The organism is Devosia sp., from assembly GCF_036563435.1.
In the GTDB taxonomy this organism is placed as follows: domain Bacteria; phylum Pseudomonadota; class Alphaproteobacteria; order Rhizobiales; family Devosiaceae; genus Devosia.
Window position 1 is genome coordinate 273,821 of sequence record NZ_DATCMJ010000014.1, and the last position, 56,499, is coordinate 330,319.

Genomic DNA, 56,499 nt, shown 5'->3' on the forward strand with positions numbered 1-56,499 from the left:
TCGATCGCTACCGGCAGGCTTTCGAGCACGTGATGGCGCTGATCACCGCCGGCGACACCTACCAGGTCAACCTCACCTTCAAGGCCGATTTCCGCCTCGAGGGCGATCCGGTCGCTCTCTACCGGCAGCTCGTGCGCAAGCAGGCGGTGCGCTATGGCGCCCTGATCAACACCGGCGAGCAGTGGGTCCTCTCCCGCTCCCCCGAACTCTTCGTCACGAGCGAAAGCGGCACCCTTTCGGCGCGACCGATGAAGGGCACCCTCCGGCGCGGGCGGACGGTGGACGAGGATGCGGCCGGTCGCGCCGCCCTTGCCGCCGACGAAAAGAACCGCGCCGAAAACCTCATGATCGTCGACCTCCTGCGCAACGACCTGGGCCGGATCAGCGAGATCGGCACCGTCAAGGTCACCGACCTTTTCACCGTCGAGACCTACCGCACCCTCCACACCATGACCTCCGGGATCACCGCCAGGCGACGCCCCGATGTGACGACCGGCGGGCTCCTGCGGCAGCTTTTTCCCTGCGGCTCCATCACCGGCGCGCCCAAGCTGCGCGCCATGGAAATCATCCATGCGGTGGAAGCCGGGCCGCGCGGCCTTTATACCGGCTCGGTCGGCCATTTCGCGCCAGGTGGCGACCTGACTCTCAACGTCGCGATCCGCACCGCGGTGATCGACAAGGACGGAAGGGGCGAGATCGGCATTGGCGGCGGCATCGTCGCCGATAGCGTCGCTGAGGACGAATATCGCGAGGCCCTGCTCAAGATGGCATTTTTCGCCGAACCGGCGCCCACCGTGACGCTGATCGAAACCATGCTCTGGCAAAAGGGCGAAGGCTATTGGCTGCTGGAGCGCCACCTCGCGCGATTGGAAGCCTCCGCCCGCTTTTTCGGCCTCCCGTTTGACCGCGATGCCATCGGGACGCTCCTGACGGGACAATCCTTCGGCGAAGCCCGCATGCGCGTCCGCCTGACACTGGACGAAACCGGCCCTGCCCTTTTCGCCGTACCGCTGCCGCCCAATCCATCGGTCTTCCGCTTTGCCATCGCCCCGCAGCGGCTCAATTCGGAAAGCCTCTGGCTCCTGCACAAGACCACCCATCGCGCGTTCTACGACGAGCCGCGCATCGAGGCCCATACGCGCTGGGGCGTCGACGAGGTGGTCTTCCGCAACCAGCGTGGCGAGCTGACCGAAGGCTCGATCACCAACCTTTTCCTCGAGCGCGACGGCCGCCTGCTGACGCCACCGGTCGGGAGCGGCCTCTTGCCCGGCACGCTGCGCGCCGAACTGCTCGGCATCGGCCGCGCCACCGAACAGGTGCTGACGCTGGACGACCTCGAAGCGGCCGAGGCAATCTGGCTCGGCAATTCGGTCCGCGGCCTCATGCGCGCCGAATGGATCAAACAGGAAGGAGACGGAAGGTGACCATCGAGATCGGGGCTGACGACCTATTGGTCGTGGTCGACATGCAGCACGATTTTCTCCCCGGCGGCAGCTTGGCCGTCCCGGGCGGCGACGAAATCGTGCCGCTGATCAACCAGCTGGGCAAAAGGTTCACCAATGTGGTCTTCACCCAGGATTGGCACCCCGCCGATCACCTGAGCTTTGCCAGCCAGCATCCCGGCAAGGCGCCCTTCGATACCGTGGAACTGGCCTATGGCACCCAGGTGCTCTGGCCCGATCACTGCGTCTGGGCCACCCACGGCGCCCAGCTGTCTGTCGACATCGACATCCCCCATGGCCAGCTGGTGCTGCGCAAGGGCTTCCGCCGCGAGATCGATTCCTATTCCGCCTTCCAGGAAGCCGACCGCCAGACGCTGACGGGCCTTGCCGGCTATCTCAACGAACGCGAGGTCGGGCGCCTCTATGTCGTGGGCCTCGCCACCGACTTCTGCGTCGCCTGGACCGCCATCGACGGCGCCGCCGCTGGCTACGACGTCACGGTAATCGAAGACGCCACCCGCGCCATCGACAGCAATGGCAGCCTGAAACGGGCCTGGACTGATATGGCGGAAGCAGGGGTAGAGCGCATCATGAGCCGGGAGATCCTGGGGTGACGCCGAGCTCTCAGTCGACACCCTCCCCCTTGCGGGGAGGGAAGCGAGATAGGACTTAGCATTTTGCTAAGTCCGTCATCAAGCCGGGTGGGGGTGCGAGGGCCACGATGCCTCTGGTCAAACCCACCCCCACCCTTGATCCCTCCCCGCGAGGGGGAGGGAGTCGACTGCAAACCTTCATCCAAACAAAAATCCCCGCCTCGCGGCGGGGATTCACGTGAAACTTCGAAGCGGCGGCTTGCCGCAAAATCCGTCCGGTGGACGGATTTTAGCTGAGAAGCCATGAGGGCTACGCCCAAATGGCAGGAACCACTAGGCGCTCTTGTCGACCGCTTCGTCACTCGGCACATGGCTCGGGCCACCCTTGGCCACACCCACCATGGCCGGCCGCAACACCCGTTCGCCAATGGCAAAACCGGTCTGCACCACCTGCACAACCGTGCCTTCCGGCTTGCTTGGATCGGGCACTTCGAACATCGCCTGGTGGCGGTGGGGATCGAACTTCTGGCCCTCTGCCTCGATCGGCTTGACGCCATGCTTGGCGAGGAGCCGCTGCATTTCGCGCTCGGCCAGCTCGATGCCCTCGATCAGCGATTTGGTGGTGGCGTCGCCATTCTCGCGCGCCTCGGCGGGCAGCACCATCAGGGCGCGGCTCAGGGCGTCGGTGGCGCTCAGCATGTCGCGGGCAAAGCCGGCAATGGCATAGGAGCGCGTATCGTTGACGTCGCGCTCGGTGCGCTTGCGCAGGTTTTCCATCTCGGCATGGGTGCGCAGCACGCGATCCTTGAGCTCGGCATTCTCGGCGCGCAGCGCTTCCACCGGGTCCACTTCGGGCTCGACGGTGTTTTCGACTTCAGGCGTTTCGCCGGAGGCGGCGTTTTCGTCGCTCATCATTGTTCAGGTCCGCAAGAGTAACTGGTTTGCCCCGCATATCGGCCAAACATGGCGGCAATTCAAGTGTCGCGACGTTTTGGCTCTTTCGCCTCCCACAACGTCCTTCCCGCGCCTCCACCGCGTCATTCCCGCGAAGGCGGGAATCCCCCTTTGGCCCCAGAGGCGCCGGAGAAGGGAGATCCCCGCCTGCGCGGGGATGACGCCGTGGTGCTGGGATCCCCTGGACGGAGCCGCAACCCTACCGCTTCCGCGCCATCATCGCCGAGATCACATGCGCGGTGTAATCCACCACCGGCACGATGCGCGCATAATTGAGCCGTGTCGGGCCGATGACGCCCAGGACACCCACCACCTTGTCATTGGCATCCTTGTAGGGGCTGAGGATCACCGAGGAGCCCGATAGCGAGAACAGCTTGTTTTCCGAGCCGATGAAGATGCGCACGCCCTGCGCCTTTTCCGCATCGCCCAGGAGCTCAAGCAACCCGTCCTTGCTTTCGAGCTCGTCGAACAGCTGCCGCATGCGCAGCAATTCATCGCTCGCCATGGCGTCATTGATAAGGTTGGCGCGGCCGCGCACGATCACCGTCGGCTGGCTGGCGGGAGACGCCTGCGCCAGCGTCGCGATGCCTGCGTCGACCAGCTTCTGCGTCAGTTCATCGAGCTCTTGGCGCTGCTCGGCCCGCTGTTCGCTGAGCGCCTTGCGCGCTTCGGCAATGGTGCGGCCCACCACATGCCGCGCAAGGTAATTGCCCGCCTGCGTCAGCGCCGAGGCGGTGAGGCCCGGCGGTATCTCCATGATGCGGTTTTCCACCTGCCCGTCCTGCCCGACCAGGATCGCCATGGCGCGCGACGCGTCGAGCCGCACGAATTCGATATGGCGCAGCACGAGGTCGCTCTTGGTGGCGATGACCACGCCGGCGCCTTGGCTGAGGCCACTGAGGAGCGCGCTGGCCTCGGTGAGGACGTCTTCCACCTGGCCCCGATGCTGTCCCTCGATGCTCTGGGCGATCTGGGAGCGTTCGGTCTCGTTGACGGCGCCCACTTCGAGCATCGCATCGACAAAGAACCGCAAGCCTTCCTGCGTCGGCGCCCGCCCCGCTGAAGTGTGGGGCGCCGCGATCAGCCCCAGGTCCTCGAGATCGGCCATGACATTGCGCACCGAAGCCGGCGACAGCCCCGACTGCAGCATGCGGCTGAGGTCGCGCGAGCCCACGGGCGAGCCGGTGTCGAGATAGCGCTCGACGATCTTGCGGAAGATGTCCTGGCTGCGGGCATTGAGCACGCTTAAGAAGTCTTCGGGAGGCCTGACCATGCTTGAATAAAATCTTCTGCTTTAACCCTAGGACCTCATTTAAGCGCATTGCTGCCGCCCGCCAAGCCGCCCACGCTTGTGAGCCCGTCCAATGAGGGTTAAGAGGCGGTTAACGGCAATTTTCTGCGGATATCTTATGCGCCCTTCCGGACGTGAGCCCAACCAGATGCGCTCGGTGATCATCGAACGCAACGTCGCGATGAAAGCGGAGGGCTCCTGCCTCGTTTCCTTCGGCAACACCAAGGTCCTGGTCACCGCCACCGTGGAATCGAGCCTGCCCGGCTGGCTGCGCGGCAAGGGCCAGGGCTGGGTTACCGCCGAATATGGCATGCTGCCCCGCGCCACCGGCTCGCGCACCCGCCGCGAGGCAGCCGCCGGCAAGCAATCGGGCCGCACCCAGGAAATCCAGCGCCTGATCGGCCGTTCGCTGCGTGCCGTGGTCGACCTGCAGCTCCTGGGCGAAAACCAGGTCACGCTCGACTGCGACGTGCTTGAGGCCGATGGCGGTACCCGCACCGCCTCGATCACCGGCGCCTATGTGGCGCTGGCCGATGCCATCCGCTGGATGGACGAGCGCAAGCTGACCAAGGGCCAGGCGCTGCGCGACTCGGTGGCCGCCGTCTCCTGCGGCATCTATCGCGGCACGCCCGTGCTCGATCTCGATTACCTCGAGGACGTCGAAGCCCATACTGACGCCAACTTCGTCATGACCGGCTCCGGCAAGTTCGTCGAGATCCAGGGCACGGCCGAACAGGCCCCCTTCTCCCGCGACGAGCTCAACGCCCTCATGGCGCTGGCCGAACAAGGCATCGGCGAACTGACCCTGTTCCAGCAGGAGGCGCTCGCGTGATCGCCTGGCTCCTCAACAAGCTGACCGCCGGTCCGGCACCCAAGCCGGCGGAAACGCCAAGGCCGGTGTCGCCAGAAAATTGTGCGCTCTGGAACGACGTGATGCGGGCGCTCGACGCCAAGCCGAGGACATCCAAATGAGCATCCCCCGCCTCCGCGCCGGCGATCGTCTGGTGCTCGCCACCCACAATGCCGGCAAGCTCAAGGAATTCCAGGAGCTCTTCGCCCCCTTTGGGCTGGAGCTGACCTCGGCGGGCGAACTCGGCCTGCCGGAGCCGGAAGAAACCGGCACCACCTTTGCCGAAAACGCCCGCCTCAAGGCCCATGCGGCAGCCAGGGCCTCAGGCCTTCTGGCGCTCAGCGACGATTCAGGGCTGTGCGTCGATGCGCTGGGCGGCGATCCGGGTGTCTATACGGCTGACTGGGCTGGCGTGCCGCGCGACTTCAACCATGCCATGAAGCGGGTGGAAGATGCCTTGCAGGCGGCCAATGCCACCTCGCCGTCGCAGCGCCGGGGCTCGTTCAACGCCACGCTCTGCCTTGCCCATCCTGATGGCCGCGACGTGATCTACCACGGCCAGTGCTTCGGCACCCTGGTCTGGCCGCCGCGCGGCAACCAGGGCCACGGCTACGATCCCGTCTTCATGCCCGATGGCTATGACCTGACCTTTGGCGAGATGTCGCCCGAAATGAAGCATTCCTGGTGCCCCGGCCAGCAGGGCCTCAGCCACCGCGCGCGCTCCTTCGCCCTCTTCGTGGAGGGGCAGATTGAGCGCTGATCGGACTGCGATGTATCAGTCGTCTCCCTCCCCCTTGAGGGGAGGGATCAAGGGTGGGGGTTCCGGCCTCTCCGCACCTGTCGATCTTGTGGATGGTTCTGAACCCCCACCCCTAACCCCTCCCCTCAAGGGGGAGGGGAACTTGCTCCGTGGGTGCAACCGATGACCGCACCCAACGACCTGTTCGGGATCTATGTGCATTGGCCCTTCTGCGCGGCCAAGTGCCCCTATTGCGATTTCAATTCGCATGTTCATCGCGGGCCCTTCGACGAGATCGACTATGTCGCCGCCTATGAGCAGGAGATCGCCACCATTGCAGCGATGACGCCGGGGCGCATCGTGCAGTCGATCTTTTTCGGCGGCGGTACGCCCTCGCTGATGAACCCGCAGTCGACCGGCCGCATCATCGACGCCATTGCCAGGCATTGGACGATCGACGCGCGCGCCGAGATCACGCTCGAGGCCAACCCGACCAGCGTCGAAGTCGACCGCTTCAAGGGCTACCGCGCCGCCGGCGTCAATCGCGTTTCGCTGGGCGTCCAGTCGCTGCGCGAAGGGCCTTTGGCCGAACTCGGGCGACGCCACAGCGTCGATGAAGCCATTGCCGCCGTGCGCATCGCCCAGTCGGTCTTCGAGCGCTCGAGCTTCGACCTCATCTATGCGCGTCCCAGGCAGACGCTGGAAGACTGGGAAGACGAGCTCAAGGAAGGCCTGTGGCTTGCCCAGGGCCATATCTCCCTCTACCAGCTCACCATCGAGCAGGGCACGCGCTACTTCGACCTCCATCAGGCCGGCAAGCTCCAGATGCCCAACGAGGATCTGGCGGCTGACTTTTACGAGCTGACGCAGGAACTGACCGCTTCGGCCGGCATGCCCGCCTACGAGATTTCCAACCATGCCCGTCCCGGCCAGGAATCGCGCCACAACATGCTCTACTGGCGCTATGGCGAATATGCCGGTATCGGCCCGGGCGCCCATGGAAGGTTGATGATCAACAACCAGCGCCACGCCACCGCCGCCGAGAAGATGCCGTTCGACTGGCAGAAAAAGGTCAAGGCGCAGGGCCATGGCATGGTCGAGGACGACGTCCTCACCTGGGAAGAACAGGGCGACGAGTTCCTGGTCATGGGCCTCCGCCTCAAGGAAGGCATTTCCCCGGCGCGCTTCACCTCCATTTCGGGCCGCAAGATTTCCCCGCGCCAGATCGAGGCGCTCAAAGGCTATGGCTTTGTGGAAACCCTGCCCAACGGCAATTTGCGCGTGACCGAGAAGGGCTTCCCGGTGCTCGACGCCGTCGTCGCCGATCTGGCAGCCTAGGGCCTGCTAGCACGCTGCTAACATGTGCCGCTCCATGTGCTAGCAAATCACTGTCTGGAGGTGCGCATATGGACGACACCAATGCCGGCTATTTCATTGCCGGGCAAAGCTTTACCGCTCCGCCCCTCGCACCGGGCCTCTACGTCGTCGCCACCCCCATCGGCAACCTCCGCGACATCACTATCCGCGCCCTCGAGACCCTCGCCGCCGCCTCGGTAATCCTTTGTGAAGACACAAGAATGTCGGCCCGGCTGCTCGACCACTATGGCATCAAGGGCCGCCGCATTGCCCTTCACGAACACAACGAGCGCGCCAAGGCCGACGACATCGTCAGCCGCGTCGCCGCCGGTCAGGCCATCGCCCTGATCTCCGACGCCGGCACCCCGCTCCTCTCCGACCCCGGCTTCCCTCTGATCCGCGCCCTGACCGAAGCCGGGCAACCAGTCTTCCCTATTCCCGGCGCCTCGGCACTCCTGTCGGCGCTGGTGGTGGCAGGCTTACCCACCGACAGCTTTGCCTTTCACGGCTTCCTGCCTGCCAAGGCCGGTGCCCGCGCCACCGCGCTCAAGGCGCTGGGCGATTCACGTGAAACGCTGGTCTTCTACGAATCGCCCCGCCGCCTCGACGACACTCTTGCCGCCATGGCCGAACTCTGGCCCGACCGGCAGGCCGCCGTGGCGCTGGAACTGACCAAACGCTTCGAACGCATTCATCGCGGAACGCTTCAGACACTCGCGCAGGAATTTGCCGAAGCCGAGACAAAGGGCGAGGCGGTCATCGTCGTTGCCGGTGCCACGGAAGCGGCAACGCCGGACGCCGGCGAGTGGGAGGCGGCGCTGGCCTTGGCCATGGCCGAACAGCCTTTGCGCGCCGCCGTCGACGAGGTCACCGAGCAGTTCGGGCTCAAGCGCAAGGAGGTCTACGATGCCGCGCTCCGGCTCAAGAGCGAAAAGTAGCGCCCGCATTGCCGCCTATCGCGACGGCCATCGCGGCGAGCGGCTGGCCGAATGGTTCCTGCGCCTTCAGCTCTACCGGGTCGTCGCAAGGCGCTACAAGACGCCCGTGGGCGAGATCGACCTCATCCTCGAGCGCTTCGGCACCACCGTCTTCGTCGAGGTCAAGGCTCGCAGCAAGGCGGCCAGCGAAGCCGAGACCTTGAACGCGGTTAATCAGCGCCGCATCATCCAGGTAGCGCGATACTGGCTGGCTCGCCATCCCGCCAAGGCCGCGAGCAATCTCCGCTTCGACGTGATTTTCCTTGCACGCGGGCGATGGCCGCGCCACATCTCCAACGCCTTCGATGCCAGTTGAGAACCACTATGAAGCTCAAAGTAGCGGTCCAGATGGACCATGTCGCCACCATCAATCCGCGCGGCGATTCCACCTTCGCCATGATGCTCGAAGCGCAGGCCCGCGGCCACGAGCTGCTCCATTTTACGCCCGACACCCTGGCTCTGCAGGGCGACATCGTTTCGGCGCTGGCCCAGCCAATCACCGTTTTGGATCAACCCAAGGGCGAGCACTTTACCCTAGGCGAGGCGCAGCGGGTGGACCTTTCCACCCAGGACGTGGTGCTGATGCGCCAGGATCCGCCCTTCGACATGAACTATATCACGCTCACGCACCTGCTCGAGCGCATCCATCCCAAGACGCTGGTGGTCAATCCGCCCGCCGCCGTCCGCAACGCGCCTGAAAAGATCCTCGTCACCGATTTCCCCGAGCTGATGCCGCCGACGCTGGTCACCCGTGACCGGGACATGATCCGCGATTTCCGCCGCGAGCACGGCAACATCATCGTCAAGCCGCTCTATGGCAATGGCGGCGCCGGCGTCTTCTTTATCCAGGAAGGTGACCACAACCTCGCCTCGTTGCTCGAACTCTTCGAGCAGAACTATCGCGAACCCTTCATGATCCAGAAATACCTGCCGGACGTCCGCAAGGGCGACAAGCGCATCATCATCATTGATGGCGAACCGGTGGCCGGGCTCAACCGCATTCCAGCTGACGGCGAGGCGCGCTCCAACATGCATGTCGGTGGGCGCCCCGAATTCATCGAGCTCACCGAGCGCGACCGGGAGATCTGCGCCACCATTGCCCCCGCACTCAAGGACCGCGGCATGATCTTTGTGGGCATCGACGTCATCGGCGATTACCTCACCGAAATCAACGTCACCTCCCCCACCGGCATCCGCGAGATCAAGCGCTTCGGCGGACCCGACATTGCCGTCATGATCTGGGATGCCATCGAGAAGCGCCGCCGCTGATGTGGCTTTTGCTGGCGGCGATCCTTGCCTTCTGCGGCTGGTTCCTGTTCCGCCGCTTGCGCCGCACGGCGCCGGTCGATGATCGGCTGACCCTGCGCTTCTGGCGCAACTCGGTGGTCGTAACTGGCCTCTACCTCCTGTTCATCCTCCTTGGCGCCGGCCTCACGCGCATCATGGTCGGCTTCAACAATTCCAACTTTGCCGACGTGGCGATGGTTGGCTTCTTCATCCTCTGGGTGCTCTACGGAGCCGTCTGGCTCCTGCGCTTCCTGCCCAGCACCCGGCCGAAGCCCGGCTGGCTGACGCGGAGCCGCGTCTGGCTCGACACCGCCGCCCTCCTCACCCTCGCCGCCCTTGCGGCAGGCGCCCGGATGGTCTGAGGCCGCCTAAACCTCTTCTGGGCAAAGCCGTGCAATCGGGCTAGCACTAGCGCCACCAGCCGGAACCAGCGTCATGCCCACGACCACCTTTCTTGTCGCCTTTGCCACGCTCTTCGCCACCGTGGGCGTTGCAGACATCGCCTTCATCTTTGCCGCACTCACCAAGCGCAACACGGCCCAGGAGCGCTTTGCCTTCGCGACGCGTGGCGTCATCATCGCTGTCTTGATCCTCCTGCTGTTCGGCGTCCTGGGCAATCCGATTCTCGACCTCTTCGGCATCACCATCCCGGCCCTGCGCACCGCGGGCGGCCTTCTGCTGTTCCTGATCGCCATCGACATGGTCTTTGCCCGCCATTCGGGCGGCACCGGGACGACCGACGAGGAAGAGGTGGAAGCCCGTCAGCGCGAGGATATCGCGGTCTTTCCCCTGGCGATGCCGCTGCTTGCCGGGCCCGGCGCTATCAGCGCCGTGATCCTTCTGACCACCGGCACCAAAACCGATCTGGAATTCTGGGCGGTCCTGGCGGCGATCGTGGTGATCCTGTTCCTGGCCTGGCTGACGCTTCTTGTCGCCATTCCCATCCAGCGCCTCCTGGGGGTGACCGGCCTTGCCGTCGTGTCGCGCATCATCGGCATCCTGTTGGCGGCGCTGGCGGTGCAGTTTGTCTTTGACGGCATCAAGACCAGCGGCATCCTTAGCGGCGCGGCCTGACAAAGCAAAACGGCCGGTTTGCACCGGCCGCTTGATCTACTTCTTTGCCGAATTGCCGGCACTGCCGGAGCCGAGCCCCGTCACATTCTTGGCCGCCTCGACCTTGTCCTTTTTCGGCTTCTTGGCTTCCTTGTTGCTGCGCATCTGGCCCTTGGCCATGGCTGGTCTCCTCCGCTTTGGGCATGCTGCCCAGCTAATGACCCAGGAAGGCTAGACCTCGCCTGCCGCGCTGGCAAGCCAAAGCTATTTGGCCGATTGGCACCTTCCGGTGGGTGCCAGCGCCGCAATGGCGCGTGGGTCGCAGCCGGTCAGGAGGAACTGGATCCACTCGTTCTGTCCGCCATAGAAGGCATTGCGGTCGACCTCGCCCTTGACCCCGCGCACCACGCCGGTCTGCGTCCACTGCCAGAAGGTCCAGGTGCGGTTGCTGTAGCGCTCATGCGGCTCGGCAGCAGTGGAGCGCAGCCAGAAGGCATTGGGGAAGTATTCCCCGTTCAGCACGTCGCGGTGGAAGTTCATGTCCGTATAGATGATCGGCAGCTTGCCGGTGTGACGCTCCATGGCGTCGAGCATGACGCGGATCTTTTCCAGCGCATCGGCACGGGACGGCTTGTTCTTGCAGCTCGAATGGTTGTTCCACTCGAGGTCCAGCACCGGCGGCAGCGCGTCGGGATCGGCGGGCACGTTCTGGATGAACCAGGCTGCCTGCTCCGAAGCCAGCGAGCACCAGGTCATGAAGTGATAGGCGCCGCGCGGCATGCCCGCATCGCGTGCCCGCACCCAGTTGGTGCGGAAGTTGGGATCGAGATAGTCGCGGCCTTCGGTGGCCTTCATGAAAACGAAGTGGATGCCGGACTGGAAAGCCTGGCGGAAATCGACGTTTTCCTGGTAGCGCGCCACGTCGATGCCCTGGATTGGCATGCCGCGGGCCCGATCCACGCCCGAATGGGGGCGATTGTCCCCCTGGATCGGGCCATAAAGGCCGCCCCCTGAAGAGCAGGCGACGAGAATCGCGGCCAATATGGCTGATGCCGCACCCTTGGCTATTCCCGAAAGTGATGGAAAGGACCGGCTGGCAAGCATCGGGCAGAACTCACGCAATACAAACTACTGCCTTCAATTCACATGCGCGGGTTAACGCGCGATTATGTTTACCAGTGTGGCAAACAGCATGGTTAACACTTCACAATGCGTTCGCACTATGTTCTTGTAAGATGATCAACGTGCCGGTCGCATGACGTACTTGGGGGAGTACAGATGGTCACCCGTGTCGCAACCGTAGCCTTTCAGGGCATCGAGGCCGTGCCGGTCGACGTGCAGGTGCAGATCGCACCCGGCCTGCCCAACTTCATTCTGGTAGGCCTGCCGGACAAGGCGGTCAAGGAATCCGGCGAGCGTGTCCGCGCCGCGTTGCATGCCTCCGGCCTGGGACTTCCACCCAAGCGCATTACCGTCAATCTGGCGCCGGCCGACCTGCCCAAGGAGGGCAGCCACTACGACCTGCCCATAGCCCTCGGCATCATGGCGGCGATCGGTGCCATGCCCGCCGACGCTCTCGACAACTACCTTGCCCTGGGCGAACTTGGCCTTGACGGCCGGCTGGCCCATGTTGGCGGCATCCTTCCTGCTGCAATCGCCGCGCAGGGTCGCGGGCTCGGCCTCATCTGTGCCGCGGGTTCCGGTGCCGAGGCAGCCTGGGCCGGCGAGGATCTCGACATCATCGCCGCCGAAAGCCTCCTAGCGCTGGTCAATCACCTGACCGGCCACCAGCTGGCGGCGCGACCGCGGCCGCTCAAGCACCGGCCCAATGGCGAACTCCCCGACCTGATCGACGTGCGCGGCCAGCAGGTGGCGCGGCGCGCACTTGAGGTGGCGGCCGCAGGCGGCCACAACATGCTGATGATCGGTCCGCCCGGTGCCGGCAAGTCCATGCTCGCCGCGCGGCTTCCCTCTATCCTGCCGCCGCTCAATCCGCGGGAACTGCTCGATATTTCGATGATCCAGTCCATTGCCGGCGAACTGGTGAATGGCGCCCTGTCGGATCGCCGGCCCTTCCGGGCGCCCCATCACTCCGCTTCCATGGCTGCGCTGGTGGGCGGCGGCCTGCGCGTCCGTCCCGGCGAAGTCAGCCTGGCCCATAATGGCGTGCTGTTTCTCGATGAACTGCCTGAATTTGCCCCCAGCGTGCTCGACTCGCTGCGCCAGCCGCTGGAATCGGGTGAGACGGTCATTGCCCGGGCCAATGCGCGGGTGACTTATCCCAGCCGGGTGCAACTGGTGGCGGCGATGAACCCGTGCAAATGCGGGCAGGCCGGCACGCCGGGCCATACCTGCAAGCGCGGCAAGGCTTGCGCCGACGATTACCAGGCGCGCATCTCCGGTCCATTCCTCGATCGCATCGATATCCGCATCGACGTGCCTGCAGTCACCGCTGCCGATATGATCGCGCCATCCGCCGCGCCGGAAAGTTCCGCGGCAGTCGCCGAGCGGGTTCAAGCGGCGCGCGACCGGCAACGGCAGCGCTATGCCGCCCACAGTGCGCCCGACATCTTCACCAATGCCGCCGCCGGCCCCACCCTGATCGAGGCGGTGGTCAATCCCGACCGCGAAAGCCAGATGCTCCTGCTGCAGGCAGCCGAGCGCTTCAACCTGTCCGCCCGTGCCTACCACCGCGTCCTCAAGGTCGCCCGCACGCTCGCCGATCTCGCTGGTCTCGACAAGGTCGGGCGGCCGCACATTGCCGAGGCGTTAAGCTACCGGCTGAACCTGGGAACGGCATGACGGAATCACAGGCCTTGTCTGCGTGAACCTAGCGCCCTAGGTCTGCCGGGAACTTATGACGGAGACAGGTGATGCAGCAGCATCGGATTTCCTGCGGTGCCCTTGTGGTCCGCGATAATGCCATTCTGCTGGTGCGTCACCATCGTGCCGGCGAACACGATTTCTGGGCGGCTCCTGGGGGCGGGGTCGAGGGCAATGAGGAACTCGCCCGCACGGCTGAGCGGGAGACACTCGAGGAGACAGGTCTCCACGTCATGGCAACGCGACTGGCCTATATCGATGAACTCTGGAGCGCCGAGCAGCGGGTACTCAAGTTCTGGTTTCTCGCCGAACCCATGTCAGGCGAGATCGACGTTTCACGCAACCCCGCTTCCGGTGAGTCTATCGTGGCGGCGCGCTGGTTCCCGCTGGATGCACTGCCGATAGGTCCGGTTTTTCCAGAACCACTCCGCACCCGCTTTCCCCGTGACCTTGCCGCCGGCTTTCCTGGCGCCATCAAGCTGCCGCTGCGGCAGATGCAGTTCAGCTGAGACCAAGTGCTCTGCGAGCAAAACCGTTCTGATCGGTACCTCCCTTGACCGCCTGATCCGTCCAAGGGGAAGATCGCCCCAGTGGCGCGATTTAGGTGAGGAGGACGGGAGGTGATTTGGGGATGGCCACCATCTGTGGGCTCTACCCACCAGCCGTTACACTCGGGCTAGACCCGAGGGCTCTGCACTTAAGGAACCTTGGGTTAAGCAAAGAGCCCTCGGCTCGAGCCCGAGGGTGACGCTCAGTGATTGGGAAAGTCTCCTACCGAAATCAGAAACTCACCCCCACCTCCCTCACCATAGCCTATTATCCCCTGATCCACCCCGCGCGGGTGGCCTGTGGATAGGTGTTTCACGTGAATCTGCGGATTGTCGAACCAGCGGGCATGAAGAACCATTAACCCCTGCCGCATATTGCTGATCGTGCGGCAGCGGCGGGTTTGGCATGCGACGATCGGGCGAACTGGTCCAGTGGAACAACAAGGGTGGCTATGGCTTCGCCCGTGATGAAACGGGCAAGGACTACTATGTCCACATCTCGGCCGTTGCCGATGGCGCGCGGCCCAAGCAGGGCGACAAGGTCTCCTTCGACATCGGCAAGGGCCGCAAGGGCAAGCCTGCCGCCAAGGATGTGGTCGTCACCAGTGTCGCGGTGGCCCCTATATCGCGGGAGCGCCAACAGAGTACCGGTGTATCTCCGCTAAAGGTCGGCCTCCGGACCGCCACGGCCACGATGATGACGCTGCTTATCCTTTGGGCGGTGGCTTTTGGTCGGCTGCCGGTGTGGCTCTGCCTGCCCTATGCCTTCATGGGCGCGGCATCCGCCCTGCTCTACCGCTTCGACAAGCGCTACGCCATCAGCGGCCGCTACCGGGTCAGCGAAACCAATCTCCACGTGGTCGATCTATGCTTCGGCATCATCGGCGGCCTTTCGGCGCAGGAAGTCTACCGCCACAAGACGGTGAAGCCGCGCTTCGTCGCCACCACCTGGGCCATCGCCCTGCTGCATCTAGTCGGGTTGTCCGCCTTTGCCTTCGGATGGCTCTGGCCGCTCCTTGGGGTCCTCGTGCGCTGATTCACGTGGAACAGCGTCGCCCGTTTCGCTGTGACGCTCAAACCAGCGGTCGTGCTGCCAGCTGTCCCGCCACTCACGCTCCAGCACGGCGCGGCGCTTGCCATAACGCTGGTCGGTTGCCGCCAGGGCGATGATGCGGTCGGTGCGGAAGTTGCGGAACGCGCCACGAAGGCAGCACCAGGCGGCGATCACCTGCTTGCCCTCATAATAGGCCAGCTGCACGGGCCAGATCGTGCGCTCCGAGGCGTTGCGCCCTTCGTCCTCATAGCTGATGGTGAGTGCCTTTTCAGTGCGCATGGCCTGCCGCACTTCACCCAGGATCGGCATCGGCTTCTTGTTGCGGCTCCACACCGCCATGGGCCAGAGGCCCGTGTCGTTGATCCGGTCGCGCAGATCCTCGGGAGACGCGGTGGCGATCTTGGCCAGGGCATTCTGCGCCGCAAGGCTGAGGCCGTCATCAGGCTGCGCACCCACCCAGCGAGCACCCAGCACCAGCGCCTCAAGCTCTTCGGCGCTGAACATCAGCGGCGGCAAGAAAAATCCGGGTTTCAGCATATAGCCGACCCCCGCCTCGCCATCGATGGGGGCGCCGAGCCCGATAAGCGTTTGCACGTCCCGGTACATGGTGCGGACGGAGACGCCCTGTTCCTCGGCCAGGGCCGCAGCCGTGACCGGACGCCGGTGGCGCCGCAAGGCATCCATGACTGCAAACAGCCGTTCGGTCTTGTCCATGGCGCGTCCTCCCCCGGGGGGACTAGCTGCCAGATTCCGCTCGCGACGCCAAGCCTCCGGCAGGGCGACGCGATCCCAGAACCACAGACCGTCGGTTGCATGTTCTCTCTCCACGACGGAGAGAAACTGAGGGCATCACCTGACAGCCCGCGTCAGCAGGCCTCGCATCAGGCGATCTCGAACTCGCACCAGTGCGAATAGGGGCGGTCGGGGCTGTAGATTACATTGGGGAAGTGCGGATTGTGCACCGCATCGGCGAATGCCTGGTCTTCGAGGCAAAAGCCTGCGTGCTTCTTGTAGGTCTTGCCGTTCAGCCCCGGCACCGCCACGTCCGTCCAGACGCCGTTATAGACCTGGACACCCGGCCGGTCGCTCCAGAGCTTGAGCGTGAGGTCACGGTCGGGGGAGACCACGGTTGCGATCGGGTCGGAAAAGCTGCGCCCGGTATCGAGAACAAGACCGATGTCATAGTCGACGGGACGGCCCGCCGCGTCGCGCATGGTGCGGGGCTGGCGCAGGTCATAGATGGTGCCCCGCGACGGCAGGATGGCGCCCGTCGGGGCGAGGTCTGCGCCCAGTTCGGTATAGGCGCTGGAATTGACCTGGATCGTATGGTCGAGCACGTCATCACTCGTGCCGAGGTTGAAGTACTGGTGCTGAACCAGGCTGATCGGCGTGGCGCGGTCGGTGGTCGCATGCAGCGCCAACCGCAGCCGATTGCCCTTGAGCGTATAGGTGGCAGAGAAATTGACGTTGCCTGGATACCCCATCGCGCCATCGGGCGAATGGAAGGTAAAGCGTACGGCATTGTTGGCTTCGTCCACCTGCCCATCCCAAACCTGGCGCCCAAGCCCCTCTTCTCCGCCATGCAACTGCAGGTCGCCGGCATTGGGGGGCAGCTGGTAGGTCTTGCCGCCGAGCTCGAAGCTCGCGCCCTTGATGCGATTGGCAACGCGCCCTGCCAGCGAACCGAAATGCGGGCTATGTTCGGCATAAGCGTCCATGGTGTCGAAGCCGAGCACCACGGAACGTTCTCCGCCGCTCACCGGCACACGCCAGTCGCGCACCGCCACGCCATAGCCGATGATATCGACGCAAACACCCGTGCTGCTCTCGAGGCGGAACTGGTCGACGCGCTTGCCCTTGAATTCACCGAATGTCGAAACCGCTATGGCCATGCCCTGCCTCCTCTTTAGCGGGCTCACCTGTAGCCTGCTTTTTCCGCCACCTGCAACGTCACACTTGACCTTTTCGCCTCCGGTCCCTTTGGTGGGAGCAACAGCAGGGAGACGACGTGAACGACATCGGGTTGAGGCGCCGGGCAACGGTACATGATGTGGCACGCCAGGCCGGCGTTTCGCTGGCGACGGTGGATCGTGTGCTCAACGGCCGGGCGGGCGTGCGGCCCCAGACAGTGGAAAAGGTGGAGGCGGCCATTGCCCAGATCGGCTTCCAGCGCGACCTGGGCGCTTCGCTTCTGGCCCGATCGCGCGACCTGCGGATGACCTTCATCCTGCCCGATGGGTCCAACGAGTTCATGGCCAGCCTTGCCGAGGCGGTGGAGCGTCGCGCCGGCCCCGCCCTGTCCGATCGCGTTCACATCGAGATGCAGCGGGTCCGTACCCTAGACGCAGCGGCCCTTGTCGCCTGTCTCGACCGGCTGGACCCGCGCCAATGCGACTGCGCCATCATTGTAGGCAGCCAGGAGCCCTCGGTGCAGGCGGCGGTGGACGCTGCCAGCAAGCGGGGCGTGGTGATTATAACGCTGGTGTCGGACCTGCCCGGCACGCAGCGCCGGCACTTCATCGGCATCGACAATGTCGCTGCCGGCCGCACTGCGGCTTCGCTGATGGGGCGCTTCCTGCCGCAGGGCGGCAAGGTCGCGATAATTGCTGGCTCCCTCCACTTGCGCGATCATGCCGACCGGTTAGCCGGGTTTGAGGCAGCGCTGGCCTCCGAGTTCCCCCAGCTTCACCTTATCGGTCCCGTGGAGGGCCATGACGAAAGAAGTGAAACCGAAGCCATCATCGGCGACCTTCTGGCCAAGCATCCCGACCTTGCGGGCATATACAATCTCGGCGCCGGCAATGGCGGCCTTGTCGCAGCACTTGAGGCGAGGCAGCAGCCGGGAACGATCCGGGTCATTGCCCACGAACTGACCGGCCCAACCCGGCAAGGCCTTGAGGCGGGCGTCATCGACGTGGTGCTGGACCAGAACCCGGACGGCGAAATCCGCGAAGCCATTGCGGCTGCCCGCATGCTCGCCTTGGGCGGCAATGGCATGGGCGAAAGCAATTCGATTGAAATCGGGATTTTCCTGCGCGACAATCTACGCTAGAAGACCGGCACTCAAGCACAACGGCGGGGGCTTCAAGGCCCGGGAGGACGTTCAGATGGTGTTGTTTCCCGTTCATGAGGTACGTGCCTCATGACCTATCTCGGCATCGATATCGGCACGTCCGGCGTCAAGGCGCTACTGATCGACGATCAAGGCAAGCCGCTCGGGGATGCCTCGGCGCCTGCCGTCGAGCCGGTCCGCCCCCATCCGGGCTGGTCCGAACAGAACCCCGCCGACTGGTGGACAGCAACTCTTGCCGCTGTCGACACGCTGAAACAAAGCCACCCGGCAGCCTTGGCTGCGGTGCGCGGCATCGGCCTCTCCGGCCACATGCATGGGGCAACGCTGCTGGGCAAGGACGATGCGGTGCTCCGCCCCTGCATTCTCTGGAATGACGGCCGCTCGGCAGCCGAATGCGCCGAGATGGAAGCGGCGCTGCCGCAACTGCGCGACGTTGCCGGCAACATCGCCATGCCGGGCTTTACGGCACCCAAGCTGGCCTGGGTGCGGAAGAACGAGCCAGCAATTTTCGAGCAGATCGAAAAGGTCCTGCTGCCCAAGGCCTATGTTCGCCTCCTGCTGAGCGGCGAACACGTCGAGGACATGTCCGACGCGGCCGGCACGCTCTGGCTGGACGTTGCACGGCGCGACTGGTCTGATGAACTCCTTACCCTCACCGGCCTCACCCGCGCACACATGCCGCGGCTTGTGGAAGGGTCGGCAGTTGCCGGACAGCTCAAGGCAGATCTGGCGCAGCGCTGGGGCATGACGGGCGAGGTCGTCATCGCTGGCGGGGCTGGCGACAACGCCGCTGCCGCCTGCGGTATTGGTGCTATCCGCCCCGGCGAAGGCTTTGTCTCGCTGGGCACTTCAGGCGTGATCTTTGTGTCCAACGACAAGTTCCGCCCCAACACCGCTGGTGCGGTTCACGCCTTCTGCCACGCCATTCCAAACACCTGGCACCAGATGGGCGTGATCCTTTCGGCCACAGACTCGCTGAACTGGCTGTCACGCATCACCGGGCAAAAGCAGGCCGATCTGGCCGCTGCTGCCGAGGCGCAATTCACTGGGCCAGGCGAGGAAATCTTCCTGCCCTATCTTTCGGGTGAACGGACGCCGCACAACAATGCCGCGGCTCGTGGATCCTTTGTTGGCCTTTCCCAATCCACCGACACGGCCAAGCTTGCCCAGGCGGTGATGGAGGGGGTGACCTTTGCCTTCCGCGACTCGCAGCGCGTGCTTCAGGATGCCGGCACCAGCATCGGCCGCCTCCTGGCAGTGGGTGGCGGGTCGAAGTCGCCGCTCTGGCTGCGCATGATCGCCACCAATCTCGACACCGAAATCGCCCTGCCCGAGGACGGTGACTTCGGTGGCGCCCTAGGTGCGGCGCGGCTGGCGCTGTGTGCCGCCGAGGGAGCCGATCCGCAGGACGTGATGACCATGCCGCCGATCAAGACCATCATCGCGCCCGACACCAAGCTGTCGGCCGCTTATTCCGATCAATATGCGCGCTATCGCGCGCTCTATCCTGCCATCGAGGAGGCACGTTCGTGAGCGATTTTTTCAGAGGCCTGGAGAAGGTCAAGTTCGAAGGCACAGGGAGCAAGAACGCGCTCGTCTACCGCCACTACAACAAGGACGAAATGGTTGCCGGCAAGCGCATGGAAGACCATATCCGCCCGGCCATTGCCTATTGGCACACCTTTGCCCAGGAAGGCGGCGACCCGTTTGGTGGCCGCACCTTTGACCGTCCCTGGTTCGACAAGGGCATTGAGGGTGCCAAGCTCAAGACCGAAGTGGCCTTCGAGTTCTTTGACCTGATCGACGTGCCCTTCTTCGCCTTCCACGACGTGGACGTCGCCCCCGAAGGCGAAACGCTGGCCGAATCCAACAAGAACCTCCGCATCATTGGCGATCTCATCGCCCAGAACATGCAGCGGACCGGCAAAAAGCTCCTCTGGGGCACCGCCAATCTTTTCAGTAATCGCCGTTACATGGCAGGCGCCGCCACCAATCCCGATCCGGAGGTCTTCGCCTATGCCGCCGGCCAGGTGAAGGCCGTGCTCGAACTGACCCACGAACTGGGCGGCGAGAACTATGTCCTTTGGGGCGGCCGCGAGGGATACGAAACCCTCCTCAACACCAAGATCGGTCAGGAACAGGACCAGATGGCCCGCTTCCTCCACCTGGTGATCGAACATGCCGAAAAGATCGGCTTCACCGGCCAGATCCTGATCGAGCCCAAGCCACAGGAGCCATCGAAGCACCAGTACGACTTCGACGTCGCCACGGTCTTTGGCTTCCTGCAGAAGTACGGCCTGGAAAAGAAGGTGAAGTGCAACATCGAGGTCGGCCACGCCTTCCTTGCCGGCCACAGCTTCGAGCACGAACTGGCCGTTGCGTCCTCGCTCGGTATGCTGGGTTCGGTCGACGCCAACCGCAACGACCTTCAGTCTGGTTGGGACACCGACCACTTCCCCAATAATGCCGGGGAGATGGCGCTGGCTTTCTACTACATCCTCAAGCAGGGCGGTCTCGGCAAGGGCGGCTTCAACTTTGACGCCAAGGTACGCCGCCAGTCGCTCGACGCTGCCGATCTGCTCCACGGCCACATCCTGGGTCTCGACACCCTGGCTCGCGGTCTCAAGGGCGCTGCGGCACTGATCGAGGATGGCGAATTCGACCGCCTGCTCGACGACCGTTATGCCGGCTGGAACTCCGGCATCGGCGCCGAGATCCTGGGCGGCAAGCTCAGCCTGGCTGACATCGCCGCCCGCGTCGAAGCCGAAGGCATCAACCCGCAACCCCGCTCGGGCCGGCAGGAATATCTGGAAAACCTGGTCAACCGGTACGTTTGATTTTGTGGGGCGGGCCGCGCGCCCGTCCCAAACGCGATCGTCACCCTCGGGCTCGACCCGAGGGCTCTTCACTTGCCCATCGCACCGCTAAGTACAGTCCCCTCGGGTCAACCCCTAGGGTGACGTGCGGTGGATGCGGTTGCAGCGTGTTCCCGAAGGACTGCCATGCCCCAGATCACCAACCCCATCCTCCCGGGCTTCAATCCGGACCCCTCCATCTGCCGCGTCGGTGACGATTATTATATTGCCACCTCCACCTTCGAGTGGTTCCCCGGCGTGCAGATCCACCATTCCAAGGACCTGGCGAATTGGGACCTGGTCTGCCGCCCGCTCAACCGCAAGACGCAGCTCGACATGCGCGGCGATCCGGACAGCTGCGGCGTCTGGGCACCTGACATCACCCATGACGGGGAAAAGTTCTGGCTGGTCTATACCGATGTGAAGCGCAAGGACGGCTCCTTCAAGGACGCGCATAACTACATCGTCACCGCCGACACGATTGAGGGCCCCTGGTCCGACCCGATCTACATCAATTCCTCGGGCTTCGACCCTTCGCTTTTCCACGACGATGACGGCCGCAAGTGGTTCGTCAACATGATGTGGGACCACCGGACGCGGCCGCTGAAATTCGCCGGCATTGCGCTCCAGGAATTCGATCCCGTCGCCGGCAAACTCGTCGGCCCGCGCACCAACATTTATCAGGGCACCGACCTCAAGCTCGTCGAGGGCCCCCATCTCTATAAGCGCAACGGCTGGTACTATCTGCTAACGGCCGAGGGTGGCACGGCCTATGATCATGCCTGCACCTTTGCCCGCTCGCGCACCATCGACGGGCAATACAAAACCCATCCTGACAAGCATATCCTGACCAGCAAGGACGCGCCCTTCGCCGCGATCCAGCGGGCTGGCCATGGTGACCTCGTCGATACGCCCGACGGCAAGACCTACCTGGTGCACTTGGGCGGTCGGCCGACCACGCAGGAGCGCCGCTGCGTCCTCGGGCGCGAAACCTCCATCCAGGAAGCCTATTGGGGCGATGACGACTGGATTCACGTGAAACAGGGTCCCGTGCCCTCGCTGCATGTCGAGGTTCCCGGCACCCGCGACGACAGCGTCTACTGGGCCGAGCAGCGCTATACGTTCGAAAACGGCCTCCACAAGGATTTCCAGTGGCTGCGCACGCCCGAGCCGGAGCGCATTTTCACCACTGAGGGTGGTACGCTCAACCTCCTTGGCCGCGAGTCGATCGGCTCCTGGTTCGAGCAGGCACTGGTCGCCCGCCGGCAGACCCATTTCAGCTACGATGCCGAGACCGTTCTCGACTTCTCGCCCACCGACGAGCGCCAGTTCGCCGGTCTTACCGCCTATTATTCGCGCTACAACTTCTTCTACCTGACCGTGACCGCTCACTCGGACGGACAGCGCGAACTGCTGCTGATGAGCTCGGAAGTCAGCTGGCCCGATGGCAACCTGCGCTTCCCGGCCCAGCCGGTGCAGATCCCCAACGAGGGCAAGGTCAAGCTCGCGCTCACTATTCGCGGCAAGAAGCTCCAGTTCTTCTATGCCCTGGATGGCCAGGACCTCCAGCCGATCGGACCGGTGCTGGATGCCTCGATCCTGTCGGATGAATGTGGTGGCCACCAAGCCCATGGCAGCTTCACTGGCGCTTTCGTCGGCGTCGCGGCCAGCGATCTCAACGGCACCGCCCTGCCCGCCAGGTTCGACTACTTCATCTACCGGCCGCAGCACGACCCTTCCGACCGCTACGAGGTCTAAGCGATTTGCCGGCAGGTGGCTTGCCCCTGCCTGCCGGCTCTTCACGATTTACCGACCTGGGGCGACAACCTGTCGCGGCTCAGCTAGGCTCCACGCCGTTGCGGTCGCGTTTCTCGCGGATGCATCGGGGCGGCACAGCGCGGAATGGCGACCTCCTGCGGGAAAAGGGAGGCGAAAAGCCATGTCCAACTTTCATGTTCTAGCCGGCACGGGCGACAAGCTCGACATGCCGATGATCCGCCAGATCACGCTGGCCGATCTCGGTGACGCCTTGCGCAAGGGGGCCGCCGATTTCGGCGAGAAACCCAGCCACTATGCCTTGCTTGTTCTGATCTATCCCATTGTCGGCATTGTGCTGACGGTGTGGATGGATGGCTATCATACCTGGCCGCTGCTCTATCCGCTGGTTGGCGGCTTCGCGCTCATCGGACCTTTCGCAGCGCTCGGCCTTTACGAGATTTCCCGCCGTCGGGAGCAAGGGCTCGACACAAGCTGGGTCCATGCCTTCGAGGTCTTCCGGTCTCCCGCAATGGCCTCCATCGCGGCTGTGGGCGTGATGCTGTTTGTGCTGTTCACCCTGTGGCTGACTGCAGCGCAGGCTCTCTACGAGTCGCTGCTTGGTTCCTCGCCGCCGCAGACCCTGAACGGCCTTGTCGCGCAGATCTTCAACGAACCGGGTGGCATCACCCTGCTGATCGCCGGCACCGGGCTCGGCGCGCTATTCGCGCTCGTCACGCTCTGCACCTCGGTCATCGCCTTCCCGCTCCTGCTCGATCGGGATGTCGGCGCAATAGTGGCCATCGAGACCTCCTTCCGCGCTGTCCTGGCCAATCCCGTGCCCATGCTCGCCTGGGGCCTGCTCGTCGGGGCGGGGCTGTTTCTCGGCTCCGTGCCGCTGTTTGTGGGACTGGCCGTTGTGCTGCCGATCTTCGGCCATGCCACCTGGCACCTCTACCGCAAGCTCGTGGAGCCGGCGTCGCTGATCCGTGGCAGGTGACGGAGGAAACAGACGTCGATGACGATCTGTGGATGCCTCGGCGTGGCTGTCGCTACCGGTTGGCTTCGCGCGCCTTAACCCTTAAGGTCCCGGCTTCTCGCCGGGATCTTTGTTGTGATAGACCAGACTGCCGCTCAACCTCAGCTGACGCCGATGATGGCGCAGTATTTCGAGATCAAGGCGGTCAATCCCGGCTATCTGCTGTTCTACCGCATGGGGGACTTCTACGAGCTCTTCTTCGAGGATGCCGAGATCGCCAGCGCCGCCCTGGGCATTGTTCTCACCAAGCGCGGCAAGCATCTGGGGCAGGATATCGGCATGTGCGGCGTGCCCATCCATGCCGCCAATGACTACCTCAACAAGCTGATCAAGCTCGGCCATCGCGTCGCCATCTGCGAACAGGTGGAAGACCCCAGGGAAGCCAAGAAGCGTGGGGCCAAGTCGGTGGTCAAGCGCGATGTTGTGCGCCTGATCACCGCCGGCACCCTGACCGAGGACGACCATCTCGACGCACGCTCCAGCAATTTCCTCGCCGCACTCGCCATGGTGCGCCATGGCGAAACCGACTTTGCCGTCGCCTGGGCCGACGTCTCGACCGGCGAGACCTTCACCGCTGATCTTTCCGCCGAGCAATTGCAGGACGAGCTGGCGCGCATCGAACCGGCCGAGTTGCTGATGGCCGAGGCGACGCAGGATGCGCTGGCGGAGCGGCATCTCTTTGCCCCAGCTTGGACCAGCATCCTTCATCGCGCGCCGGCGGAGATCTTTGACAGCCAGGCGGCAAGTGTTGCGCTGCGCGATGCCTTTCCCGGCGATGCCTTCGATCCCACTGCCCTGTCGCGCGCCGCGCGCGGTGCCCTGGGGGCGCTCGTCACCTATGTGCGCGATGCCCAGAAGGGCGCCGGTGTTGCCCTGCGTGCGCCCGTCGAGCAGGCGGCCGGCCGTCACATGGCGATCGACGCGGCGACGCGCGCCAGCCTCGAACTGCACCAGACCCAGCGCGGCCAGCAACGCGGCTCCCTGCGCCAGGTGATCGACCTGACGGTCACCGCCCCCGGCTCGCGCCTCCTTTCGGCCCGCCTCGCCGCGCCCCTTGCCGATGCCGCAGCAATCAACCAGCGGCTCGACGCAGTGGCGCTTCTGGCCAACGACACGCTCCTGACCGGGCGTCTGCGCACCGATCTCAAGGCGGTGCCGGACCTGGCGCGTGCCCTGACCCGCCTGGCGCTCGACCGTGGTGGCCCGCGCGATCTTGCCGCGATCGGCAAGGCCGTTGCCGCCGCCTCGGCCCTATCGGGACATTTTGCCCGTCTGGAGGAGCTGCCTGCCGTGCTCGAGCGCCTGGGCGACACCCTCGCCTGTGCCCCCCTCCCCCTCGCAGGGCAACTGGCGGCAGCGTTGGACGATGACCTGCCGCTCCTCCACCGCGATGGCGGCTTCGTGCGCAAGGGATTTGACCAGAAGCTCGATGACGAGCAGGCGCTGGCCAGCGAAACCCGCGCCGTGGTGGCGGCGCTCCAGGCCAGGCTGATCGAGGAGACCGACGTCCGTTCGCTCAAGATCCGGCACAATGGCGTGCTCGGCTATTTCGTCGAAGTGCCCGCCGGCCACGGTGGCAAGCTGCTCGAGGAGCCGCATCGCCAGAGCTTCATTCACCGGCAGACCATGGCTAATGCCATGCGCTTCACCACGACCGAATTGGCCGAACTGGAGGAGCGGATCGCCCGTGCCCACGAGGCGGCGCTCGAAATCGAGCTGGCGATCTTCGCCCAGCTACGAACGGAAGCGCTCTCGCGCACCACCGAATTGCGCGACCTGGCCGATGCCATGGCGGAGCTCGACGTCACCACAGCGCTGGCGCATCTGGCCGCCACCAGGCGCTACACCCGGCCTGAGATCGACAACTCGCTGGCCTTCCAAATCGTCGATGGCCGCCATCCCGTGGTCGAGGACATGGTGATGAGCCAAGGGCAGAGCTTTGTCGCCAACGACGCCGACCTCTCCGGCGACGACGCAGCAGGCGGTGGCGCACTCTGGCTGGTCACCGGCCCCAATATGGGGGGTAAATCCACCTTCCTCCGGCAAAATGCCCTGATCGCCATCCTGGCCCAGATCGGCAGCTTCGTTCCCGCAACTTCCGCCCATATCGGCGTCGTCGATCGTGTCTTCTCCCGTGTCGGCGCCAGCGACGACATCGCCCACGGGCGCTCCACCTTCATGGTCGAAATGGTGGAGACCGCGGCGATCCTCAACCGCGCCACCCGCCGTTCGCTGGTCGTGCTCGACGAAATCGGCCGTGGTACCGCGACCTTTGACGGGCTGTCCATTGCCTGGGCCGCCGTCGAGGCCCTCCATGACACCACCGGCTGCCGCGCGTTGTTCGCCACCCACTTCCACGAGCTGACGAGCCTCGCCAAGACGCTCTCGCGCGTCAGCAACGTCACCATGAAGGTGCGCGAATGGGAGGGCGAGGTGGTCTTCCTCCATGAAGTGGGCCCCGGCGCCGCCGATCGCTCCTACGGCATCCAGGTGGCGCGGCTTGCCGGCCTGCCCGAGCCGGTGCTGCAGCGCGCTCGCCAGGTTTTGACCGTGCTCGAAAAGCGTTCGGCGGGCACCGCCTCTTCCAGCCAGAAAGCCAGCGTGCTAGACGATCTGCCACTCTTTGCTCATCAACCGGCTTCACCGCCCGTTGAGAAAGACCCGGTACACTTGGCGCTCGATGCCGTCCGTCCCGACGAGATGACCCCCAAACAAGCGATCGAAGCGCTCTACGAGTTGAAGAAAATCCGCGATGACGCTCGCCGAAGCTGAGCCAAAGCTGCGAAAACCTCTGTTTGCGTGCAAGTCCGCCGAGACGATCCTCGCCGAGCTTGATGCCGCTATCGGGGATGAGGCGCCCAAGTCCGCCGCCGCACGCGCCCTGGTTCTGGCCCATATCCGCCAGTGCCTGGCCGGCGCGCGCAAGGGCGCCGAGGCGGAGCTTCTCGCCACCGGCAAGGGCACGCGCTGCGCCCAGAACCTGTCTGCCGCGCAGGACGAAATCATCACCGCCGTCCATATGTTCGCCACCCGCCGGGTCTACCCGGTGGACAACCCGTCCGGCGCGGAAGCCATCGCCCTCTCGGCCGTCGGCGGCTATGGCCGCGGCACCCTGGCCCCCGGGTCGGACATCGACCTCCTCTTCATCCTGCCCTACAAGCAGACGCCCTGGGGCGAGCAGGTCACCGAATATATCCTCTACATGCTCTGGGACCTCGGCCAGAAGGTCGGCCATGCCGTCCGGTCTGTCGACGAATCCCTGCGCATGGCCAAGGCCGACATGACGGTGCGCACGGCAACGCTCGAGGCGCGTTTCCTGACCGGCGACAAGGCGCTCTTCGATAGCCTGGTGCATCGCTTCGAAACCGAGATCATGCCGCGCACCGGCCCCGAATTCATCGCCGCCAAGATGGCCGAGCGCGACGAGCGCCACAAGCAGATGGGCAATACCCGCTATGTGGTCGAGCCCAATATCAAGGACGGCAAGGGCGGCTTGCGCGATCTCAACACCCTGTTCTGGATCGGCAAGTACTTCTACCACCTCAAGACCTCGCAGGAACTGGTGGGCCGCGGCGTCCTCAGCGCCAGCGAATACCGCCTCTTCTCGCGCGCCGAGGATTTCTTGTGGGCGGTGCGCTGCCATCTCCATTTCGTCACCGGCCGCGCCGAGGAAAAGCTGACCTTTGACGTGCAGCCCGAGCTGGCCCAGCGCATGGGCTATGCCGAGCGCGTCGGCATGCTGGGCGTCGAGCGCTTCATGAAGCGCTACTTCCTGGTCGCCAAGGATGTGGGCGACCTCACCCGCATCATCTGTGCTTCACTCGAATTCAACCACGCCAAGGACTTGGACCTGGTAGGCAGGGTGCTGGCGCCGTTCCGGCAGGGCAAGAGCAAGATCAAGGGCGAGACCGATTTCGTCCTCGATACCGGCCGGCTCAACATTGCCGCCCCGGACGTCTTCGAAAAAGATCCGGTCAATCTGATCCGCATCTTCCGCGTGGCGGGACGCGAACAGCTGCTGTTCCATCCCGATGCGATCAAGGTCATCACCCGCTCGCTACGCCTGATCGACAACAAGCTGCGCCACGACCGCAAGGCCAACGACTATTTCCTCTCCATCCTGACCGATCCGCAATCGGTGGAACGCATCCTGCGCCAGATGAACGAGTCGGGTGTGCTGGGCCGCTTCGTGCCCGATTTCGGCAAGATCGTCGCGCTGATGCAGTTCAACATGTACCACCACTATACGGTGGACGAGCACCTGATCCGCTCGGTCGGCGTCATGGCCGACATCGCCAATGGCGGGTTGCGCGACCAGCTGCCGCTGACGCACGAACTGCTGCCCCAGCTTAACGACACGCGCCTCCTCTATGTGGCGCTGTTCCTCCACGATATCGCCAAGGGCCGTCCGGAAGACCATTCCGTCGCCGGCATGAAGATCGCCCGCCGCCTCTGCCCGCGCTTTGGCCTGTCGCCGGCCGAGACCGATACCGTAGCCTGGCTGATCGAGCATCACCTCCTGATGAGCGAAATCGCCCAGGCGCGCGATATCCAGGATCCAGAAACCGCCAAGGCCTTTGCGGACGTGGTGCAATCGCCGCAGCGCCTGGCGCTGCTGATGATCCTCACTGCCTGCGATATTCGCGCGGTGGGCCCCGGCGTCTGGACCGGCTGGAAAGGCTCGCTTCTGCGGGCGCTCTATTACGCCACCGAGCCGCTCCTTTCGGGCGGCCACTCGCAGTGGTCGCAATCTGACCGCATCGACTATGCCCGCGAACAGCTCGGCAAGGCGCTCGCCGCCTGGTCGCCGGAGGAGATCGCGACCTATACCGCCCGCCATTACGACCATTATTGGCTGCGCGCCGAGCCGGAACTGCAGGTCGAGCATGCCCGCATGATCCGCAATGCCGATCGGGCCGGTGAAGGCTTTGCTGGCTCGATCCGCATCAAGAGCTTCGAGGGCATTACGGAAGTCTCGTTCTACACGCCCGACCACCCGCGCCTCCTGTCGCTGATCGCCGGCGCCTGCACCATGCAGGATGCCTCCATTATCGGCGCGCAGATCTTTTCGACCCGCGATGGGCATGCCATCGATACCTTCCGCCTCCGCCGCGCCTTCACCTCCGATGAGGACGAAAAGGTCCGCGCCACCCGCATCATCGATACGGTAAAGCAGCTGCTCCAGGGCAAAAGGCAGATCCTGATCGATCTGGGCAAGGAATCGCGCCACAACAAGCGCCTTAAACCCTTTGCCCTGCCGGCGCAGGTCTCGGTGTCGAACGCCCTCTCGGAAAAATTCACCGTCATCGAGGTTTCCGGCCTCGATCGCATGGGCCTTCTCCACTCGCTGACCCACCAGATCTCGGACCTAAATCTCACCATCGGCTCGGCCCATATCGGCACCTATGGCGAAAAGGCGGTGGACGTCTTCTACGTCACCGACCTCACTGGCCAGAAGATCATGAGCAAGCCGCGTCAGCGCAAGATCCACGACGCGCTGATGGACGTGTTCCACCCCGTGCCGTTGGCCAAGGTGGCCAATGGGTAGCCACGTCCTCGTGCCTCGAGGGTCGCTGCGCTTCCGCCTCCCCCCGGGGGCTACTGCAAGTACCGTAGCTAGAGTAGCCCTCATGGTGAGGTGCTTTGCGCAGCAAAGCCTCGAACCACGCGGGCGTGGCACCATTTCATGAGCCTCTACCGCAACTTCCTCTCCGTCGGTGGGCTGACCCTGGTTTCCCGCATCGCCGGCTTTTTCCGCGATGCCCTGATGGCAGCCGTGCTCGGCATCGGCCCGGCGGCCGACGCCTTCAACGCCGCCTTCCGCTTCCCCAACCTGTTCCGCCGTCTCTTCGCCGAAGGCGCCTTCAACACCGCCTTCGTGCCCATGTTCGCGACCGCGCTCGAGCGCGATGGCGTCGATTCTGCCCGCGCCTTGGCCGGGCGCATCATGAGCTGGCTCGTTGCCACCATCCTGGTCGTGACCATCCTGGCCGAAATCTTCATGCCGCAGATCATGCGGGTATTCGTGCCCGGCTTCGTCGATGATCAAGCCAAATTCGAGCTGACCGTGTTCCTGTCGCGGATCATGTTCCCCTATCTCGCCTGCATGTCGCTGATGGCCGCCTATGGGGGCATTCTCAACGCGCTGGACCGCTATTTCGCCACCGCCTTTGCCCCGGTCCTCCTCAACATCGTCAACATCGCCGCCCTGGTGCCGCTGCTGATCCTGGCGGTCGACAGTCCGGCCGAGATCACCTTCTGGCTGGCCATCGCCGCCATGGCGGGCGGCATCGCGCAGCTCCTGCTGGTCTACCTCGCCATTCGCCGCGCCGGCGTGCTGCCGCGCCTGGCTCTGCCCCGGCTCGATGGCGAGGTGAAGCGCTTCTGGATCCTCGCCATTCCCGCGATCATTGCCGGCGGCATCACCCAGATCAACATCCTGGTCGGTACGGTAATCGCTTCGGGAAGCGACAGCGTCATCTCGATCATCTACAACGCCGACCGGCTCTACCAGCTGCCGCTGGGCATCATCGGCATCGCTATTGGCACCGTGCTCCTGCCCGAACTCTCCCGCCATATCGGCGCCGGGCGTGAGATCGAGGCCCGCCAGAGCCAGGGGCAGTCGCTGCTCCTTTCCATGCTGTTTTCCCTGCCCGCCGCCGCCGCGCTGATCGCCATCCCCGAGCCCATCGTCCGCGTCCTGTTCGAGCGCGGCGCCTTCGACGCGCAGGCAACTGCAGCCGTCGCGCAGACCCTGATCGGCTTCGCCGTCGGCCTCCCGGCCTTTGTGTTGATCCGGGTGCTGCAGCCGGGCTTCTTCTCGCGCAAGGATACGCGAACGCCAACCATAATGGCCGGTGTCTCGGTCGTGGCCAATATCGCGCTGTCGCTGCTGCTGTTCCCGAGCTTCCAATCGCTCGGCATTGCGCTCGCCACCTCCATCTCGGCCTGGATCAACGTCCTTTGCCTGGGCGTTCTCCTGGCGCGGCGCGGCTACTTCGCCCTGACCGGCCCTGAACTGCGCAAGCATGCCCTGGTGCTCGGCAGCAGTGCCGCGATGGGGGCGGCCCTCTTCCTCCTCGCCAGCCGGGCCGGGGCGATCTTTGCCCCCGGCGCGCCGCTCCTCCTCCAGATCGCTGCGCTGTTCAGCATCTGCCTCTATGGCACGGTGGTCTATTTCGCACTGGTGCACTTCACGGGCGCGCAGCCCCTGGGGCAGTTGCTCGGCCGGCTGCGCCGCCGCCGGAACTAGCCGGTTCCCATCCGCTTCGGCGCACTATAGAACTCACCCAAAACACCGCTACCGAACGGCCAGCCATGTCTTTCACTCCCCGCGTCTTTTCCGGTATCAAGCCCTCGGGCGATCTGCATCTGGGCAACTATCTCGGCGCCATCCGCCGCTTCGTGCCGCTGCAGGATACGCATGAGACCATCTATTGCGTGGTCGACATGCATGCCATCACCGTCTGGCAGGACCCAGAGGATCTCAAGCGCTGGACCTACGAGATCGCCGCCGCCTATATCGCCGCTGGTGTCGATCCCAAGAAATCGATCATCTTCAACCAGTCGCAGGTGGTGGAGCACGCCGAACTCAGCTGGATCTTCAACTGCGTGGCGCGCATGGGCTGGATGGCCCGCATGACCCAGTTCAAGGACAAGGCCGGCGAAAACAGCGAGCAGGTCTCGCTGGGCCTCTTTGCCTATCCATCGCTGATGGCGGCCGATATCCTCCTCTACAAGGCCACCGGCGTGCCGGTCGGCGAGGACCAGATGCAGCATCTGGAGCTGACGCGCGACATCGCGCGCAAGTTCAACCACGACTTCAAGAAGCAGATCAAATCGCTCGGCAACAAGGGCGACTTCTTCCCTATCACCGAAACGCTCGCCACCGGCCCGGCCATGCGCGTCAAGTCGCTCAAGGACGGCTCCAAGAAAATGAGCAAGTCCGACGCGTCCGATCTCTCGACCATCTACATGATGGACGATGCCGACCTGATCGCCAAAAAGATCAAGCGCGCCACCACCGATGCCGATGCCCTGCCCTCCGAGGCCGCGGGCCTCTCCGGTCGCCTCGAGGCCGAAAACCTCGTCGGCATCTATGCGGCGTTGAGCAACCGCTCCGTCGACGACGTCCTGGGCGAGTTCGGCGGCCAGGGCTGGGGCGTGTTCAAGCCCGCTCTGGCCGACCTTGCCGTCGCCAAGCTCTCCCCGATCGCCGAGGAGATGAAGCGGCTGGTGGCCGATCGCGGCGAGATGGATTCAATCCTGCGCGACGGTGCCGAACGCGCACGCGCCATCGCCCAGCCCATCATGGCCGACATCCGCGATATCGTCGGCTTCGTCCGGTAGAGCGAGGCAGGCCATGTACGACACCGAATACAAGCGCAAATTCCTCGTCCTGATCGACGAGACTCCCGAATGCGAACGCGCGCTGACCTTTGCCGCCTATCGCGTCAAGCGCACCGGCGGCACCGTGGTGCTGATGAGCGTGATCCCCAAGCCCGAATTCATCGGCATGGGCGTCGAAGACGTCCTGCGCGCCGAGGCGGTGGAAGAAGCCGAGCGCTACCTCGACGCGCGCCTGGCGCGCATCCGGGACATCGGCGATGTGCGCGCCGAATCGGTGATCCGCGAAGGCGAAGGACCCGAGGAGATCGAGCGCGTCATTGCCGCCGATCCCGGTATTGCCATCCTGGTCCTCGCCGCATCGACGTCTAACGAAGGTCCAGGTCCCCTGGTCAACTACTTTGCCAGCCGCGCCAACGCGCTGCCCATCCCGCTGACTGTAGTTCCGGGCCGCATGAGCGACGAAGAGATCATCGCGGTCTGCTGAGCGTGCCGCAGGCAAAATCGCGCCGGTGGCGCGATTTTAGCGAAGCAGGCCATGAAGGCTAAGCCTGAATGGCCCGGACCCGCCGCATACCTGATCTACTTTCAGGCTGTTCTAGGACGCTTAGTCATTCCCTATCCCGCCGCTTCCTTGCGCTTGAGAAGCCCATCATTGAGGAATGTGCCGAAGGGAAAGAACGACGCCAGGGTGGTGCGCGTCCATTCCGAGGCCGTGAAGCCGCGGCCCCAAAGGCAGATCACCATCGCCAGGATGTAGGTGATGAAGGCTATGCCGTGGAGCATGCCCAACGGCGGCACCAGGGCGGGATTGCCGAACCAGTACTTGGCGGGCATGGCCACCAGAAACAGCAGCAGCGTGGTGCAGCCTTCGACAATGCCGACATATCTGAATGTCTTGATCATGTTATGTGACTAGCGCATGCAAGCCCCGCGCTCCAATGAGGCGGAAGGTCGCAAAAGCCGCTTGCACCTGCGGCAGGAAAGACTATTTTAGAAACGTTCTAATTGCTCAAGGCGCCCCGATGTTCATCCAGACCGAAGCCACACCGAACCCAGCGACCTTGAAGTTCCTGCCCGGCCGCGACGTGCTCCAGGGTGAACCGCGCGACTTCCGTGGCCCCGAAGCGGCGGCCAATTCGCCGCTGGCACAGGGTCTCTTCGCCATTTCTGGCGTGACCGGCGTGTTCCTGGGCTCCGACTTCATCTCGGTCACCAAGGACGACACCAATTGGGCCCATATCAAGCCAGCCATCCTTGGCGTCATCATGGACCATTTCCTCTCCGGCAAGCCGGTGATCGTCGAGGGCGGCGTGGATGTGGCCAATTTCGATGAGGTCGACGAATTCTTCGATGAAGAAGACGGCGAAACCGTCGAGGTGATCAAGGAACTGCTGGCGACCCGCGTCCGCCCGGCGGTGGCGATGGATGGCGGCGACATCATCTTCAAGGGCTTCAAGGAAGGCACTGTCTTCCTCCACATGCAGGGCGCCTGCTCGGGCTGCCCCTCCTCGACCGCTACGCTCAAGAGCGGCATCGAGAACCTGCTCCGCCATTTCGTCCCCGGCGTCGAAGCCGTTCAGCAAGTTTGAGCGCGCGAAAATCACGCCAGTGGCGTGAGTTTGGCGCTCAAAGCCACGAGGGCTACGCCCTAATGGCAGCGCGCCACCAGTTAAGCAGCAAGCCGGGGGCTCAGTGGGAAACCGCTGGGCCCTTAGTTTTTCCTGCTGGCCATGCGATGCCGTTCAACCCACCAGCCGTCACCCTCGGGCTTGACCCGAGGGCGTTGCACTTGCAGGCGTCGCAGTAAGTTCAGAGCCTCGGGTCAAGCCAGAGGGTGACGATCGGAATTTCTCATGGCCGTGGATGTAGCCATGCCCGACAGCCCATGTCGCCCCAATTCCTCACTCCGCCGCCGCCTTTTGTTCCGGCGTGCGCTGATCCGTGATCGCCAGCGGCTCAACCGCCTCTTCGCGTTTGCGGCGGATGCGCAAGCGCTTAATTCGGCGGCTGTCGGCGGCAAGGATCTCGAACTCGAAGCCTTCGAGCTTGCTGACCTTTTCGCCGCGCTTGGGCACGTGGCCGGCTAGGTCGAACACCAACCCGCCAATCGTGTCGACGTCTTCCGCATAGTCGCCCGGGTCGAATTCAGGCCCGATCAACTTCTGCACGTCGCTGAGCTCGGCCCTGGCGTCGGCGATATAGGTATCGGCACCAACCTTGCGGATCAGCGAAGCGGCGAGCTCATCATGCTCGTCCTCGATCTCGCCGACCACGGCCTCGAGCAGGTCTTCGATGGTCACCAGCCCGTCGGTGCCGCCATATTCGTCGATGACAATGGCCATATGGACGCGCGAGGCGCGCATGGACTGGAGGAGATCGCCCACCGGCATGAAGGTGGGCACGAACATCGCGTCGCGGGTAATGTCGAGCTTGATGATCTTCTGCTTGAGCACGGTCGACATCAGCTTGACCGGCACTTCCTTTTCGGGATCGGTGACCGGGTCGGTGATCTTGGCCAGCGCGTCCTTGACGTGGATGAAGCCCAGGATGTTGTCGAGATTGTCGTCGTAGACCGGGAGGCGCGAATGGCGGACCTGGCGGAACTTGGCGATCAGCGTCCCCAGATTGACGTCGGCCTCGATAGCCTGGATGTCGGATCGCTCCACCATCACGTCGGCAACCGACACATTGGAGAGCTTGAGCACGTTCTGGAGGATCGTGCGTTCGCTTTCCGAAAAATCCGCCGTTTCGGCACTGCCCTGCTCTTCGAGAGCGACCTGCAGGTCGTCGCGCAGGGAAACCGTGCTGCGGGCCAGCATGGCCCGGATGCGGTTCAGGATGGACGGCCCCCGTCCAAGAACGGAGGCGGGACTAGAAGGAGGCTCGGGATTGGGAGGGGCCAGCGGGCCCGTACTGTCGCTGTCGTTCATCTGCTGCGCCACCCGGAGGCGGCATCTATCCTCTAAGGAGAAATCGTAGGGTCAATATAGGACCGCCGCGCTAATCGGCATAGGGGTCCTCTACCCCCAATGTGGCCAATATGCGGGTCTCGAGGCCCTCCATCTCGGCGGCCTCCTCATCGGTGAGGTGGTCATAGCCCAGGATATGGAGAAAGCCGTGCACCACAAGGTGGGTGAAATGCGCCTCGAAGCTCACGCCCTGTTCCTCGGCTTCCCGGATCAGCGTTTCCCGCGCCAGGGTAATGTCGCCCAAGATACCCACCACAGGTCCGAAGGGCTCGATCTGCGGAAAGCTCAGGACGTTGGTCGAGCTGTCCTTGCCGCGCCACTGGCGGTTGAGTTCATGCTGCTCCTCATCATTGGTGAGGAGGATCGACAACTCGGCCGCCCCTTTGACTTTGGGCTTGGCAAGCGCAAGCGCGGCTCGGACGGCCTCTTCGGCCCGCGCCTCGAGGTTTTCGGGCCAGGCCTCGTCATTGACGATGACGGCAATTTCAATGGGGGACGTCGTTTCTGCCATCGATCTCTGAATTCTTCTACGGTGTCATCCCGGCGAAGGCCGGGATCCATAACCGTAACTAGCCGCAACACCCGGCGGGGAGGAGGTCACCGCATGGATTCCGGCCTTCGCCGGAATGACATCGCGGGTTGTCACCCTCACACTCGCGGAGCAACGCCAAGCGTACGGGCAAGACCTTCCGTCTCGCGATCCTTCTCGGCCAGCCGCCGGGCACTGTCGGCTTCATAGGCCCGCACGATGCGGCCGACCAGAGCATGGCGCACCACATCCTTGTCGTTGAAGCGCGATATATGCACGCCTTCGACGCCATCCAGCAATTGCACGGCTTCCACCAGCCCCGACTTCTCGCCACGGGGCAGGTCGACCTGGGTCGGGTCGCCGGTGACGATCATCTTGGAGTTCTCGCCCAGGCGGGTCAGAAACATCTTCATCTGCATCGAGGTGGTGTTTTGCGCCTCGTCGAGGATCACCACGGCATTGGCCAGCGTCCGGCCGCGCATGAAGGCCAGCGGCGCCACTTCGATAATGCCCGATGTGATGCAGCGCTCGACATTTTCGGGCTTCATCATGTCGTAAAGCGCGTCATAGAGCGGACGAAGGTAGGGGTCGACCTTCTCCTTCATGTCGCCGGGCAGGAAACCCAGGCGTTCGCCGGCTTCCACCGCCGGACGCGACAGGATGATGCGGTTGATGTCGCCGCGTTCGAGAAGCGAGGCGGCATGCGCGACGGCAAGATAGGTCTTGCCCGTACCGGCCGGGCCAACGCCGAACACCAGTTCGCTCCGCTCCATGGCGCGCATATAGGCGTCCTGCGCCGGCGTGCGCGCGACAATGGTGGATTTGCGCGTAGCGATCTGGGCCATGCGCACCTTGCCCTTGCGCTCCAGTGTCGGCAAGGTGAGCTGGGAATCTTCGGTTTCGATCATGCGGATGACGCCATCCACATCCGAAATGTCGACCGTGCGGCCTTCTTCGAGCGATCCATAGAGCGATTCCAGCACGCGCCTTGCCTGGTCCACCGCCGAGGCCGCACCCTTGAGGAGGACGTGGTTCCCGCGCGGCGTAGCCGACACCTTGAGCCGTTGTTCGATCAGGGCAAGGTTCTGGTCGAAATCGCCATAGAGCTGGGCCGCCAAGCGATTATCTTCAAAAGCGAGTTCGAGTTGCGATGCGAGTGCGTTGTCTGCTGTCGGTGACAAATGCCTGCTCAAACTTGTGTGGCTCCCGGAGGGAATGGCGCGGACTGCGCCTGTCGCTGTGAACGACGCTAGGACGATTTGGGTCCCTTGTCTGTAGCAATATTGTGACTGCTGTGGATTGCGGCAAGGGCGGCCTGCCCGCTTGTTGGCGCCGGCGGCAGCGGGGTCGCCCCTGTGGATCGAACAATGCCGCCGCGCGTTGCTCGGCGACGAGGACCGCCCCATGCTGCACACTTCAATGCGCGCGACTGCCATAACCCTGTTGCTGCCCATGGCGGCGATGGCGCAGGACATTGCCTGGACGAGCTATGTGGACCCCGAGTTCCGCTTTTCCGTCGATCTCCCCTTGGGCATGTTCGAGCCGCTCGAGGGCGATGCAGGAGCGGGCATGACCCTGGCTGAGACAGGCGGGCAGGGTCAGCTCAGCATCTATGGCGGCGAAGCGCCGGGCTTGACGCTGGAACAGTTTGCCGAGCGCTTGTCCACCGGCGAGCAGATCCGGACAATCACCTACCAGACCGGCGGCGATTCCTGGTTCGTCCTGTCCGGAGACTATGCACCCGACACGCCGCAAAGCGAGCCTCTGATCTTTTACACCAAGGTCATGCTTGCCGAAGACGGCAACAGCTTCTCCGCTTTCGAGATCAGCTATCCCAAGCGGGATAAATCCCGCTACGACCCTATCGTCGAGCGCATCGAAGACACGATGAGCCGTCCCGGCGCCTCGGGCTGATCAGGCGGCTACCGCCATCTTGAGCCGGCCAACCAGCGAATTGGTGCTGGTGCCGATAATGTCTACCTGGTGGATGGCCCCGATCAGCTCGATTGATCCTTCCAGATGCACTGCCTGCAGGTAAGGCGAGCGCCCCCCGACCTGCCCCGGCATGCGGCCGGGCCGCTCGATCAGCACGGGCAGGGTCTTGCCGACGCAGCTCTGGTGGAAGGCGGCGGTCTGCTGATTGACCAGTTCCTGCAGGCGGTAGAGCCGCTCCGTCTTGACCTCTTCGGCGACCTGATCGCCCAGGTTCGCGCCCGGCGTGCCCGGGCGGGTTGAATATTTGAATGAGTAGGCCGAGGCATAGCCGACGTCGCGGATAATGCGGAGCGTGTCTTCGAAATCCTGGTCGGTCTCGCCGGGGAAACCGACGATGAAGTCGCCCGAAAGCGCCATATCCGGACGCGCCGTCTTGATGCGCTCAATCACGCGCAGGTAGTCGGCGGCGGTGTGGCGACGGTTCATCGCCCGAAGGATCGTGTCCGATCCCGACTGCACCGGCAGGTGGAGATAGGGCATCAGGATGTCGAGGTCGCGATGCGCCGCGATCAGGGCGTCATCCATGTCGCGCGGATGGCTGGTCGTGTAGCGAAGCCGCTCGAGGCCGGGGATTTCCGCCAGTCGGTAGGCGAGTTCGCCCAGGCCCACCACACGGCCGTTGTCGTCGCCATGGTAGGCGTTGACGTTCTGGCCAAGAAGGGTGAGCTCCTTGACGCCCGCATCGACCAGGTTGCGCGCCTCGGCCAGAACCTGCGCCACCGGGCGCGAGACTTCGGCGCCGCGCGTATAGGGAACGACGCAGAACGAGCAGAACTTGTCGCAACCCTCCTGGACGGTCAGGAACGCGGTCAGCCCCCGCTTGATGGTGACTTCCTTTTGCGCCAGGGGCAGGTGGTCGAACTTGTCTTCCTCCGGGAAGTCGGTGTCGATCACCGCCTTCTTGAGCGCCGGGTGCATGTGCCTTTGCGCTTCGGCCTGCGCCAGCATGTCGGGCAGCTTGTGGTAGGCCTGCGGCCCGAACACCATGTCGACCACGGGTGCGCGGCGGGCAATTTCCTCGCCCTCCGCCTGCGCCACGCAGCCGGCAACGCCGATCATCATGTCGCCGCCCAAGGCACGCCGCTCGGTTTGCAGCTCCTTTAGGCGCCCGAGCTCGGAGAACACCTTTTCCGAGGCCTTTTCGCGGATATGGCAGGTATTGAGCAGCACCAGGTCCGCCTGCGTCATGTCCAGCGTGGTCTCGTAGCCATGCGGCGCCAGGGCGTCCATCATGCGGTCGCTGTCATAAACGTTCATCTGGCACCCATAGGTCTTGATGAACAGCTTCTTGGTATTTGAGCGCGTCTCAGTCATGGCCCGCTCTTACCAGACTTCGAGGTGTGCGGCATAGCCGCTGAAAGGCTCCAGTGAAGCCTTTCAAGCCGAGTAGGCCATGAGGCTATGGCCGAATGGCAGGCTTGGACTCAAAGAGCCTGCAACCTTGACTGCGTCCAGCGGGTTTACCGGGAAGACAACGGGAGCTTGCAATGACAGAGACCCACAAGACTGACGATGCAGCCGCCATGAAGGACGGCAAGAAACCCGGCCCCAAGACGTCCCCGGTTCAGGTGCGCGACGCCGGCGAGGAATCGCACGCCGACAAACCGCAAGAGTGGGACCAGCAAGACGAAGCCGTCGATGAAAGCTTCCCGGCCAGCGATCCGCCGGCAAACTACTAAGCGAGCCACTTTGGCGACCTTTAGGCCTTTGCGATTGCCCGCAAAGGCCTAAAGCCGTTATGGTCGCCTCATCGGCGGTGCCGAGCGAATCGCCCGCTGCCACATCGGGTTATCGCCGGCGAGTTGCGGGCGAGTATGACTGAGGCGAGTGACGGCAGCTTGGAACGTCGATTGGGCCGTCGCTCGATTGTGCAATATCTTGTCGCGCTGGCCGTCATCAGCGTCGTGCCCAGCTTCCTGTTCGCCGGCGTTCTGATCCAGCGCTACCAGGCCGCCCAGGAAGAAGTTGTCGAAACCTTTATTGTCGCGACCACCCGCTCCATCATCCAGGCGGTGGAGCGCGAAATTGCGGCCAACACCACGACCCTGCACGTCCTGGCTGGCACCCCTGCACTGATCGAGGGCGATTTCCGCGGCTTCTATAACCGGAGCAAGGCGGCCCTATCCGACACTGAAACGCACCTGTTCATCGTCAACGAGGACATGGCGACCTTCGCCAGCACCCGGGTGCCCTACGATGCCCCGCCCAGCCAAGTGGGCGATAAAGAGGCAGCAACCAGGGCCTTCGAGACCAATTCAGTCGTGGTGACGGATCTCGTCTTTGGCAACATTTCCAAGCAGTGGGTCTACAATATCCTCCTGCCGGTCGACCTCGGCCGCTACGGCAAGAAACTCATCGCCCTCAACCAGCGGGCGCAAAACCTGGCATCCACGCTCTCGGCCAACAGCCTGCCGGCCGGCTGGAACTCGGCACTTCTGGACAATGACGGACGGGTGCTGGCCGCCAGTGCCGGAGTGGCCAATGTCGGGGAGTTCCTCTCCGGCTTCGATCCCATGGCGCAGCGCTTCGCAGTGGGTTGGCAGGAGATCGAAACGACCTCCGGAAGCGCCCTTGGCGTGATCCAGCGGTCCGCCAGCACCGGATGGCGCCTGGTGGCCTGGGCCCCGACCTCGCTCATCACCCAACCCCTGATGACGGCGCTCCTGCTGCTCGTTGCCGGCGGCATCCTTCTGCTCAGCCTGATCGTCGCCGCCATGTTCTGGGTCAGCCGGCTGATCGGCGGCTCGGTCAGCGGTCTGGCCCGCGACGCGCGGCGCATGGGCGCCGGCGAACTCGTGCAAGCCCATTCCTACCCCGTGTCTGAGATTGCCGAAGTGTCCGAAGCCCTGGCGCAAGCATCGCTCAACCGGCAGGAAGCGGAGCGCGAAGTGAATTTCCTCATGCGCGAAGTAGCGCACCGCTCCAAGAACCAGATGACGGTGATCACCGCCATGGCCAAGCAGACCGGGCGAAGCGCCGAGGATGTGCCAAGCTACGTTCAAGCCTTCGAAAAGCGCATCCTGGGTCTCTCGCGCTCGACCGACCTGCTGATGGCCCACGGACGCGAGGGGGTTCTTTTGGGTGAACTGATCGAAAGCCAGATCGCCACCTTCAGCCCCGTAGATCCCGGCCGCGTCCATCTCTGCGGCCCTCAGATCCGCATAAACGCGCAGTCCGCGCAAATCCTAGGTATGGCGCTGCACGAGCTTTCAACCAATGCCGTCAAATACGGTGCCTTCGCCGATGACAGCGGCAAGCTGTCCGTCACCTGGAGCTTGGCCGACGACACGCTCCACCTGGTATGGCTGGAAACCGTAAGCCATCCGGTCGTGTTCGGCGAACGCACTGGCTTTGGCACCACCGTGCTCAAGTCCATGGTCGGCCGTTCGCTGGGCGCCGAGGTCGAGCGGCTCGGCCACGAAAACGGCATCGAATGGCGCTTTGCCATTCCGGCGCAAGCGGTAGACCCCGAACACGGTCTAGGCAGCGCATCGCGGGCGCCGGCAGCCCAATAGCTCTGGCATTGTCGCCACATTTCCACTATAGACGCCGCTGTCATGGCCTCCGGGCCAGGACTTTCATGGCCCCGCCTGGACGACATCCCGGCCGGGGCGACCCAATCCTCCATCAGAAGGGATAGTCCGATGTCGATCACTCCGGAACGCAAAAGCGAACTCATCCAGGAATACGCAACCAAGGCCAACGATACCGGTTCGCCGGAAGTCCAGGTCGCGATCCTCTCCGAGCGCATTGCCAACCTTACCGAACACTTCAAGGGCCACAGCAAGGACAATCACTCCCGCCGCGGCCTGCTGAAGCTGGTATCGACCCGTCGCCGCCTGCTTGACTACGTCAAGAAGGTCGACGAGGCTCGCTACAAGACCCTGATCGAAAAGCTGGGTCTGCGCCGCTAATAGCGCAATTCACTCTTGCGGATGCGGGGCTACCCGCATCCGCCGTCGCCTTGTTCAAGCGCTGCCGAATGGCACTGAGAAGGCGATCAGCGTAGACCGGCGATAGCCGGAGCATGGCAGGATTATTGGCCGCTCCCTCGCCTCACGCTCGCAAAATCAGCTCTTGGTTTTGATCCGTGAGGCGCCCGAACACCACCGGGAGCTGCTTGTTGTCTTGCCCATGTTTCGTCTCCGCCAGATGCAACAGCGCCTCTTTTTGAGCCCGCGTCACACATGGGGTGTGCCGCCGGGTGCGGGCGCACCGGTTTGAGTTCGCGGGGATTGCTACGCCCCCGTGTTCCCGCTCACCGGCAGAATGGAAAGACGATACGATGTCGACGATCAATTTTGACTACCACAAGGTCGAGCTCAACTGGGGCGGTCAGCCCCTGACGCTCGAAACCGGCAAGATGGCCCGCCAGGCCGATGGCGCCGTGCTCGCCACTCTGGGCGAGACCGTGCTGCTGGCCACCGTTGTCAGCGCCAAGTCCGCCAAGCCCGGCCAGGACTTCTTCCCGCTGACCGTCAACTACCAGGAAAAGTACTTCGCTGCCGGCAAGATCCCCGGCGGCTACTTCAAGCGCGAAGGCCGTCCGACTGAGAACGAGACCCTCGTCTCGCGCCTCATCGACCGCCCGATCCGCCCCCTTTTCCCTGAAGGCTACAAGAACGAGACCCAGGTGGTCGTCACCGTTCTCCAGCACGACATGGAAAACAATCCCGACGTTCTCGCCATGGTCGCGGCCTCCGCAGCCCTGACCATTTCGGGCGTCCCCTTCATGGGTCCGATCGGCGCCGCCCGCGTCGGCTATGTCGATGGCCAGTACGTCCTTAATCTCCCCGTCGATCGGCGCTCGGAATCCAAGCTCGATCTCGTCATGGCCGGCACCGAAGACGCCGTGCTGATGGTTGAGTCCGAAGCCAAGGAACTGAGCGAAGAAGTGATGCTCGGCGCCGTGATGTTCGGCCATGCCGAGTCGCGCAAGGTCATCGAAGCCATCATCAAGCTGGCCGAACTGGCCGCCAAGGAGCCGCGTGACTTCCAGGCCCCCGACTACTCGGCGCTTGAAGCCGAAGTGCTCAAGGTTGCCGAGGCTGACCTCCGCGCCGCCTACAAGATCACCAAGAAGGAAGATCGCTACGCCGCGGTCGACGCTGCAAAGAAGGCCGTCAAGGAAGCCTTCGCCGCCAAGATCGAAGCCGGTGAAGTCTCTGCCGAAGACCTCGGCGAAGTGATCCACAACCTCCAGGCCAAGATCGTGCGCTGGAACGTGCTCGACACCGGTCTGCGCATCGACGGTCGTGATCTCAAGACCGTCCGCCCCATCGTTTCGGAAGTCGGCGTTCTCCCCCGCACCCACGGCTCGGCCCTGTTCACCCGCGGTGAAACCCAGGCCCTCGTCGTGGCGACCCTCGGCACCGGCGAAGACGAGCAATTCGTCGACTCGCTGGAAGGCACCCAGAAGCAGAACTTCCTTCTGCACTACAACTTCCCTCCCTATTCGGTGGGTGAAGCTGGCCGCATGGGTTCGCCCGGCCGCCGCGAAATCGGTCATGGCAAGCTCGCCTGGCGCGCCATCAACCCGATCCGTCCTTCGGTCGAGGAATTCCCCTATACGATCCGCATCGTGTCGGAGATCACCGAGTCTAACGGCTCGTCCTCGATGGCGACCGTCTGCGGCACCTCGCTGGCGCTGATGGATGCCGGCGTGCCGCTGGCGCGTCCAGTGGCCGGTATCGCCATGGGCCTGATCCTCGAAGGCGAGAAGTTCGCTGTTCTTAGCGACATTCTCGGTGACGAAGATCACCTCGGCGACATGGACTTCAAGGTGGCCGGCACCGACCAGGGCATCACCTCGCTCCAGATGGATATCAAGATCGCCGGCATTACCGAGGAGATCATGAAGATCGCCCTCGAGCAGGCCAAGGGCGGCCGTATCCACATCCTGGGCGAGATGAACAAGGCGATTTCGGCTTCGCGTGGCGAAGTCGGCGAGTTCGCTCCGCGCATCGAGACCATGAAGATCCCGACCGACAAGATCCGTGAAGTGATCGGCACCGGCGGCAAGGTGATCCGTGAGATCGTCGAAAAGACCGGCGCCAAGATCAACATCGAGGACGACGGCACGATCAAGATTGCGTCTTCCGACGGTTCGCAGATCGAAGCGGCCATCAAGTGGATCCGCTCGATCACCGACGAAGCCGAAGTGGGCGCCATCTACCAGGGCACTGTGGTGAAGACCGCCGATTTCGGCGCCTTCGTCAACTTCTTCGGCGCCAAGGATGGCCTGGTCCATATCAGCCAGCTGGCCGAGCAGCGCGTTGCCAAGACCACCGACGTGGTCAAGGAGGGCGACAAGGTCTGGGTCAAGCTCCTAGGCTTTGACGAACGCGGCAAGGTCCGCCTGTCCATGAAGGTTGTCGATCAGGCAACCGGCAAGGAAATCGTCAAGGGCGAGGAAGCCGCAGCCGAATAGGCTCTGCTGAGAATGCCTGCAGGCCCGGAGCGATCCGGGCCTGCTTTGTTGTTGTGGCTCCGCCGCAACACTCCAAAATCATCACTTTGGTGCGAGGAACCGCTGCGTTGACGCGGTGTTAGGGGAGTGAGGCTTTCCTGCACTAGCGAAGCATTTGCTCACCGCTTAGGTCATTGGCCACCAACAGTATTTCGCGTCACCCCCTGTCCCCAGGATTTGTCTTGCTCTCTCGTCGCTTGTTCATGATTGGCCTGCCTGCTGTGGCACTGGCCGCCTGTTCCTCCACCCGCACGCCGACCGTGCAGGAACCGCAGATCGACCCCTACTATCAGGCCATGTACGGCACGCTGCTGAACGAGAAGTTCCCCGTAGCCGCCATGGACCTGCGCCGTGTGGACCCGCAATACTGGCGCCAGGAAGTGGCCTATGTCACCTCCGAGCGCCCCGGCACCATCGTTGTCGATACGCCCAACCGCTTCCTCTACCTCGTGATGGAAGGCGGTCGCGCCTTGCGTTACGGCGTCGGCGTCGGCAAGACCGAAGCGCTGGTTTTCCGCGGCACAGCCACCATCGGCCGCAAGGCGGAATGGCCGCGCTGGACGCCCACCAAGTCCATGATCGCTCGTGAGCCCGAGCGCTATGGTCCTTATGCCGGCGGTCTTGAAGGCGGCCCAACCAATCCGCTGGGTCCGCGCGCGCTCTACCTCTACAAGAACGGTGCCGACACGCTGTTCCGCCTCCACGGCACGACCGAGCCCTACACCATCGGCACCAACGTCTCTTCGGGCTGCATTCGCCTGATGAACCAGGACATCATCGATCTCTATAACCGCGTGCCGGTCGGCACCCGCGTGACCGTCATCAACTGATCTGGTCCCGGGTCGCTGCCGCGGCAGCGGGGCGCCTTGTTTCGGATTCCGTAGTCACCGAAGCAAAGTTTCCTGCTGCCGCGACAAAGGCCCGGGGGAGAAAACGAAAAGCCCGCTCGGCGACGAGCGGGCTTTTTTCTTGGGCGCAGCAAATTCGATCGTCACCCTCGGGCCTGACCCGAGGGCTCTTCACTTCCCTCAACGCGCAGCAGCACAGAGCCCTCGGGTCGAGCCCGAAGGTGACCAGCGGTGATGCCGCCAGCAAAAAGGGCGCGGTTGATACCGCGCCCTTGGCATTCGATGGTGGAGAAGGGCGCTACAGCGTGCGCTGCACCGTCTCCACGCGGAAGCATTCAATGACGTCGCCGGCGCGCATGTCTTCGTAGTTTTCGAAAGCCATGCCGCATTCCTGACCCATCGGCACTTCCTTGACTTCGTCCTTGAAGCGCTTGAGCGTCTTGAGCTTGCCTTCGTGGATAACGACGTTGTCGCGGATAAGGCGAACGCCCGAACCACGCTCCACGAGGCCCTCGGTGATCCGGCAGCCGGCAACCTTGCCGACCTTGGTGATCTGGAAGACTTCGAGGATCTCGGCATTGCCGATAAAGGTTTCGCGGCGCTCCGGCTTGAGCAGGCCCGACATCGCGTTCTTTACGTCATCCACGAGGTCGTAGATGATGTTGTAGTAGCGGATTTCGATGCCGTCGCGGGTCGCCAGGTCCGTCGCCTGCTTGTTGGCGCGGACGTTGAAGCCGATGACGATGGCGTTCGAAGCCGAGGCCAGGGTGACGTCGGATTCGGTGATGCCGCCCACGCCCGAGAACAGGATCTGCGCCGACACTTCGTCGGTCGAGAGCTTGTTGAGCGAGGCCACGATGGCTTCCACCGAGCCCTGCACGTCGCCCTTGATCACCAGCGGGAACTTGGAGATGCCAGCGGTCTTGAGCTGGTTCATCATCTGCTCGAGGCTGGTTGCACCGCCGCCGGCCGTCTTCTCGCGGATGGCGCGCTGACGGTATTCGGTGACTTCGCGGGCACGGGCTTCGGTCTCGACCACAGAGAAGCGGTCGCCGGCATTGGGCACGCCGGTAAAGCCCAGCACTTCCACCGGAACGGATGGACCGGCCTCCTTGACCTGCTCGCCCTTGTCATTGATCAGGGCGCGCACGCGGGCAAACTCGGTGCCGGCGACCAAAATGTCGCCGACGCGCAGCGTACCGCGCTGCACCAGCACCGTCGCCACCGCACCGCGGCCGCGATCGAGCTTGGCTTCCACCACAAGACCCTCGGCACGGCCGTCACGGGCCACGCGCAGCTCAAGAACTTCGGCCTGCAGCAGGATGGTTTCGAGCAGCTTGTCGAGGCCGTCGCGCGTCTTGGCCGAAACCTCGACGTCGAGCACTTCACCGCCCATCGATTCCACGAACACCTCGTGCTGGAGCAGTTCGGTTCGCACGCGGGTCGGATTGGCTTCCGGCTTGTCCATCTTGTTGATGGCCACGATGATCGGAACACCGGCCGCCTTGGCGTGCTTGATGGATTCGATGGTCTGCGGCATGACGCCGTCGTCGGCCGCCACCACCAGGACAGCAATATCGGTCGCCTGGGCGCCGCGGGCACGCATGGCGGTAAACGCCTCGTGGCCCGGGGTGTCGAGGAAGGTGATCTTGTTGCCGTTCTTTTCGACCTGGTAGGCGCCGATATGCTGGGTAATGCCGCCGGCTTCGCCACTGACGACATTGGCTTCGCGGATCGCGTCGAGCAGCGAGGTCTTGCCGTGGTCGACGTGACCCATGATGGTCACGACCGGCGCACGATCGGTCAGATCCTCGGCCTTGTCGTCGGCCGGAATATCGAACAGGCCTTCTTCCACGTCCGCTTCCGACACGCGCTTGACCGTGTGGCCCAGCTCGGTTGCGATCAGTTCGGCCGTGTCGGCATCCAGCACGTCGTTGATGGTCGCCATCTGCCCCTGCTGCATCAGCATCTTGATGACGGTGACGGAGCGTTCGGCCATGCGGTTGGCCAGTTCCTGGACGGTGATAGCCTCGGGAATGGTCACTTCACGGCTGAGCTTTGGCGCTTCCTGCTGGTTGCGGCCCATCTTCTTGTCGCGGCGGCGGCGCATGGCGGCCAGCGACGGACCGCGATCGCGATCGTTTTCTGTCGTGGCGCTGGAGACCGTCAGTCGACCGCGGGCATTGCTGTCTTCGCCGGCGCGGCGCGTCGGGCGTTCCGGGGTCGCCCGGGAAGCGCGGCGTGCATTTTCCAGTTCGGCTTCCGACGTCGGGCGGACCTGCGGAGCGCCGGTACGGGTGCGGCGGCCATCGGCCTCGCTCGGCGGCGCGGGCGGCACATTGCCGATTGGGGCCATGCCGGCGCCTGGGCGGCGTTCACCGGCCGGACGGCCGGCCGTGCCGGAGGGACGTGCACCGGGACCGCCCGGGCGGGCGCCAGGCTGGCCTGGCTTGATATAGGCATTGGCGCCGCGTTCGCTTTCCGGACGCGTATTGCTTGGACGCTCCGCACGCGGCGGGCGCGGCGGCTGGCCGGGGCGGCCGGCAACCACGCGAACGCTGGACGGACCAGGATTGCGCTGGGAAGCTGGCGTATAGGGTGCGCGCGGCTCTTCAGCGGCCGGAGCGGCCGGAGCGGCAGCAGGGGCTGCCGCCTGCGGCGCTGCAGCGGGAGCTTCGGGGGCCGGAGCGGCGGCAGGGGTCTCAGCCTGGCGGCGTGCCTCTTCGGCCCGTTCGGCCTCCTCGCGGATCTGGCGGCGGCGTGCATCGTCTTCAAGACGGCGCGCTTCTTCGGCCGCAAAGCGGGCCTGATCTTCGGCTGCGCGAGCGCCGGCAAGCGCCAAGGCGCGCTGGCGTGCCTCGGCTTCCGCGGCCGAAAGGCCGAGCGGTGCGCGCTGCTGCTGCGCGGGGCGCCCGGCAGGGGGACGCTGACCCTGCGATGGCGAGCCCGATGCCGGAGCAGGGCGATGCGGAGCGGCGGGCGCATTGGGCTTGGGCACCAGGCGCGTACGCTTCTCGACAACCACCGTCGATCGCGAAGGACCGCGCGACATTCCAGGACGATTGCCCAGGCCTGGGCCGCCCTTCAATGTCAGAGTCTTCTTCGCGCCAGTGTCGTCGGTGCGCTTGTCGTCGTTATCAGCCATGTATCTCGCGTCTTTCGTCGGTGGCCTCGGGCAAAAGGTCACCGTCTACCGCAGCGCGGTCGGTGTCCAAATCCGTCGGTTTGGCAAGGTAAAGGGCCAGTCTACGGGCCTTTTCCACTGCCGCTTGGGCTGCCGCCCCTCTCGTGAGGGCAGCATGTATCACATTTTCCAGTCCAAGTGCCAAACCCATTTGCTCTGAGTTGAGCAATTCGAAATGAGGCACTTCGAAGTCTTCGATTTCTTCTTCCTGCGCCGCGTAATGAAGGGCCTTCAGGGGCCCCACCATCTTGCTGCGACCGTCCTCGGCAGCGTCGGTTGCGGTGATCAGGGCAATCAGGTCACCCGTATCGATCAGTGCCCGGACCTTGGTCGCGCCAAAGGTGAGCTGGCCCGCCTTGCGCGCCATGCTCAAGGCGCTGGAATAGCGCTGCTCGAGCCTGAGCTGCGTCAGGCCAGGAAGGTCCTCGGGCAGCTTGACCTCGGTCTTGAGGCTGCGGGCAAAGACCTTCTTCTTGACCGCCTCGGCGACCAGCGCCTTGTTGAGGCTGATCCAGACGCCGCGGCCCTCGGCCTTGGCCTCCGTATCGGGAACCAATACACCATCCGGCCCGAGAACGAAACGGATCAGCTCTGCCACGGGCTTTTCGGCCCGTGTCAGTGCGCACATCCTGGTCGTTTCTTCGCGCCGGGCCATCTGGTCCCCCGCTCCGAAACGGCCTAAGCCGTTGCCTCTTCGTCGGCGGCTTCTTCGCCTTCAGCAGCCGGCAGGTCTTCCTCGTTGATCCAGCCGGCCTTGATGCGGGCCTGCATGATCATGTCCTCGGCCTCCTCGCGCGACACGGGGAAGTCCTTGAACGTCCCTTCGAAGCGCTTGGTCTCGCCGTCCTTGCGTTCGCTCCAGCCGATGAGGTCGTCGGCGGCACAGCCGGCAAAGTCCTCGACCGTCTTGATGTCGTCCTTGCCCAGGGCCACCAGCATGGAAGCGGTGAGCCCGGCAATGTCATAGAGCTCGTCCTCGACGCCAAGCGCCTTGCGCTCCTCGTCGTGAGCCTTGTCGATGGCAGCCAGGTATTCGGCCGCGCGGTTCTGGATTTCGCCTGCGGTTTCCTCGTCGAAGCCTTCGATCGACGCGATTTCGTTGGCGTCGATATAGGCCAGTTCTTCAACCGTCGAGAACCCTTCGGAAGCCAGTAGTTGGGCAACCATCTCGTCGACGTCAAGGGCCTGCATGAAGAGGGCCGAGCGTTCGGTGAATTCCTTCTGGCGGCGTTCGCTTTCTTCCTGCTCGGTCAGGATATCGATATCCCAGCCGATCAGTTGCGAGGCGAGGCGCACATTCTGCCCACGGCGGCCGATGGCCAGCGACAGCTGCTCGTCCGGCACCACGACTTCGATGCGCTCAGCCTGCTCGTCCAGCACCACCTTGGCCACATCGGCCGGCTGCAATGCGGAGACGACAAGGTCAGCGATCGTGTCGGTCCACGGAATGATATCGATCTTTTCGCCCTGGAGCTCGGCCACCACGGCCTGCACGCGCGAGCCGCGCATACCGACGCAGGCGCCGACCGGATCGATCGATGAATCGTTCGACGTCACCGCGATCTTGGCGCGCGAACCTGGATCACGGGCGATCGAGCGGATGGTGATCACGCCGTCATAGATCTCAGGCACTTCCTGCATGAACAGCTTGGCCATGAACTGCGGATGGGTACGCGACAGGAAGATCTGCGGGCCGCGCTGCTCGCGGCGCACGTCATAGACATAGGCGCGGACACGGTCGCCATAGCGGAACATCTCGCGTGGGATCAGCTCGTCGCGGCGGATGATGGCCTCGCCGCGACCCAGGTCGACGATCACATTGCCGTATTCGACGCGCTTGACCGTTCCGTTGACGATCTCGCCGATGCGGTTGAAATATTCGTCATACATGCGCTCGCGCTCGGCATCGCGCACCTTCTGCACGATCACCTGCTTGGCCGACTGCGCCGCGATTCGACCGAATTCCATCGGCGGCAGCGGCTCGGTCAGGAAGTCGCCGACCTTGGCTTCCGGCGACTTGCGCTGCGCCGTGGTGAGATCGACCTGGCGGGAGGGCTCTTCGACATTGTCGACGATTTCGAGCAGGCGCCACATGCGCGTTTCGCCCGAGCGGGGATTGATCTCCACCTTGATCTCGGTCTCGGCGCCGTAGCGGCCCTTGGCGGCCTTTTCCATGGCGTCCTGCATCGCCTCGATCACGACCATGCGGTCGATCGACTTCTCGCGGGCAACGGCATCTGCGATCTGCAACAGCTCGAGGCGGTTCGCACTAACGGCCATTTAGTTGGACTCCTTGGGGGTATCGGTTGTCGCCGCCGTGTCCTCGACCGTTTCGGTCTCCGGGTCGTCGGTATTGTCGTCGTCGTTATCGGCTTCGGCGTATTCGACCGTTTCGGTCTCTTCGTCGTCGATCGGGTGGGCTTCCTGGTCGAGCCGCGCCTTTTCCATCAAGGCATCGGTCATCACCAGCTTGGCTTCGGCCAGGTTGGCAAAAAGGAGCCGGTGATCCGGGTCGGTGCCGCCCGGCGCATCGGGCAGGGTGATGATCACTGCATCGTCCTCGACGGCCTTGATGAAGCCGCGGAAGCGCTTGCGTCCATTGATCATGTCGCCCAGTTCGATCTTGGCTTCATGGCCGATATAGGCGGCAAAATCACGGCGCCGCACCAGTGGTCGATCGATGCCGGGCGAGGAGACCTCGAGATGGTATTCCCTGTCGATCGGATCTTCCACGTCCAGGACCGGCGACAGGTCCTTGCTCAGGGTCTCGCAGTTGACGATGGTGAAGCGCCCATTGTGGTCTTCCGCCATGATCTGCAGCGTGCAGCCATTTTCCTGGGTGATCTTGACCCGGACCAGGGAAAAGCCGAGCCCGTTGGCCACAGGCTCGACAATGCGGGCAACCCGTGCCTCGAGGCCGGTTTCCTTGATGAAGCGCGGTTCGGTAAGGTCGAAGCTCATCGGTCCCTTAAGTAACAAAAAAGAGCGGGGCCGGGCGGCTCCCACTCTGCAAGGATGCTAGAGATGTTGCCTCTATATAGACCCATCCGGCTGGCCGTGCAAGTCCGGCGGTCCCTGCCCGGCCGCAAGCGCCGAAACGAAAATTTCATCTGCCTGTCGCAATGGTCTGCCAAGCGTAGGGACGCCCCCTTTCGGCCCGGCAGAGATGTGACATCTGGTGCTCCAGCGGCCCGCGCAGCGCTCCCGGAACGGCGTCAAACCCGCGGCCAGCCTGAGCGTCACAGAAGGGTAACCCGGTGGCCTCGGGGAAACCGAATGTCTTTGTAAGCACCTGATTTCCCACGGAAAACCCTCGGGGTGCGCACGCCAAGTTCAAGGGCCTCAACTGCTGATTTCGTGCCTTGCGGGGCAGGCGGCCTGGGATCATTTCCAGGGTGTTCAAACGAAAGGAACACCTGAAATGATCAAGAACACTGTTCTCGCCCTTGTCGCCGCCGCAGCCTTTGCCGGTGTCGCTGCCCCCGCCTTCGCCGCAAACAATGCCTTTGGTGATGACTCTTCGCCCGAGATGCGCGAATTCATCGCCGACTCGGTCGAAACGCAGCTGCGCCAGAAGGGTATTGATGTGAGCGCCGTGGAAGACTGGAACGGCCTCGTCCGCGCCTATGTTACGCTGGAAGACGGTTCGCAGACCATGCAGTTCTTCACCCCCGGCTCACTTGAGCAGGTGACGTTCTAACTGCGTCCCCGGCGCCGCCGTTCGCGGCGGCGCCCGTATCTCTACCGGATGTCGACCAGCTTGACCGCCGGTTCGCCCTCATGGGCATCGAAGCGCGCACGCGCCGCTTCCACCAGAGGCGCGTTGCGCTCGGCGAAGGCCCGTAGCCGGTCGGCAATGTCGAGCAGTTCACGGCCCAATGCCGTCAGTTCGTAATCCACCCTCGGCGGAATGGTCGCAAACATCGTGCGCAGGATGAACCCGTCCCGTTCAAGTTCGCGCAGTGTCGTTGCCAGCGTCTTCTGCGATATGCCGCCCGCGCGCTTGATCTCGTTGAACCGCATCTTCTCGCTGCGCAGCAGGGTGATGACTGTCAGCGTCCATTTCCCCGGCCTCGCCGTCAGCACGTGAAAGTCCAGCTGATTGGACGCGGGAAGAGCGGACATGTGCAAACCTCGATGACGCTGGTCGAGTGTCCGATATGGGGCGCGATTGTGGCAGTTCCAGAGAGCCGCTCCGTTAAACTTCCGCAAGGCGGCGGCCGCACTGTTCGGCGAACCAGGACAGCTAGACGCGCGTGAAGCTGAAATAGAAGCTGATCATGCGCCCTTCCCGCCGTGCCTTCTGCTCGTAGCGGGTCGCTTCCCAGCCTGGGTAGGGCTCGTGCCAGCTGCCCGGCGCCGTCTGGTCGAAGCTGAAGCCAGGTGCCCGCACGATATGGGCCAGGGTCCAGTTGGCATAGTCCTCGATGTCGGTGGCGAAGTGGAAGAGGCCGCCGGGCCTGATCACCCGCGCCAGCTCCTTGAGCGTCGTCGGCGAGACGAAGCGGCGCTTGTGGTGCCGCGTCTTGGGCCAAGGGTCGGGATAGAGCAGGAACACTTCGTCGAGGCTTGCATCGGGCAGCGCCACCAGCAGTTTCAGCGCGTCATCGGTGAAAAGCCGGATATTGCGCAGGTCCTCCGCGGCAATGGTCTGCACCATCTTGCCGATGCCGCCGGTGAACACTTCGCAGCCGATATAGCCCGTCTCGGGATGGCGCGATGCTTCCAGCGCCAGGTGCTCGCCGCCCCCATAACCGATCTCGACAATGATCCGGCTGCTTTCGGGAAAAAGCTGCCTCGGGTCGAGCTTTCCCTCGAGCTTGATCTCCAGCGCGGGCAGCGTTGCATCGAACACCGCCTGCTGGCCGCCATGCAATTTCTTGCCCGAGCGGCGGCCAAAAAAAGCGCGCGCCTCGCCCGAACGGGTCTTGGGGAGTTGATGGTCGGTCAAGGTGGTCCTAGCGAATTTCGACGATACGTGCCTTGCGGTCGATCGCCGATACAATGTCTGGCAAGGCGCGGTCCAGCCTCAATAGCAATTCAGGATTGGAGAGATTTGGCGTCCTGACATGCACGAAGGTCGACAACCAGTAGACCGCGATTGGCAAGGTCGGCGAAGTCCGTGTCTTTGCTGACCACGCAGGCGCCAAGCCTGTTGGCGAGATCGCTGATGGTCAAATCGTCAGCATCAGGACGAAGATGGTCAAAGACATATTAAGCCTCGTGTCCAGCTCTCGATAGATGCTCGGCCAACTGCTTGGAAAGCTGAGCATCGATCAAGAAACGCATTATTCGGCAGCCTGCACCGCTGAATTTTCGGCCGAATGGGCAGCGTAGAGCAAGGCCGCCTTGATATCCTCATGGGTGACCCACGGCAGGGAATCGACGATTGCGTCAGGCGAATCTCCGGCGGCCAAGGCTTCGAGCACATGCGAAACGCCAACTCGCGTTCCGTCGATGCGTGGCTTTCCACCCAGAACACCTGGGGTGGCCACGATGCGCTTGAGCAAGAGCAGATCCTCATCAGTCATGACGGCCTCCCGAGATTCACATCCCAGGAGGTTATACTTCGGGATGCAACCGCGCAAACGCCTCAGCCAACCGCCGCCTTCAGCGCCTTGACCAGGTCAGTCTTTTCCCAGCTGAACGATCCGTCTCGGCCGGCCTTGCGGCCAAAGTGGCCGTAAGCCGATGTCTTGGCATAGATGGGCTTGTTGAGATCGAGATGCGTGCGGATGCCGCGCGGCGTCAGGTCCATGACCTTGCCCAGGGCCGATTCCACAGTGGCCTCGTCCACCTTGCCGGTGCCGTGGAGATCCACATAGATCGAGAGCGGCTGCGCCACGCCGATGGCATAGCTGAGCTGGATCGTGGCGCGATCGGCAAGGCCGGCTGCAACGACGTTCTTGGCCAGGTATCGCGCGGCATAGGCGGCCGAACGGTCGACCTTGGTTGGGTCCTTGCCCGAAAAGGCGCCGCCACCATGCGGGGCTGCGCCGCCATAGGTATCGACAATGATCTTGCGGCCGGTCAGGCCTGCATCGCCATCGGGACCACCGACCACGAACTTGCCGGTCGGATTGACGTGCCAGACGGTGTTCTCGTCGATCCAGCCTTCCGGCAGCGCCTGCCGGATATAAGGCTCGACGATCTTGCGCACGTCGGCCGAGGTCAGCGTGTGGTCAAGATGCTGGGTGGACAGCACGATCTGCGTCACGCCAACCGGCTTGCCATCTTCATAGCGCACGGTGACCTGCGACTTGGCATCGGGACCCAGCACCTTGGCGGGGCCGCTGCCTTCCTTGCGCGCCTGCGTCAGCACGTCGAGGATCTTGTGTGCGTAGTAGATCGGCGCCGGCAGCAGTTCCGGGGTTTCCCGCGCCGCATAGCCGAACATGATGCCCTGGTCGCCCGCGCCGACATCCTTGTTGCCGGCCTCGTCAACGCCCTGGGCGATGTCGGCCGACTGGCCATGGAGCAGCACGTCGATCTTGCAGGTCTTCCAGTGAAAGCCCGTCTGCTCGTAGCCGATGGCCCGGATGGCCTTGCGTGCCGCCGACTTGAACTTGGACGGATTGACCACCGGGGCACCGGCCGCATCGAGCACCACCTGCCCGTCCTTGCCCTTCTTGAGCAGCGACTCCGGCACGCGAACTTCGCCCGCAATCACCACGCGGTTGGTGGTTGCCAGCGTCTCGCAGGCGATGCGCACCTGGGCCGGGTCCATGCCGGCCTTCTTGGCCTCGCGGAACACCAGGTCGACGATTTCATCGGAGATGCGGTCGCAGACCTTGTCCGGGTGACCCTCGGAAACCGATTCCGAGGTGAAGAGGTAAGAAGAACGGGCCAACGATATCCCCTGAACCTGCCATGCGGCATAAGCCGATTGTGACGGGTTGTGACACCGCGCTCCGGCACGGTCAAGAAGGATATAAAGAAAGCTTGATATCCCACCCGGACGCTCTGGAGCATAGCATTCCGCCCGCCGCGTTCCGGATCAGCGCGGGCGTCTCCGGCCGCCGCCGCGGGAAACCACGAGGGAGATCAGCACCCCCGCCACCAGGGCGATCAGCAGGGGCCAGTGCCGCACCTGCGCGAACACCGTTGGTGACAGGCGGGTATGCGGCCGGGCGTCGAGCGCAGCCATTTGCCCCGGTGCGATGGCGGCAGTGATCCGCCCCACCGGATCGGTGGCAAAGGTCAGGCCGGTATTGGCCGCGCGGATCAGGCTCAGGCCCTCTTCCACGGCGCGGATGCGGGCATGATGGGCATGCTGCGCCGGGCCGATCGAGCCGTCGAACCAGGCATCGTTGGTGATGTTGAGGAGGTATTGGGCACCCGCCGTGTCGCCAAGGTCTCCCGAGAACAGGATTTCGTAGCAGATCAGCGCCAGAAACATCGGTGTGCCGGACAGGCTCATCAGCCGGCGCCGGCCATCGCCATGCGCCCAGCCCTCGCTGCCGGGCACGAACTGCCGGATGCCGACCTTGGCCAGGGTCTCGCCAAAGGGCAGGAACTCGCCAAAGGGCACGAGATGCGCCTTGTCATAGGAGGCGACGACCTCGCCGTTGGTGTCGATGGCGAGGAGCGAATTGAACGGAGGCCCGGTGGCGGCGGTCGCGCCGGGCTCGTATTGCTGGCGCGGTGCCCCGGTCAGCAGGGTCGTCGTTTCCGGCAGCAGCCGCGCAATGCGGGCCAGAGCTTCCGGATAGGTTGCGAGGTAGAAGGGCAGCGACGATTCCGGCCACACCAGATGCGTCACGTCGGCCAGGCCCTGGTCGGCGGGATCCATGCGCATATCCGAAAGCATCAGCAGGCGGTCGATCAGCGCCACCGGATCGACATTGCCGAAGTCGGAATGCTCGTAGACCATGGGCTGCACCAGTCGCATAGCGACGTCGGTGCGCTCGGTGGAGATCGTGCCGGCAAGGCGATTGTAGCCATAGCCCAGCTGCGCAGCGATAACGCCGATGGCCAAAAAGAATGGCAAGAGGCGGCGGCTGAGGCTGCGCCCATCGGCCGGCCAGATCAGCGCCGGCGTCATCGCCACCAGGGCCGCCACCAGCGTCAGGCCATAGACCCCGATGATCGCCGTGATCTGCATCATCTCGTCATTGGGCGTGAGCGCATAGCCGAGGAGATCGAAGGGAAACCCTGTCAGCACATGGCCGCGCGCCCATTCGGCCATGGTGACGAACGTCGCCAGCGTGACGATCCGCCAGGGACCATGGCTCCAGAGGAGATGGGCGAGGGCGCTTGCCACGCCCCAGAAAAAGGCGATCAGCGCCGCGAGGGCCAGGATGGCAAAGGGCATCAGCACCAGCATCATGCCGCCATCGACGAAAAAGGCGCTACCCAGCCAATGGAACGCGACGGTGAAATAGCCCCAGCCGAAGGCAAAGCCGATCGCAAAGGCCGGTCCGAACAGCCGGTGCCAGCCGCGCAGGCGCTCGGCACCATCGAGGCA

52 protein-coding genes and 1 pseudogene (2 of these 53 only partly in view) are annotated in these 56,499 nt (G+C 63.9%); 32 read left to right on the top strand and 21 right to left on the bottom strand.

Features of this window, described 5'->3' with window-relative positions:
• Together pabB and pncA are read left to right on the top strand one after the other, a co-directional pair.
• Nucleotides 1-1,424 carry the 3' portion of an aminodeoxychorismate synthase component I gene (pabB, locus tag VIL88_RS09630; RefSeq protein WP_331988174.1) on the top strand. Its footprint begins 361 nt before the window's first position, so 1,424 of the gene's 1,785 nt are visible here — the last part of the coding sequence; its start codon lies off the left edge, out of view; its stop codon occupies nucleotides 1,422-1,424.
• Nucleotides 1,394-2,056: a bifunctional nicotinamidase/pyrazinamidase gene (gene pncA / locus VIL88_RS09635; RefSeq protein ID WP_331988176.1), complete on the top strand. Its 663-nt coding sequence runs from the start codon at nucleotides 1,394-1,396 to the stop codon at nucleotides 2,054-2,056. The genes pabB and pncA overlap by 31 nt, the downstream gene beginning before the upstream one ends.
• Nucleotides 2,057-2,368: 312 nt before the next feature.
• On the opposite strand, the gene grpE is transcribed toward pncA, so the two are convergent.
• The gene (grpE, locus tag VIL88_RS09640; protein WP_414650122.1) at nucleotides 2,369-2,950 is read right to left on the bottom strand and encodes a nucleotide exchange factor GrpE; all 582 of its coding nucleotides are present in this window, start codon (nucleotides 2,948-2,950) and stop codon (nucleotides 2,369-2,371) included.
• Between the two features lie 238 nt (nucleotides 2,951-3,188).
• Entirely contained in the window at nucleotides 3,189-4,262 is a 1,074-nt protein-coding gene (gene hrcA / locus VIL88_RS09645) for a heat-inducible transcriptional repressor HrcA (RefSeq protein ID WP_331988178.1), read from the bottom strand.
• A 136-nt stretch (nucleotides 4,263-4,398) separates the two neighbouring features.
• Here hrcA and rph point away from each other — a divergent pair, with 136 nt between their 5' ends.
• From rph to VIL88_RS09690, 9 genes are all read left to right on the top strand, one after another.
• Entirely contained in the window at nucleotides 4,399-5,112 is a 714-nt protein-coding gene (rph, locus tag VIL88_RS09650) for a ribonuclease PH (RefSeq protein WP_331988180.1), read from the top strand.
• A complete protein-coding gene (locus tag VIL88_RS09655; protein WP_331988182.1) occupies nucleotides 5,109-5,252 on the top strand; it encodes a hypothetical protein in 144 nt (47 codons plus the stop codon). The genes rph and VIL88_RS09655 overlap by 4 nt, the downstream gene beginning before the upstream one ends.
• Nucleotides 5,249-5,890: a non-canonical purine NTP pyrophosphatase gene (locus VIL88_RS09660; RefSeq protein ID WP_331988184.1), complete on the top strand. Its 642-nt coding sequence runs from the start codon at nucleotides 5,249-5,251 to the stop codon at nucleotides 5,888-5,890. The genes VIL88_RS09655 and VIL88_RS09660 overlap by 4 nt, the downstream gene beginning before the upstream one ends.
• A 162-nt stretch (nucleotides 5,891-6,052) precedes the next feature.
• A complete protein-coding gene (gene hemW, locus VIL88_RS09665) occupies nucleotides 6,053-7,207 on the top strand; it encodes a radical SAM family heme chaperone HemW (RefSeq protein WP_331988186.1) in 1,155 nt (384 codons plus the stop codon).
• A 68-nt stretch (nucleotides 7,208-7,275) separates the two neighbouring features.
• Nucleotides 7,276-8,163, top strand: a complete 888-nt coding sequence (gene rsmI, locus VIL88_RS09670; protein ID WP_331988188.1) for a 16S rRNA (cytidine(1402)-2'-O)-methyltransferase — start codon at nucleotides 7,276-7,278, stop codon at nucleotides 8,161-8,163.
• Nucleotides 8,132-8,518: a YraN family protein gene (locus tag VIL88_RS09675; protein WP_331988190.1), complete on the top strand. Its 387-nt coding sequence runs from the start codon at nucleotides 8,132-8,134 to the stop codon at nucleotides 8,516-8,518. The genes rsmI and VIL88_RS09675 overlap by 32 nt, the downstream gene beginning before the upstream one ends.
• A gap of 8 nt (nucleotides 8,519-8,526) precedes the next feature.
• A complete protein-coding gene (gene gshB, locus VIL88_RS09680; RefSeq protein WP_331988192.1) occupies nucleotides 8,527-9,471 on the top strand; it encodes a glutathione synthase in 945 nt (314 codons plus the stop codon).
• Nucleotides 9,471-9,851 (top strand): hypothetical protein, encoded by a 381-nt coding sequence (locus VIL88_RS09685; RefSeq protein WP_331988194.1) that lies wholly within the window; start codon nucleotides 9,471-9,473, stop codon nucleotides 9,849-9,851. Before gshB ends, VIL88_RS09685 begins: the two co-directional genes overlap by 1 nt.
• 73 nt (nucleotides 9,852-9,924) lie before the next feature.
• Nucleotides 9,925-10,563 carry a MarC family protein gene (locus VIL88_RS09690; protein ID WP_331988196.1) on the top strand — a complete coding sequence of 213 codons (639 nt, stop codon included), beginning with the start codon at nucleotides 9,925-9,927 and terminating at the stop codon, nucleotides 10,561-10,563.
• A 36-nt stretch (nucleotides 10,564-10,599) separates the two neighbouring features.
• Here VIL88_RS09690 and VIL88_RS09695 read toward each other — a convergent pair whose 3' ends face one another.
• Complete coding sequence (locus tag VIL88_RS09695; protein WP_331988198.1) at nucleotides 10,600-10,722, bottom strand: hypothetical protein; 123 nt, start codon at nucleotides 10,720-10,722, stop codon at nucleotides 10,600-10,602.
• 84 nt (nucleotides 10,723-10,806) lie between these two features.
• Nucleotides 10,807-11,646 carry a GH25 family lysozyme gene (locus VIL88_RS09700; protein WP_414650123.1) on the bottom strand — a complete coding sequence of 280 codons (840 nt, stop codon included), beginning with the start codon at nucleotides 11,644-11,646 and terminating at the stop codon, nucleotides 10,807-10,809.
• 174 nt (nucleotides 11,647-11,820) lie between these two features.
• Here VIL88_RS09700 and VIL88_RS09705 point away from each other — a divergent pair, with 174 nt between their 5' ends.
• The 3 genes from VIL88_RS09705 (at nucleotide 11,821) to VIL88_RS09715 (ending at nucleotide 14,949) form a co-directional block, all read left to right on the top strand.
• Nucleotides 11,821-13,344, top strand: coding sequence for a YifB family Mg chelatase-like AAA ATPase (locus VIL88_RS09705; protein WP_331988202.1), 1,524 nt, complete (start codon nucleotides 11,821-11,823; stop codon nucleotides 13,342-13,344).
• Nucleotides 13,345-13,415: 71 nt separating this feature from the next.
• On the top strand, nucleotides 13,416-13,874 hold the full coding sequence (locus tag VIL88_RS09710) for an NUDIX hydrolase (protein ID WP_331988204.1): 459 nt from the start codon (nucleotides 13,416-13,418) through the stop codon (nucleotides 13,872-13,874).
• 445 nt (nucleotides 13,875-14,319) lie between these two features.
• Nucleotides 14,320-14,949, top strand: coding sequence for a DUF1294 domain-containing protein (locus tag VIL88_RS09715; RefSeq protein WP_331988206.1), 630 nt, complete (start codon nucleotides 14,320-14,322; stop codon nucleotides 14,947-14,949).
• Here the strand turns inward: VIL88_RS09715 and VIL88_RS09720 are convergent.
• Both VIL88_RS09720 and VIL88_RS09725 read right to left on the bottom strand, forming a co-directional pair.
• Complete coding sequence (locus tag VIL88_RS09720) at nucleotides 14,884-15,681, bottom strand: YafY family protein (protein ID WP_331988208.1); 798 nt, start codon at nucleotides 15,679-15,681, stop codon at nucleotides 14,884-14,886. The two genes, VIL88_RS09715 and VIL88_RS09720, sit on opposite strands and share 66 nt — an antisense overlap.
• A gap of 167 nt (nucleotides 15,682-15,848) precedes the next feature.
• Nucleotides 15,849-16,859, bottom strand: a complete 1,011-nt coding sequence (locus tag VIL88_RS09725; protein WP_331988210.1) for an aldose epimerase family protein — start codon at nucleotides 16,857-16,859, stop codon at nucleotides 15,849-15,851.
• 116 nt (nucleotides 16,860-16,975) lie between these two features.
• Between VIL88_RS09725 and VIL88_RS09730 the strand changes: the two genes are divergently transcribed.
• The 10 genes from VIL88_RS09730 (at nucleotide 16,976) to VIL88_RS09775 (ending at nucleotide 32,522) form a co-directional block, all read left to right on the top strand.
• Nucleotides 16,976-18,019, top strand: a complete 1,044-nt coding sequence (locus tag VIL88_RS09730; protein ID WP_331988212.1) for a LacI family DNA-binding transcriptional regulator — start codon at nucleotides 16,976-16,978, stop codon at nucleotides 18,017-18,019.
• 90 nt (nucleotides 18,020-18,109) lie between these two features.
• Nucleotides 18,110-19,573, top strand: a complete 1,464-nt coding sequence (xylB, locus tag VIL88_RS09735) for a xylulokinase (RefSeq protein ID WP_331988214.1) — start codon at nucleotides 18,110-18,112, stop codon at nucleotides 19,571-19,573.
• Nucleotides 19,570-20,877 carry a xylose isomerase gene (gene xylA, locus VIL88_RS09740; RefSeq protein WP_331988216.1) on the top strand — a complete coding sequence of 436 codons (1,308 nt, stop codon included), beginning with the start codon at nucleotides 19,570-19,572 and terminating at the stop codon, nucleotides 20,875-20,877. Before xylB ends, xylA begins: the two co-directional genes overlap by 4 nt.
• A 165-nt stretch (nucleotides 20,878-21,042) precedes the next feature.
• Nucleotides 21,043-22,653, top strand: a complete 1,611-nt coding sequence (locus VIL88_RS09745; protein ID WP_331988218.1) for a glycoside hydrolase family 43 protein — start codon at nucleotides 21,043-21,045, stop codon at nucleotides 22,651-22,653.
• Between the two features lie 181 nt (nucleotides 22,654-22,834).
• Nucleotides 22,835-23,650, top strand: a complete 816-nt coding sequence (locus VIL88_RS09750) for a DUF2189 domain-containing protein (protein ID WP_331988220.1) — start codon at nucleotides 22,835-22,837, stop codon at nucleotides 23,648-23,650.
• 114 nt (nucleotides 23,651-23,764) lie between these two features.
• Entirely contained in the window at nucleotides 23,765-26,461 is a 2,697-nt protein-coding gene (gene mutS, locus VIL88_RS09755; protein ID WP_331988222.1) for a DNA mismatch repair protein MutS, read from the top strand.
• The gene (locus tag VIL88_RS09760; protein WP_331988224.1) at nucleotides 26,442-29,237 is read left to right on the top strand and encodes a [protein-PII] uridylyltransferase; all 2,796 of its coding nucleotides are present in this window, start codon (nucleotides 26,442-26,444) and stop codon (nucleotides 29,235-29,237) included. The genes mutS and VIL88_RS09760 overlap by 20 nt, the downstream gene beginning before the upstream one ends.
• Before the next feature lie 138 nt (nucleotides 29,238-29,375).
• Nucleotides 29,376-30,941, top strand: coding sequence for a murein biosynthesis integral membrane protein MurJ (gene murJ, locus VIL88_RS09765; RefSeq protein WP_331988226.1), 1,566 nt, complete (start codon nucleotides 29,376-29,378; stop codon nucleotides 30,939-30,941).
• Nucleotides 30,942-31,006: 65 nt separating this feature from the next.
• Nucleotides 31,007-32,038 (top strand): tryptophan--tRNA ligase, encoded by a 1,032-nt coding sequence (gene trpS, locus VIL88_RS09770; protein WP_331988228.1) that lies wholly within the window; start codon nucleotides 31,007-31,009, stop codon nucleotides 32,036-32,038.
• Between the two features lie 13 nt (nucleotides 32,039-32,051).
• On the top strand, nucleotides 32,052-32,522 hold the full coding sequence (locus VIL88_RS09775; RefSeq protein WP_331988230.1) for a universal stress protein: 471 nt from the start codon (nucleotides 32,052-32,054) through the stop codon (nucleotides 32,520-32,522).
• Between the two features lie 131 nt (nucleotides 32,523-32,653).
• On the opposite strand, the gene VIL88_RS09780 is transcribed toward VIL88_RS09775, so the two are convergent.
• A complete protein-coding gene (locus VIL88_RS09780; protein ID WP_331988232.1) occupies nucleotides 32,654-32,941 on the bottom strand; it encodes a DUF3817 domain-containing protein in 288 nt (95 codons plus the stop codon).
• 119 nt (nucleotides 32,942-33,060) lie between these two features.
• Here VIL88_RS09780 and VIL88_RS09785 point away from each other — a divergent pair, with 119 nt between their 5' ends.
• Entirely contained in the window at nucleotides 33,061-33,627 is a 567-nt protein-coding gene (locus VIL88_RS09785; RefSeq protein WP_331988234.1) for a NifU family protein, read from the top strand.
• 312 nt (nucleotides 33,628-33,939) lie between these two features.
• Here the strand turns inward: VIL88_RS09785 and VIL88_RS09790 are convergent, their stop codons facing one another.
• The 3 genes from VIL88_RS09790 to VIL88_RS09800 all read right to left on the bottom strand — a co-directional run bounded on the left by VIL88_RS09790 (nucleotide 33,940) and on the right by VIL88_RS09800 (nucleotide 36,729).
• The gene (locus VIL88_RS09790; protein ID WP_331988236.1) at nucleotides 33,940-34,968 is read right to left on the bottom strand and encodes a hemolysin family protein; all 1,029 of its coding nucleotides are present in this window, start codon (nucleotides 34,966-34,968) and stop codon (nucleotides 33,940-33,942) included.
• Nucleotides 34,969-35,038: 70 nt separating this feature from the next.
• The gene (gene ybeY / locus VIL88_RS09795; protein ID WP_331988238.1) at nucleotides 35,039-35,518 is read right to left on the bottom strand and encodes an rRNA maturation RNase YbeY; all 480 of its coding nucleotides are present in this window, start codon (nucleotides 35,516-35,518) and stop codon (nucleotides 35,039-35,041) included.
• Nucleotides 35,519-35,655: 137 nt separating this feature from the next.
• The gene (locus VIL88_RS09800; RefSeq protein WP_331988240.1) at nucleotides 35,656-36,729 is read right to left on the bottom strand and encodes a PhoH family protein; all 1,074 of its coding nucleotides are present in this window, start codon (nucleotides 36,727-36,729) and stop codon (nucleotides 35,656-35,658) included.
• Nucleotides 36,730-36,940: 211 nt separating this feature from the next.
• Here VIL88_RS09800 and VIL88_RS09805 point away from each other — a divergent pair, with 211 nt between their 5' ends.
• Nucleotides 36,941-37,450: a hypothetical protein gene (locus VIL88_RS09805; RefSeq protein ID WP_331988242.1), complete on the top strand. Its 510-nt coding sequence runs from the start codon at nucleotides 36,941-36,943 to the stop codon at nucleotides 37,448-37,450.
• Here the strand turns inward: VIL88_RS09805 and miaB are convergent, their stop codons facing one another.
• The gene (gene miaB, locus VIL88_RS09810; protein ID WP_331988244.1) at nucleotides 37,451-38,845 is read right to left on the bottom strand and encodes a tRNA (N6-isopentenyl adenosine(37)-C2)-methylthiotransferase MiaB; all 1,395 of its coding nucleotides are present in this window, start codon (nucleotides 38,843-38,845) and stop codon (nucleotides 37,451-37,453) included.
• A 173-nt stretch (nucleotides 38,846-39,018) separates the two neighbouring features.
• Between miaB and VIL88_RS09815 the strand changes: the two genes are divergently transcribed.
• From VIL88_RS09815 to VIL88_RS09835, 5 genes are all read left to right on the top strand, one after another.
• Nucleotides 39,019-39,210 (top strand): hypothetical protein, encoded by a 192-nt coding sequence (locus tag VIL88_RS09815; protein WP_331988246.1) that lies wholly within the window; start codon nucleotides 39,019-39,021, stop codon nucleotides 39,208-39,210.
• 171 nt (nucleotides 39,211-39,381) lie between these two features.
• Nucleotides 39,382-41,046 carry a sensor histidine kinase gene (locus VIL88_RS09820; protein ID WP_331988248.1) on the top strand — a complete coding sequence of 555 codons (1,665 nt, stop codon included), beginning with the start codon at nucleotides 39,382-39,384 and terminating at the stop codon, nucleotides 41,044-41,046.
• A gap of 129 nt (nucleotides 41,047-41,175) precedes the next feature.
• Entirely contained in the window at nucleotides 41,176-41,445 is a 270-nt protein-coding gene (rpsO, locus tag VIL88_RS09825; protein ID WP_331988250.1) for a 30S ribosomal protein S15, read from the top strand.
• Between the two features lie 371 nt (nucleotides 41,446-41,816).
• Nucleotides 41,817-43,961 carry a polyribonucleotide nucleotidyltransferase gene (pnp, locus tag VIL88_RS09830; RefSeq protein ID WP_331988252.1) on the top strand — a complete coding sequence of 715 codons (2,145 nt, stop codon included), beginning with the start codon at nucleotides 41,817-41,819 and terminating at the stop codon, nucleotides 43,959-43,961.
• 242 nt (nucleotides 43,962-44,203) lie between these two features.
• Complete coding sequence (locus tag VIL88_RS09835) at nucleotides 44,204-44,830, top strand: L,D-transpeptidase (protein WP_331988662.1); 627 nt, start codon at nucleotides 44,204-44,206, stop codon at nucleotides 44,828-44,830.
• A 316-nt stretch (nucleotides 44,831-45,146) separates the two neighbouring features.
• Here VIL88_RS09835 and infB read toward each other — a convergent pair whose 3' ends face one another.
• The 4 genes from infB to rimP are packed head-to-tail and all read right to left on the bottom strand — an operon-like array spanning nucleotide 45,147 to nucleotide 50,993.
• On the bottom strand, nucleotides 45,147-47,993 hold the full coding sequence (infB, locus tag VIL88_RS09840; RefSeq protein WP_331988254.1) for a translation initiation factor IF-2: 2,847 nt from the start codon (nucleotides 47,991-47,993) through the stop codon (nucleotides 45,147-45,149).
• Nucleotides 47,986-48,687, bottom strand: coding sequence for an RNA-binding protein (locus VIL88_RS09845; RefSeq protein WP_331988256.1), 702 nt, complete (start codon nucleotides 48,685-48,687; stop codon nucleotides 47,986-47,988). The genes infB and VIL88_RS09845 overlap by 8 nt, the downstream gene beginning before the upstream one ends.
• Before the next feature lie 23 nt (nucleotides 48,688-48,710).
• Nucleotides 48,711-50,312: a transcription termination factor NusA gene (gene nusA, locus VIL88_RS09850; RefSeq protein WP_331988258.1), complete on the bottom strand. Its 1,602-nt coding sequence runs from the start codon at nucleotides 50,310-50,312 to the stop codon at nucleotides 48,711-48,713.
• The gene (gene rimP / locus VIL88_RS09855; RefSeq protein WP_331988260.1) at nucleotides 50,313-50,993 is read right to left on the bottom strand and encodes a ribosome maturation factor RimP; all 681 of its coding nucleotides are present in this window, start codon (nucleotides 50,991-50,993) and stop codon (nucleotides 50,313-50,315) included.
• A gap of 460 nt (nucleotides 50,994-51,453) precedes the next feature.
• Here rimP and VIL88_RS09860 point away from each other — a divergent pair, with 460 nt between their 5' ends.
• Nucleotides 51,454-51,732 carry a hypothetical protein gene (locus VIL88_RS09860; RefSeq protein WP_331988262.1) on the top strand — a complete coding sequence of 93 codons (279 nt, stop codon included), beginning with the start codon at nucleotides 51,454-51,456 and terminating at the stop codon, nucleotides 51,730-51,732.
• A 41-nt stretch (nucleotides 51,733-51,773) separates the two neighbouring features.
• Here the strand turns inward: VIL88_RS09860 and VIL88_RS09865 are convergent, their stop codons facing one another.
• The 6 genes and pseudogenes from VIL88_RS09865 to lnt form a co-directional block, all read right to left on the bottom strand.
• Nucleotides 51,774-52,157, bottom strand: a complete 384-nt coding sequence (locus tag VIL88_RS09865) for a helix-turn-helix domain-containing protein (protein WP_331988264.1) — start codon at nucleotides 52,155-52,157, stop codon at nucleotides 51,774-51,776.
• Between the two features lie 121 nt (nucleotides 52,158-52,278).
• Nucleotides 52,279-52,983: a tRNA (guanosine(46)-N7)-methyltransferase TrmB gene (gene trmB, locus VIL88_RS09870; protein WP_331988266.1), complete on the bottom strand. Its 705-nt coding sequence runs from the start codon at nucleotides 52,981-52,983 to the stop codon at nucleotides 52,279-52,281.
• Between the two features lie 89 nt (nucleotides 52,984-53,072).
• Nucleotides 53,073-53,216 (bottom strand): annotated as a pseudogene (locus VIL88_RS18115) (hypothetical protein); the annotation flags it as partial.
• Between the two features lie 104 nt (nucleotides 53,217-53,320).
• The gene (locus VIL88_RS09875) at nucleotides 53,321-53,563 is read right to left on the bottom strand and encodes a DUF433 domain-containing protein (protein WP_331988268.1); all 243 of its coding nucleotides are present in this window, start codon (nucleotides 53,561-53,563) and stop codon (nucleotides 53,321-53,323) included.
• Between the two features lie 62 nt (nucleotides 53,564-53,625).
• A complete protein-coding gene (gene metK / locus VIL88_RS09880) occupies nucleotides 53,626-54,882 on the bottom strand; it encodes a methionine adenosyltransferase (RefSeq protein WP_331988270.1) in 1,257 nt (418 codons plus the stop codon).
• A gap of 147 nt (nucleotides 54,883-55,029) precedes the next feature.
• Nucleotides 55,030-56,499, bottom strand: partial view of an apolipoprotein N-acyltransferase gene (gene lnt / locus VIL88_RS09885; RefSeq protein WP_331988272.1) — the 3' portion only. Its footprint extends 147 nt past the window's final position; the window shows 1,470 of its 1,617 coding nt (coding positions 148-1,617); its start codon lies beyond the right edge, outside the window; its stop codon occupies nucleotides 55,030-55,032.

Excerpts from the sequence above, each read along its gene's own strand:
- murJ (WP_331988226.1), top strand. The coding sequence starts at position 29,376 with ATGAGCCTCTACCGCAACTTCCTCTCCGTCGGTGGGCTGACCCTGGTT.
- VIL88_RS09760 (WP_331988224.1), top strand. The coding sequence starts at position 26,442 with ATGACGCTCGCCGAAGCTGAGCCAAAGCTGCGAAAACCTCTGTTTGCG.
- VIL88_RS09715 (WP_331988206.1), top strand. The coding sequence starts at position 14,320 with ATGCGACGATCGGGCGAACTGGTCCAGTGGAACAACAAGGGTGGCTAT.
- VIL88_RS09860 (WP_331988262.1), top strand. The coding sequence starts at position 51,454 with ATGATCAAGAACACTGTTCTCGCCCTTGTCGCCGCCGCAGCCTTTGCC.
- VIL88_RS09815 (WP_331988246.1), top strand. The coding sequence starts at position 39,019 with ATGACAGAGACCCACAAGACTGACGATGCAGCCGCCATGAAGGACGGC.
- rph (WP_331988180.1), top strand. The coding sequence starts at position 4,399 with ATGCGCCCTTCCGGACGTGAGCCCAACCAGATGCGCTCGGTGATCATC.
- hrcA (WP_331988178.1), bottom strand. The coding sequence starts at position 4,262 with ATGGTCAGGCCTCCCGAAGACTTCTTAAGCGTGCTCAATGCCCGCAGC.
- miaB (WP_331988244.1), bottom strand. The coding sequence starts at position 38,845 with ATGACTGAGACGCGCTCAAATACCAAGAAGCTGTTCATCAAGACCTAT.
- VIL88_RS09745 (WP_331988218.1), top strand. The coding sequence starts at position 21,043 with ATGCCCCAGATCACCAACCCCATCCTCCCGGGCTTCAATCCGGACCCC.
- VIL88_RS09725 (WP_331988210.1), bottom strand. The coding sequence starts at position 16,859 with ATGGCCATAGCGGTTTCGACATTCGGTGAATTCAAGGGCAAGCGCGTC.
- pnp (WP_331988252.1), top strand. The coding sequence starts at position 41,817 with ATGTCGACGATCAATTTTGACTACCACAAGGTCGAGCTCAACTGGGGC.
- VIL88_RS09805 (WP_331988242.1), top strand. The coding sequence starts at position 36,941 with ATGCTGCACACTTCAATGCGCGCGACTGCCATAACCCTGTTGCTGCCC.
- VIL88_RS09780 (WP_331988232.1), bottom strand. The coding sequence starts at position 32,941 with ATGATCAAGACATTCAGATATGTCGGCATTGTCGAAGGCTGCACCACG.
- VIL88_RS09700 (WP_414650123.1), bottom strand. The coding sequence starts at position 11,646 with ATGCTTGCCAGCCGGTCCTTTCCATCACTTTCGGGAATAGCCAAGGGT.
- gshB (WP_331988192.1), top strand. The coding sequence starts at position 8,527 with ATGAAGCTCAAAGTAGCGGTCCAGATGGACCATGTCGCCACCATCAAT.
- nusA (WP_331988258.1), bottom strand. The coding sequence starts at position 50,312 with ATGGCCGTTAGTGCGAACCGCCTCGAGCTGTTGCAGATCGCAGATGCC.
- VIL88_RS09720 (WP_331988208.1), bottom strand. The coding sequence starts at position 15,681 with ATGGACAAGACCGAACGGCTGTTTGCAGTCATGGATGCCTTGCGGCGC.
- VIL88_RS09875 (WP_331988268.1), bottom strand. The coding sequence starts at position 53,563 with ATGACTGATGAGGATCTGCTCTTGCTCAAGCGCATCGTGGCCACCCCA.
- VIL88_RS09705 (WP_331988202.1), top strand. The coding sequence starts at position 11,821 with ATGGTCACCCGTGTCGCAACCGTAGCCTTTCAGGGCATCGAGGCCGTG.
- VIL88_RS09660 (WP_331988184.1), top strand. The coding sequence starts at position 5,249 with ATGAGCATCCCCCGCCTCCGCGCCGGCGATCGTCTGGTGCTCGCCACC.
- hemW (WP_331988186.1), top strand. The coding sequence starts at position 6,053 with ATGACCGCACCCAACGACCTGTTCGGGATCTATGTGCATTGGCCCTTC.
- VIL88_RS09675 (WP_331988190.1), top strand. The coding sequence starts at position 8,132 with ATGCCGCGCTCCGGCTCAAGAGCGAAAAGTAGCGCCCGCATTGCCGCC.
- ybeY (WP_331988238.1), bottom strand. The coding sequence starts at position 35,518 with ATGGCAGAAACGACGTCCCCCATTGAAATTGCCGTCATCGTCAATGAC.
- VIL88_RS09785 (WP_331988234.1), top strand. The coding sequence starts at position 33,061 with ATGTTCATCCAGACCGAAGCCACACCGAACCCAGCGACCTTGAAGTTC.
- VIL88_RS09835 (WP_331988662.1), top strand. The coding sequence starts at position 44,204 with ATGATTGGCCTGCCTGCTGTGGCACTGGCCGCCTGTTCCTCCACCCGC.
- VIL88_RS09695 (WP_331988198.1), bottom strand. The coding sequence starts at position 10,722 with ATGGCCAAGGGCCAGATGCGCAGCAACAAGGAAGCCAAGAAGCCGAAA.
- xylB (WP_331988214.1), top strand. The coding sequence starts at position 18,110 with ATGACCTATCTCGGCATCGATATCGGCACGTCCGGCGTCAAGGCGCTA.
- VIL88_RS09790 (WP_331988236.1), bottom strand. The coding sequence starts at position 34,968 with ATGAACGACAGCGACAGTACGGGCCCGCTGGCCCCTCCCAATCCCGAG.
- grpE (WP_414650122.1), bottom strand. The coding sequence starts at position 2,950 with ATGATGAGCGACGAAAACGCCGCCTCCGGCGAAACGCCTGAAGTCGAA.
- VIL88_RS09710 (WP_331988204.1), top strand. The coding sequence starts at position 13,416 with ATGCAGCAGCATCGGATTTCCTGCGGTGCCCTTGTGGTCCGCGATAAT.
- rsmI (WP_331988188.1), top strand. The coding sequence starts at position 7,276 with ATGGACGACACCAATGCCGGCTATTTCATTGCCGGGCAAAGCTTTACC.
- VIL88_RS09685 (WP_331988194.1), top strand. The coding sequence starts at position 9,471 with ATGTGGCTTTTGCTGGCGGCGATCCTTGCCTTCTGCGGCTGGTTCCTG.
- rimP (WP_331988260.1), bottom strand. The coding sequence starts at position 50,993 with ATGAGCTTCGACCTTACCGAACCGCGCTTCATCAAGGAAACCGGCCTC.
- VIL88_RS09865 (WP_331988264.1), bottom strand. The coding sequence starts at position 52,157 with ATGTCCGCTCTTCCCGCGTCCAATCAGCTGGACTTTCACGTGCTGACG.
- VIL88_RS09750 (WP_331988220.1), top strand. The coding sequence starts at position 22,835 with ATGTCCAACTTTCATGTTCTAGCCGGCACGGGCGACAAGCTCGACATG.
- trpS (WP_331988228.1), top strand. The coding sequence starts at position 31,007 with ATGTCTTTCACTCCCCGCGTCTTTTCCGGTATCAAGCCCTCGGGCGAT.
- infB (WP_331988254.1), bottom strand. The coding sequence starts at position 47,993 with ATGGCTGATAACGACGACAAGCGCACCGACGACACTGGCGCGAAGAAG.
- rpsO (WP_331988250.1), top strand. The coding sequence starts at position 41,176 with ATGTCGATCACTCCGGAACGCAAAAGCGAACTCATCCAGGAATACGCA.
- VIL88_RS09845 (WP_331988256.1), bottom strand. The coding sequence starts at position 48,687 with ATGGCCCGGCGCGAAGAAACGACCAGGATGTGCGCACTGACACGGGCC.
- VIL88_RS09775 (WP_331988230.1), top strand. The coding sequence starts at position 32,052 with ATGTACGACACCGAATACAAGCGCAAATTCCTCGTCCTGATCGACGAG.
- pncA (WP_331988176.1), top strand. The coding sequence starts at position 1,394 with ATGGATCAAACAGGAAGGAGACGGAAGGTGACCATCGAGATCGGGGCT.
- VIL88_RS09690 (WP_331988196.1), top strand. The coding sequence starts at position 9,925 with ATGCCCACGACCACCTTTCTTGTCGCCTTTGCCACGCTCTTCGCCACC.